The organism is Candidatus Hinthialibacter antarcticus (genome assembly GCA_030765645.1).
GTDB classification, from domain to species: domain Bacteria; phylum Hinthialibacterota; class Hinthialibacteria; order Hinthialibacterales; family Hinthialibacteraceae; genus Hinthialibacter; species Hinthialibacter antarcticus.
In genome coordinates, this window is record JAVCCE010000076.1 from 1 (window position 1) to 57,671 (window position 57,671).

52 protein-coding genes (1 of these 52 running past the window's edge) are annotated in these 57,671 nt (G+C 49.9%); 24 read left to right on the forward strand and 28 right to left on the reverse strand.

From position 1 onward, the window contains the following. Both P9L94_19750 and P9L94_19755 read left to right on the forward strand, forming a co-directional pair. Window positions 1-911: hypothetical protein (locus tag P9L94_19750; protein ID MDP8246328.1), on the forward strand; the 911-nt coding region annotated here is incomplete at its 5' end. 29 nt (window positions 912-940) lie between these two features. Beyond that, the gene (locus P9L94_19755) at window positions 941-1,225 is read left to right on the forward strand and encodes a ferritin-like domain-containing protein (GenBank protein ID MDP8246329.1); all 285 of its coding nucleotides are present in this window, start codon (window positions 941-943) and stop codon (window positions 1,223-1,225) included. A gap of 87 nt (window positions 1,226-1,312) precedes the next feature. Here P9L94_19755 and P9L94_19760 read toward each other — a convergent pair whose 3' ends face one another. The 4 genes from P9L94_19760 to P9L94_19775 form a co-directional block, all read right to left on the reverse strand. Further along, on the reverse strand, window positions 1,313-1,540 hold the full coding sequence (locus tag P9L94_19760) for a hypothetical protein (GenBank protein ID MDP8246330.1): 228 nt from the start codon (window positions 1,538-1,540) through the stop codon (window positions 1,313-1,315). A 2-nt stretch (window positions 1,541-1,542) separates the two neighbouring features. Continuing rightward, on the reverse strand, window positions 1,543-2,538 hold the full coding sequence (locus P9L94_19765; GenBank protein ID MDP8246331.1) for a nucleoside hydrolase: 996 nt from the start codon (window positions 2,536-2,538) through the stop codon (window positions 1,543-1,545). Window positions 2,539-2,642: 104 nt separating this feature from the next. After that, window positions 2,643-3,788 carry a Gfo/Idh/MocA family oxidoreductase gene (locus tag P9L94_19770; GenBank protein ID MDP8246332.1) on the reverse strand — a complete coding sequence of 382 codons (1,146 nt, stop codon included), beginning with the start codon at window positions 3,786-3,788 and terminating at the stop codon, window positions 2,643-2,645. A 111-nt stretch (window positions 3,789-3,899) separates the two neighbouring features. Further along, window positions 3,900-6,641 carry a hypothetical protein gene (locus P9L94_19775; protein MDP8246333.1) on the reverse strand — a complete coding sequence of 914 codons (2,742 nt, stop codon included), beginning with the start codon at window positions 6,639-6,641 and terminating at the stop codon, window positions 3,900-3,902. Window positions 6,642-6,994: 353 nt separating this feature from the next. Between P9L94_19775 and P9L94_19780 the strand changes: the two genes are divergently transcribed. The 5 genes from P9L94_19780 to P9L94_19800 all read left to right on the forward strand — a co-directional run bounded on the left by P9L94_19780 (window position 6,995) and on the right by P9L94_19800 (window position 11,628). After that, window positions 6,995-7,759, forward strand: a complete 765-nt coding sequence (locus P9L94_19780) for a hypothetical protein (protein ID MDP8246334.1) — start codon at window positions 6,995-6,997, stop codon at window positions 7,757-7,759. A 45-nt stretch (window positions 7,760-7,804) separates the two neighbouring features. Further along, entirely contained in the window at window positions 7,805-9,409 is a 1,605-nt protein-coding gene (locus P9L94_19785; GenBank protein MDP8246335.1) for an alkaline phosphatase D family protein, read from the forward strand. A gap of 186 nt (window positions 9,410-9,595) precedes the next feature. Continuing rightward, the gene (locus tag P9L94_19790) at window positions 9,596-10,192 is read left to right on the forward strand and encodes a sigma-70 family RNA polymerase sigma factor (protein ID MDP8246336.1); all 597 of its coding nucleotides are present in this window, start codon (window positions 9,596-9,598) and stop codon (window positions 10,190-10,192) included. Continuing rightward, window positions 10,185-10,559: a hypothetical protein gene (locus P9L94_19795; GenBank protein MDP8246337.1), complete on the forward strand. Its 375-nt coding sequence runs from the start codon at window positions 10,185-10,187 to the stop codon at window positions 10,557-10,559. Before P9L94_19790 ends, P9L94_19795 begins: the two co-directional genes overlap by 8 nt. Next, complete coding sequence (locus P9L94_19800; protein MDP8246338.1) at window positions 10,552-11,628, forward strand: hypothetical protein; 1,077 nt, start codon at window positions 10,552-10,554, stop codon at window positions 11,626-11,628. The genes P9L94_19795 and P9L94_19800 overlap by 8 nt, the downstream gene beginning before the upstream one ends. Window positions 11,629-11,710: 82 nt before the next feature. Here the strand turns inward: P9L94_19800 and P9L94_19805 are convergent, their stop codons facing one another. Beyond that, the gene (locus tag P9L94_19805) at window positions 11,711-13,042 is read right to left on the reverse strand and encodes a sodium:alanine symporter family protein (protein ID MDP8246339.1); all 1,332 of its coding nucleotides are present in this window, start codon (window positions 13,040-13,042) and stop codon (window positions 11,711-11,713) included. Between the two features lie 354 nt (window positions 13,043-13,396). On the opposite strand from P9L94_19805, the gene P9L94_19810 reads away from it, so the two are divergent. Beyond that, window positions 13,397-14,866 carry a sulfatase-like hydrolase/transferase gene (locus P9L94_19810; GenBank protein MDP8246340.1) on the forward strand — a complete coding sequence of 490 codons (1,470 nt, stop codon included), beginning with the start codon at window positions 13,397-13,399 and terminating at the stop codon, window positions 14,864-14,866. Between the two features lie 514 nt (window positions 14,867-15,380). Here P9L94_19810 and P9L94_19815 read toward each other — a convergent pair. The 5 genes from P9L94_19815 to P9L94_19835 all read right to left on the reverse strand — a co-directional run bounded on the left by P9L94_19815 (window position 15,381) and on the right by P9L94_19835 (window position 20,792). Further along, the gene (locus P9L94_19815; GenBank protein ID MDP8246341.1) at window positions 15,381-16,451 is read right to left on the reverse strand and encodes a type IV pilus twitching motility protein PilT; all 1,071 of its coding nucleotides are present in this window, start codon (window positions 16,449-16,451) and stop codon (window positions 15,381-15,383) included. A 4-nt stretch (window positions 16,452-16,455) separates the two neighbouring features. Then, on the reverse strand, window positions 16,456-17,661 hold the full coding sequence (locus tag P9L94_19820) for a fibronectin type III domain-containing protein (GenBank protein ID MDP8246342.1): 1,206 nt from the start codon (window positions 17,659-17,661) through the stop codon (window positions 16,456-16,458). A gap of 20 nt (window positions 17,662-17,681) precedes the next feature. After that, window positions 17,682-18,791, reverse strand: a complete 1,110-nt coding sequence (locus P9L94_19825) for a PilT/PilU family type 4a pilus ATPase (protein ID MDP8246343.1) — start codon at window positions 18,789-18,791, stop codon at window positions 17,682-17,684. 88 nt (window positions 18,792-18,879) lie between these two features. Further along, complete coding sequence (locus P9L94_19830; GenBank protein ID MDP8246344.1) at window positions 18,880-19,554, reverse strand: hypothetical protein; 675 nt, start codon at window positions 19,552-19,554, stop codon at window positions 18,880-18,882. A 50-nt stretch (window positions 19,555-19,604) separates the two neighbouring features. Then, the gene (locus tag P9L94_19835) at window positions 19,605-20,792 is read right to left on the reverse strand and encodes a helix-turn-helix transcriptional regulator (GenBank protein ID MDP8246345.1); all 1,188 of its coding nucleotides are present in this window, start codon (window positions 20,790-20,792) and stop codon (window positions 19,605-19,607) included. A 729-nt stretch (window positions 20,793-21,521) separates the two neighbouring features. Between P9L94_19835 and P9L94_19840 the strand changes: the two genes are divergently transcribed. Further along, window positions 21,522-22,985, forward strand: coding sequence for an alpha-L-fucosidase (locus P9L94_19840; GenBank protein MDP8246346.1), 1,464 nt, complete (start codon window positions 21,522-21,524; stop codon window positions 22,983-22,985). On the opposite strand, the gene P9L94_19845 is transcribed toward P9L94_19840, so the two are convergent. The 7 genes from P9L94_19845 to trmB form a co-directional block, all read right to left on the reverse strand. Next, on the reverse strand, window positions 22,982-23,536 hold the full coding sequence (locus P9L94_19845) for a hypothetical protein (GenBank protein ID MDP8246347.1): 555 nt from the start codon (window positions 23,534-23,536) through the stop codon (window positions 22,982-22,984). The genes P9L94_19840 and P9L94_19845 overlap by 4 nt on opposite strands. A gap of 317 nt (window positions 23,537-23,853) precedes the next feature. After that, complete coding sequence (locus tag P9L94_19850) at window positions 23,854-24,186, reverse strand: helix-turn-helix transcriptional regulator (GenBank protein ID MDP8246348.1); 333 nt, start codon at window positions 24,184-24,186, stop codon at window positions 23,854-23,856. Window positions 24,187-24,190: 4 nt separating this feature from the next. Continuing rightward, the gene (locus P9L94_19855) at window positions 24,191-24,568 is read right to left on the reverse strand and encodes a type II toxin-antitoxin system RelE/ParE family toxin (protein MDP8246349.1); all 378 of its coding nucleotides are present in this window, start codon (window positions 24,566-24,568) and stop codon (window positions 24,191-24,193) included. Window positions 24,569-24,669: 101 nt separating this feature from the next. Continuing rightward, entirely contained in the window at window positions 24,670-25,362 is a 693-nt protein-coding gene (gene grpE / locus P9L94_19860; GenBank protein ID MDP8246350.1) for a nucleotide exchange factor GrpE, read from the reverse strand. A gap of 12 nt (window positions 25,363-25,374) precedes the next feature. Beyond that, the gene (locus P9L94_19865) at window positions 25,375-26,739 is read right to left on the reverse strand and encodes a hypothetical protein (GenBank protein MDP8246351.1); all 1,365 of its coding nucleotides are present in this window, start codon (window positions 26,737-26,739) and stop codon (window positions 25,375-25,377) included. Between the two features lie 109 nt (window positions 26,740-26,848). Then, window positions 26,849-27,310: a hypothetical protein gene (locus P9L94_19870; protein ID MDP8246352.1), complete on the reverse strand. Its 462-nt coding sequence runs from the start codon at window positions 27,308-27,310 to the stop codon at window positions 26,849-26,851. A gap of 108 nt (window positions 27,311-27,418) precedes the next feature. Further along, the gene (gene trmB / locus P9L94_19875; GenBank protein MDP8246353.1) at window positions 27,419-28,072 is read right to left on the reverse strand and encodes a tRNA (guanosine(46)-N7)-methyltransferase TrmB; all 654 of its coding nucleotides are present in this window, start codon (window positions 28,070-28,072) and stop codon (window positions 27,419-27,421) included. A 488-nt stretch (window positions 28,073-28,560) separates the two neighbouring features. Here trmB and P9L94_19880 point away from each other — a divergent pair, with 488 nt between their 5' ends. The 3 genes from P9L94_19880 to P9L94_19890 all read left to right on the forward strand — a co-directional run bounded on the left by P9L94_19880 (window position 28,561) and on the right by P9L94_19890 (window position 32,033). Beyond that, complete coding sequence (locus P9L94_19880) at window positions 28,561-30,402, forward strand: DUF115 domain-containing protein (protein MDP8246354.1); 1,842 nt, start codon at window positions 28,561-28,563, stop codon at window positions 30,400-30,402. Window positions 30,403-30,596: 194 nt separating this feature from the next. Then, a complete protein-coding gene (locus P9L94_19885; GenBank protein ID MDP8246355.1) occupies window positions 30,597-31,622 on the forward strand; it encodes a DUF481 domain-containing protein in 1,026 nt (341 codons plus the stop codon). Between the two features lie 21 nt (window positions 31,623-31,643). Further along, window positions 31,644-32,033 (forward strand): hypothetical protein, encoded by a 390-nt coding sequence (locus P9L94_19890; protein MDP8246356.1) that lies wholly within the window; start codon window positions 31,644-31,646, stop codon window positions 32,031-32,033. On the opposite strand, the gene msrB is transcribed toward P9L94_19890, so the two are convergent. Further along, window positions 32,030-32,626 carry a peptide-methionine (R)-S-oxide reductase MsrB gene (msrB, locus tag P9L94_19895; protein MDP8246357.1) on the reverse strand — a complete coding sequence of 199 codons (597 nt, stop codon included), beginning with the start codon at window positions 32,624-32,626 and terminating at the stop codon, window positions 32,030-32,032. The genes P9L94_19890 and msrB overlap by 4 nt on opposite strands. 107 nt (window positions 32,627-32,733) lie before the next feature. Further along, complete coding sequence (locus tag P9L94_19900; protein ID MDP8246358.1) at window positions 32,734-34,281, reverse strand: FAD-dependent thymidylate synthase; 1,548 nt, start codon at window positions 34,279-34,281, stop codon at window positions 32,734-32,736. Window positions 34,282-34,630: 349 nt separating this feature from the next. Here P9L94_19900 and P9L94_19905 point away from each other — a divergent pair, with 349 nt between their 5' ends. The 3 genes from P9L94_19905 to P9L94_19915 all read left to right on the forward strand — a co-directional run bounded on the left by P9L94_19905 (window position 34,631) and on the right by P9L94_19915 (window position 37,035). Continuing rightward, window positions 34,631-35,755, forward strand: a complete 1,125-nt coding sequence (locus P9L94_19905; protein MDP8246359.1) for a HAMP domain-containing sensor histidine kinase — start codon at window positions 34,631-34,633, stop codon at window positions 35,753-35,755. Between the two features lie 396 nt (window positions 35,756-36,151). Next, a complete protein-coding gene (locus P9L94_19910; protein ID MDP8246360.1) occupies window positions 36,152-36,889 on the forward strand; it encodes a GGDEF domain-containing protein in 738 nt (245 codons plus the stop codon). A 14-nt stretch (window positions 36,890-36,903) separates the two neighbouring features. Continuing rightward, entirely contained in the window at window positions 36,904-37,035 is a 132-nt protein-coding gene (locus tag P9L94_19915) for a diguanylate cyclase (protein MDP8246361.1), read from the forward strand. Window positions 37,036-37,066: 31 nt separating this feature from the next. On the opposite strand, the gene P9L94_19920 is transcribed toward P9L94_19915, so the two are convergent. From P9L94_19920 to P9L94_19955, 8 genes are all read right to left on the reverse strand, one after another. After that, on the reverse strand, window positions 37,067-38,356 hold the full coding sequence (locus P9L94_19920) for an AMP-binding protein (protein MDP8246362.1): 1,290 nt from the start codon (window positions 38,354-38,356) through the stop codon (window positions 37,067-37,069). Between the two features lie 14 nt (window positions 38,357-38,370). Beyond that, on the reverse strand, window positions 38,371-39,105 hold the full coding sequence (locus tag P9L94_19925) for an ABC transporter ATP-binding protein (GenBank protein ID MDP8246363.1): 735 nt from the start codon (window positions 39,103-39,105) through the stop codon (window positions 38,371-38,373). Then, the gene (locus tag P9L94_19930) at window positions 39,089-39,871 is read right to left on the reverse strand and encodes an ABC transporter ATP-binding protein (GenBank protein MDP8246364.1); all 783 of its coding nucleotides are present in this window, start codon (window positions 39,869-39,871) and stop codon (window positions 39,089-39,091) included. Before P9L94_19930 ends, P9L94_19925 begins: the two co-directional genes overlap by 17 nt. Beyond that, complete coding sequence (locus P9L94_19935; GenBank protein MDP8246365.1) at window positions 39,868-40,833, reverse strand: branched-chain amino acid ABC transporter permease; 966 nt, start codon at window positions 40,831-40,833, stop codon at window positions 39,868-39,870. Before P9L94_19935 ends, P9L94_19930 begins: the two co-directional genes overlap by 4 nt. A gap of 43 nt (window positions 40,834-40,876) precedes the next feature. Next, entirely contained in the window at window positions 40,877-41,770 is an 894-nt protein-coding gene (locus P9L94_19940) for a branched-chain amino acid ABC transporter permease (protein ID MDP8246366.1), read from the reverse strand. 51 nt (window positions 41,771-41,821) lie between these two features. Then, complete coding sequence (locus P9L94_19945) at window positions 41,822-42,988, reverse strand: ABC transporter substrate-binding protein (GenBank protein ID MDP8246367.1); 1,167 nt, start codon at window positions 42,986-42,988, stop codon at window positions 41,822-41,824. A gap of 120 nt (window positions 42,989-43,108) precedes the next feature. After that, window positions 43,109-44,620 carry an alginate export family protein gene (locus tag P9L94_19950; protein ID MDP8246368.1) on the reverse strand — a complete coding sequence of 504 codons (1,512 nt, stop codon included), beginning with the start codon at window positions 44,618-44,620 and terminating at the stop codon, window positions 43,109-43,111. A gap of 51 nt (window positions 44,621-44,671) precedes the next feature. Further along, window positions 44,672-45,112 carry an amino acid-binding protein gene (locus P9L94_19955; protein MDP8246369.1) on the reverse strand — a complete coding sequence of 147 codons (441 nt, stop codon included), beginning with the start codon at window positions 45,110-45,112 and terminating at the stop codon, window positions 44,672-44,674. 409 nt (window positions 45,113-45,521) lie between these two features. On the opposite strand from P9L94_19955, the gene P9L94_19960 reads away from it, so the two are divergent. Then, window positions 45,522-47,345: a glycosyltransferase family 39 protein gene (locus P9L94_19960; protein MDP8246370.1), complete on the forward strand. Its 1,824-nt coding sequence runs from the start codon at window positions 45,522-45,524 to the stop codon at window positions 47,343-47,345. 240 nt (window positions 47,346-47,585) lie between these two features. Here P9L94_19960 and P9L94_19965 read toward each other — a convergent pair whose 3' ends face one another. Then, entirely contained in the window at window positions 47,586-49,262 is a 1,677-nt protein-coding gene (locus P9L94_19965; protein ID MDP8246371.1) for a hypothetical protein, read from the reverse strand. Between the two features lie 1,368 nt (window positions 49,263-50,630). Here P9L94_19965 and P9L94_19970 point away from each other — a divergent pair. The 8 genes from P9L94_19970 to P9L94_20005 form a co-directional block, all read left to right on the forward strand. Further along, window positions 50,631-52,670, forward strand: a complete 2,040-nt coding sequence (locus tag P9L94_19970; GenBank protein MDP8246372.1) for a hypothetical protein — start codon at window positions 50,631-50,633, stop codon at window positions 52,668-52,670. 461 nt (window positions 52,671-53,131) lie between these two features. Further along, window positions 53,132-53,515 carry a sigma factor-like helix-turn-helix DNA-binding protein gene (locus P9L94_19975; protein ID MDP8246373.1) on the forward strand — a complete coding sequence of 128 codons (384 nt, stop codon included), beginning with the start codon at window positions 53,132-53,134 and terminating at the stop codon, window positions 53,513-53,515. A 566-nt stretch (window positions 53,516-54,081) separates the two neighbouring features. Continuing rightward, a complete protein-coding gene (gene ffh, locus P9L94_19980) occupies window positions 54,082-55,473 on the forward strand; it encodes a signal recognition particle protein (protein ID MDP8246374.1) in 1,392 nt (463 codons plus the stop codon). Between the two features lie 56 nt (window positions 55,474-55,529). Further along, window positions 55,530-56,039, forward strand: coding sequence for a 30S ribosomal protein S16 (gene rpsP, locus P9L94_19985; protein ID MDP8246375.1), 510 nt, complete (start codon window positions 55,530-55,532; stop codon window positions 56,037-56,039). A 15-nt stretch (window positions 56,040-56,054) separates the two neighbouring features. Continuing rightward, window positions 56,055-56,294, forward strand: coding sequence for a KH domain-containing protein (locus tag P9L94_19990; protein MDP8246376.1), 240 nt, complete (start codon window positions 56,055-56,057; stop codon window positions 56,292-56,294). Window positions 56,295-56,340: 46 nt separating this feature from the next. Further along, window positions 56,341-56,871 (forward strand): ribosome maturation factor RimM, encoded by a 531-nt coding sequence (gene rimM, locus P9L94_19995; protein MDP8246377.1) that lies wholly within the window; start codon window positions 56,341-56,343, stop codon window positions 56,869-56,871. Window positions 56,872-56,876: 5 nt separating this feature from the next. Further along, window positions 56,877-57,605, forward strand: a complete 729-nt coding sequence (gene trmD / locus P9L94_20000; protein ID MDP8246378.1) for a tRNA (guanosine(37)-N1)-methyltransferase TrmD — start codon at window positions 56,877-56,879, stop codon at window positions 57,603-57,605. After that, window positions 57,602-57,671, forward strand: the 5' end (the start) of a protein-coding gene (locus tag P9L94_20005; protein ID MDP8246379.1) for an RNA methyltransferase. 494 nt of this gene lie beyond the right edge of the window; 70 of the gene's 564 nt are visible here — the first part of the coding sequence; its start codon is at window positions 57,602-57,604; its stop codon lies off the right edge, out of view. Before trmD ends, P9L94_20005 begins: the two co-directional genes overlap by 4 nt.

Genomic DNA, 57,671 nt, shown 5'->3' on the forward strand with positions numbered 1-57,671 from the left:
GCGCCGTCAAGTTGATGCGCGTCGCGCCCCATTTGAAACGCACACGCATGTTAGTGATTCGCGGGCCGCTGGGCACCGAAGCGGCATGTTCGGCTGAGAAGGTCAAAGATACGCTTGGCGTTGAAATGGTGCCCATCAGCGTCGAAGAAACGCTAAAAGAGCACGAGGCGGTCTCTCTGAAAGACGCGGAAGCCGAAGCGGAAAACTATTGGCTCAGCGAAGCGAAAAACATCGTTGAGCCGACCCGCCAGGAAATCATAAACGCATCGCGTTTCTATCTGGCGATTCAAAACATCATGCAACGCGAGAACGCGCAGGCTGTCACCAGTTCGAACTGTATGGGAGCCCCAGCAAAAGGTTGTTTTGCGTTCAGCAAACTGAACGACCTCGGCATGGTCGGAGCCTGCGAAGGCGATATTGATTCAACTCTTACTATGCTGATGTTTAACTACGGACTCGGAATACCGGGCTTTATCACTGATCCAGTGATTGATACCGCGAAGAATGCGTTGGTCCATTTCCATTGTACGTCTGCAACGAAAATGAACGGCCCGTCGAGTAAGCGGCTTCCGTTCACCATTCGCAACCAGAGCGACAGCGAACAAGGCGTCGCGCTGGATGTGGAAAACCGCCTAGGCCAGATGACCACCTGCGCCAAATTCATCAATTTAGACTCCATGCTGATTTCAACGGGACCAATCTTTGACGTGACCCATGACGAACTCGGCTGCCGCACCCAGTTTTGGGTGGAAGTGGATGACGCGCGCGGTATGTTTGAAAATTGGGGCGGGGGCGTTCTCGAAGGCGGAACCATGGCATTGCTCCACCGCGTGGTCTTTTACGGAGATCACCGCCAGAATGTGCGCGACTTAAGCCATTTGATGGGCTTCAAGGTGGTGGAAGAAGCATAGCAACTTGTATATCAGAAAGGAAATAAACAATGGCAATTGAATATCACGAGCCTGCGCAGGAACTCTCAAGCAAGACGCGCGACGTGCACCGGGCGCTGACCAGCCTTTGCGAAGAATTGGAAGCCGTTGATTGGTATAACCAACGGGTTGACGTGTGCACCGACGAAGAACTAAAAGCGGTGTTGGCGCATAACCGCGACGAAGAAATCGAACACGCGGCAATGACGCTTGAATGGCTGCGCCGCAACATGCCGCAATTTGATAAAGAATTAAAAGACTATTTGTTCAAAGACAAACCAATCGCAGATCACTAAAATCACTAGCAACATGTTGATTAACGATTTAAACAAGGGGCGAGTATTTTCGCCCCTTGTTTATTCTGATGGGTTTAATTTCGATGCTCAACCGCCTCCATTGGGATTCCGATTGTCAGTATTTAATGTAGTCTGCGCTGTTTGTTTTGGCGGCAAAGGTTCAAAAAACGCGACAAGCAAAAACGTAGCAATCGGGCCAAGCAACAATGAAATCAAAAACCAGTTTAACCCGCTTCTGCCTTTAGATTGCGCCAGCCCCGCGTTGATTAAAGAAAGCGTTCCCCAGCCGACAAAGTATTGCGAAGGATTTCCCATCGTTATTTCACCAGCGTGTAGTGTTTCATGGTTTCATAAAAATCCGCCATGATGCTTTTTTTGTCGAAATTCTCCCAAAGGATGATGGTGCGCTTGTTGTCGGGGCGGTCTTTCCATTTGCCGTCAACTAAGATCGGCGCCGGGATGGGTTTCGCGGTCGCCCAGGCGGGGTCCTTCACAATCGCGACCGCCGCCATGTCGAACAACGCGCGCGACGGCGGGTTGCCGTGCAGGTCAATATTGCTAAACAAGTCTACAGCATAGTCTCCAAACGAAGTGAATGATTCGCCGTGGCGTCCAACAACGGGTTCCGCTGCTTTGGGGCCTTTGCCCGGCATGATGGTTTTGATTTCGTCGAGCGTCGCCCGAACGGCGTCTGTACCGGAGGGAGTGCCGTAGCGCACCAGCGCAATTTCAAAGGGAACGTCGAAGTCGAGAATGTAATTGAGCGACGGCTCGTCGTTGACCTGATTGTATTCGCCCGGCTCCGGGTAATTCGACCCCAGCCAGACAATGCGTACCTTGTCGGCGATCTCGGGGGCTTTCATCAATGCGAGCGCAATGTTGGTGAGCTTGCCGACGGGGAGCAGCACCAGTTCCTCTTCGCCGCTGGCTTTGGCTTGTTCGATAATGAAATTGACCGCATCGCTGCCGTCGAAAGAGTCCTTGCCTACATTCTGCTTGATCTGTTCAAACTCGCCGTCGGCGCCCGAGTAGACTTTAATTTTGGGATGCAAGCCGCAAAGTTTGACGACGCGCTCGGCCTCGGCGAAATGGTTGGCGACAGGCCCGCCGTTTCTGGTTCGATTTACTGTGATCCCTTTAACATCGAACACGTCGCCGTTAAACAGCATGTACGCAATCGCGTGTTGATCGTCGAGTTCATTATTGGCGTCGGTGTCGAGAACCACGCGAATTTTTCCGGCGGCGAACGAACTAATGGTAAACGCTGTGCAAATTAAAAGTGAAAGAAAGAAAACTTTAACTGTTTGAACCATGTTTAACTCCTATTTCTCTTTTTTTGGCTTATCTCAACAAAAGATGAGATTGCTTCGGTCGCGTTGCTTCCTAGCAATGACACACTTAAGTTTATTCATACGGATTAAGCAATCACATCTAAGTCGGCCCAATTGACGGTCGAGAGACCGTATTCGTTTTTGTTTGCGTTATACATGGCGAGGCGCCCCATGATGCCCATGATGGTTGAGAGCCGCGCCTGTTCGATGCCGATGCGCGGTTTCTCGCCGTTGCGAATGTGCTGCCCAAAGGCTTCGAGTTCTTCGTAGGTGCCGTTTTCCCAATGGGAAACGCCTTCGGTGTATTGCTGCATCTCGCCCATTCCTGCGCGGGGATGCAATTTGCCCTCGGGGAGATTGATTCCGCCTTTTTGACCGAAGACCCACAATTGCTCGCCGGTGAAAGGCGCACAGCAATTCATCACATGAGTGTATGAAAAGATGGCGTTGTTGGCGAATTGAAACGTGATCGCTGCATGATTTTCGGAACGCGGGTCGGGATCATTGTCATGGCGAACAGTAACCGCGCCTGCGGCGCCGCATTGCACAGGCGGTTGGTAATCCATCGCCCACAACATCACGTCGGCGTGGTGGCAAGCTTGCGCCAGAAACCATCCGCCCGATTCGATTAGGTCGAGATAGCGTCCGCCCACATCGCCATCCCAATGCCATTTGCCTTGCATGAAAGTCACGTCGCCAATCGCGCCGGAGCGGATCAATTCCATGCCTTTGGTGAACGCGGGGACGTAATGGCGTTGGAAGCCGAATTGCAAAATGCCTTTGGCTTTACGCGCAACCCGGGTGAGTTGGTTGACCTTCTCAACGGTGGTGTCAACCGGCTTTTCGCAGAAGCAGTGCAGCCCCATGGAGAGCGCAGGAATTGCGCACTTGCCGTGGTTGCCTTCTTCGCTGGCGACCAGCACGGCGTCGAGGTCTTTCTCGCGGTCGAGCATGGTGCGCAGATTGGTGTAGGTTTTTACGTTGGGCCATTGGTCTTCACAGATGGCGGCGCCTTCTTTGGCGCGGTCTTCGACGAGGTCGCATGTCGCCGCGACCCGGTACCCTTTTATATTGGTGATTGCCTTCAGCAGCGTTTTGCCGCGCCCGCCCGTGCCGATCAAGCCAAGCACGATGTCTTCGTTTGCGCCAAGAACACGCGACGCTGATGCGGCGCTGATCGCTCCTACTGCTGAGGCTTTCAGAAAGTTTCGTCTGGTTTCAGAGGCCGTCATGTTTTTCTCCCCAATTCAATATGAATTGGTGGGCTGCTTCCAGCCCACCCTACCGCACTTGTATTTGTAGGGTGGGTTCTTAACCCACCGTTTTTAAACTTGCCAGTATTCCTAATTCTGTATTTTCCAATATCCGACCTTCTGCGTACAGGTGCGTTGAATGATGTGATACACAGAATCTTCGTTGAGTTGGATGGTCAACGGTTCGCCATTGGTTCCGCCCTGATACTCAACGCTCTTGTTGGTTGGGTAGCCGTTTTCGTCCAGCGCAGTGACTTGTAACTGGCTGCAATTCGACAACGATAATGAAACACTGGTTTGGTTTTTCTTGACACCGAACGGGAAGCCGCCGATGTCGGTGATGGTTCCTTCTTCATCCCCGGAGACGCGGAAGCCATAAGGCCGTTCCGCCGTCATGCTTTGAATTAGAATTTTTTCTGACGATTCAAGCGGCTTGCCGTCGAGTGAGATGGCGATGATGGAACCATAGTCATTCTGCGAATCAATCTTGATTTTGCTCAGTTGAACGCTTCCTGCGTTCGCTAAAAAACCGGTGCATCCTTGAGCAAGCGGCGAATCAATGGTGACTAGCCCGTCGCCGTAGTTCCACATTAATTCACCCGTCTGGCTTTGGACAGTTTTGTTTTCACGATCAATATAGGAAGATAGATTTACTTCTCTTGAATCCTCAGGGTTATCGCCGAAGGTACGCACGACCCGGCCAACGTAGAATGACAATGGATCAATGCCTTCGATCTGTCCTGACGTGGATTGCCCTGGTGGTACGTCGTTATTGCGGAACTCGTCGAGACTTTGCGCTTCGGCGCCGCCGTTGCCTTTCATGGCATACAGGTCGTCAAGTGAAAGAATCTGGTGGATGACGGGTTCCGCCGCTTGAACATCGCCGCGCCGATAGAGCAGGGCGTAAGCGGGGAAATTGCCGAGGATCACCGGAGAGGACAAAGCGAACTTGTTCATCGATGTGTCCCAAAACGCGCCGCCCAGCGCGAAGGTATAAATCGCGTCGACATCTTGCAATGCGCAGTAGGCAGAGGTTAAGAAAGCATAGTCGGCGCGATAGAGATTGGGATTAGTCCAACCGATTTCGCTGATGAGATGAGGGTAATTTTCGATTTGAATAAATTGAATCGGAAGCGATTCGGGCGTGAGCAACGCCGAATGGTTTTGAAACGTGTGTCCTGGATTGACGGCGTACGAACTGGTCCCGTCCGAACTGCTATGACCAGCATCAAAGTAGCCGTGTTTGTCGATCGCGTCCCCGGCCATGTAGGAGTAGCGCTCAAGAGCGCCGGTCATTGAGGCGTCCGCCGTATGCCAGTTGGTTGCGTAAACCATGTTTTTTGCGCCAAGGTCATTTTTGAAATAGGCCGTGGTTTTTTCAAAGAACCCGCGTTGTAATTCCGTCAGAAACTGCGTCTGGTCGCCGACGCGCTTCTTCTTGCCTGCGCCTGCTTGACGGACGGCGTCGGTGGTCATGTGCCAGGCTTCGTAAATGCCCATTCGCCCGGCGTCGAGGTTGTCGTCGGCTTCGCGCTGGTTGCTCCATGCCTGATAGGCTTTGTTGAGTGAGCCGTGCTTTTTAACCAGCCAGTCGCCAAACAGCAATTCCAATTGCTGCCAGTGAACGGACGGCACATTGGATTTTGTGAACGTCCAGAAGAACAAGTTGTCTTCGTTGAGAATTTCGACCAGCGCTACAGCGGGTTCGTTACCGAGCGTCTTGCCGCTGTATGGACTTTTGGTTGTGAGTAACTCACGCGCCCAGTTGTTGTATATCTCTTGCATCCGCTCTTGGAAAAATAGCAGCGCGAAGGGGCGTTTGTTATTGGTCGAATCATAGCCTTCGATCCCATACGACGGCTTGATATCAAACCACAGTGGAAAGTAAAAACTGATGGATGTATAAATGCCTTCGCGTTTGAGCGCTTCGATAAAATAAAACAAATCGTCAAGTTTTTTTTGATCTAGGTGATCGACGTTTTCGCTGTCAAACAGCGGGCTGTGATAACGCACCATATTCACGCCGCGCTTGGCGAGCGACTTCGCGAGGTAATCAATCGACTTGCGGTTTAACGCGGCGGTTCCACTCGAGCCATTCACCGCCCAGAAACGCACTTGAGTTCCATCACCCAAAACAAACTGGTCGCCCTGGCGTTTGACGAAACCGTTCACGCCCGCCTGCGTTTCATTGAGCGAACGCAAATCAAGCAGCGCTTCATCTGTGTAGGCGTCGATAGCGGGTTCCCAAGGGAAGTAACCCTCATCCGCCATGTTCGAGCGTTCATCCGGCCTGAGAGCGCCGCGTGGAATAAAAGGCAGCGGCGTTAAAAGAAAGCAATCAAAACAAGCAGTCAGGCTTTCGCCCGGGCCAGCCAGCAGGCGTAGTTCAAAAGTGGTTGTTCCTTTGGCGAGCGTCGATTCGCCTGCATATACCCAATTGACGCCTAAGTTTTGTTGAATGGAGACGCTGTCAGCCAAGGCGATGTCGCGTCCGACGGTTTGCCATTCGTCATCGCCGAAGCGCCAGCGGAAAGGGCCGTGCTTCCAGAATTTTCGCGCCCAGAAGTCATAGACGCCGTCTTCCGGGACAGTGACTTCATACTTTGCGAATGCTTCATCGCCGGTGCGGTTGCCTTCGTTGCAGAGCCAGGCGCGGTTGGATAGCAGATGGCGTTTGCCCTCGACGGCGCCGTTGCCAAACCAAGTATTGCTCGGAAAGTTAGTTTCCCGTGCGTCCTCGCCTTCCCACCAGACGTATGCCGTTTGGCCTTGAGCGTGGATTGATACGGATGTCGCGAGTAGCGCAATGATCAGAATGGGACGGAAAAACATAAAACCCTCATTAATTTACGAAGTGATTTGCCGTGCCACCAATATATCATAGGCTGGCGTAAAGATCAGGCCATTGGATAAGGCCAGGCTGAACGAGATTCATTTTGAATGGAAAGGCTCTTTTTAGCGTATATTAAAGTAAATACATGGCGCTCAAGTTGTTCTTGTAAGACAATATTCAATCGGTTAGAGTGGAACCATTGCGCTGTAAGAATCTCATTACATTCACGAGGCTTGGTATGACTTTGCGGTATCTCTTTCTTTTTTCGTTTACATTAGCTTGTGTCGTTCAAGTAAATGCCCAATCAATTTCGGAAGGCGAAGTTCCTTTGTATAAAGGAGCCTCTCCTCGCGTGTTTATGAAGCAATGGTTGATGACCGACCCGATTGAGACTGACCTGATCGGTAACGCGACCGAACAAGTGGGCAATGTACCACGCGACCGCAACCGCCGGGCGATGAAAGCGTTCGACTTCGATTTCTTGATCGGTAACGCGACCGAACAAGTGGGCAATGTACCACGCGACCGCAACCGCCGGGCGATGAAAGCGTTCGACTTCGATTTCTTGCAGGAGAATGGCGGCGAGTCTCAAATTCGGCCCACAGCTGGAATGAGCGTTTCCGGCGCGGGCGCTTCGTCTGAATGGCGGTTGCAAGAAACCAAATCTGACCGTATTAATTTTGATGATCTGTTCGGGCGGCAGGAATATGTAATCGTCTATGCGTTTGCGAAAGTCTTGGTCGATGAAGCAACGACAACCTATCTTGGCGTCGGCAGCGATGACCAATGTAAGTTATGGGTCAATGGAGAAATGGTTTATTCCCATCGCGACGGACGGCAAAATAGCGTGGACGATGATTATGTCAGCGTTGATTTAATCGAAGGCGAAAACACGCTGTTATTGAAGGTAATGAATCAAGAAATTGAGTGGGGAATGACTTGCCGTTTTCTTGATAAAAGCGATATCTCTGAATTTGATCTGATCGAAGCGCAACTCGAAAGCCTCCCGCAAGAATCATTTAACGAATTGGCGTTAATCGTTGGCGGAGTTGCATTGACAACGGTTGTCTTGCTAGTGTTGTTGTTATTTCTCGCGAAGAGCAGCTCCCGGTTTTAGAGTGTTTCTGTATTGTAATTTAAGTCGATTCAAGGAGCCGGTTGAATGAAGCGTCTATCTTATCCATTAGCGGTTTTTCTCGTTGCAGCATTCATGCTTTGTGCGGACGCCCAACAGGAGCGTTCGATTCAATACAAAAAAGAAACCCGCCTCATTTTTGACGCAATGGATGCGGGGAAACTCGACGCCGCCGTCGCAGAATTCAACCAATTTCTAAAAGAATATCCCAACGATTTAGAGTGTTATTTTGGATTGGCCGCTGCGTATTCATTGAAGGGCGATATACCCAAGGCGATGGAGAACGTCGATTTGGCGGTAGGGAACGGCTTGTCGTTCGGGCGCTTTCTTGCCGGGCCGCGCGAATGGTTTGCGAACTTGTATGAAAGCGAAGCCTATCAAAGCTACGCGCAAACGCATCACAACAAATATGACGACCTGCTGGTGCATGGCCCTCTGTTGGGTTGCGTCGATCATCAGTCGGCGAAATTCTGGGTGCGTACGATGGAACTCGCCGGTGCGACAGTAAACCTGAGCGAGACGCCCAACATGCAAACCGGGCTCAAAACCGCTTGGAGCGCGACCAAACCCGAAGATGATTTTACTGTTGTATTGAGCATTGACGGTTTGAAACCTAACACGCGTTATTATTACGAAATCTATATCAACGGCATTCAGAAGACGCCTGTGTATTCGTTCCGTACGTTTCTTGAACCAAACGCATCGGCGCAATTTTCGGTCGCGTTCGGCGGTGGAGCGGGCTTTACGCCTCCGTACGAATATATGTGGAACACCATCGCCGCGCATGATCCATTGGCGTTTTTATTCATGGGTGACAACGTCTATATCGACAACCCCACCAGCCCCAATGTGCAAAAGTATTGCTACTACCGCCGCCAGTCGCGGCCTGAATTTCGTAACTTCGTCGCACAGCGATCTAACTTCGCCATCTGGGACGACCATGATTTTGTTGATAACGATAAGTGGGGCGGGCCGGATACCTTTTCGCCGGAGTGGAAACTCCCCGTCTGGAACGTGTTTAAACAAAACTGGAATAATCCGTCCTACGGCGGCGGCGAGACTCAGCCCGGATGCTGGTTTTCCTATTCGATTGGCGATGTTGACTTCATCATGCTTGATGGACGCTACTATCGCGACGATCCCAAGACGCCGACGCCGTCGATGCTCGGGCCTGTCCAAAAAAAATGGCTGTTCGATACGCTCAAGCAGTGCAAAGGGACGTTTAAAGTAATCGCTTCGCCCGTGCCGTGGTCATACGGCGCCAAGCCGGGCAGCCGCGACCCGTGGCAAGGCTATAAAGAAGAGCGCGAAGAAATCTTTTCGTTTTTGGAAGCCAATAAAATTGACGGCGTGTTGCTCATTTCCGCCGACCGCCATCGTTCCGACTTATGGAAGATTGAGCGCGAGAATGGTTACGATTTGTATGAATTCGAGAGTTCAAAACTGACGAACATTCATACGCATGGTATTATGCCCGGGTCAATCTTCGGCTACAACGATACCTGTTCGTTTGCGCAGATGAACTTTGATACGACCAAAGATGACCCCACCGTCGCGATGGAAATATACAGCATCGACGATGAACTCATCCACAAAATGACGCTCAAAAAAAGCCAGATCAGTTATAAGTAATATTGGAGGCATATAATCTGTCTGTAGGGGCGCAACGCGCTGCACCCTGTATCATTTTGTGGGGAGGGCGAACCTCCTGGTGAGCCGCATATAAGCGATTGCGTATTGATTCTAAACGGCTCGTCGGGAGACTCGCCCTCCCTTCGAATGGAATTCCATCCAATTTCTTACCAATAAAACGCAGCCGTGTCTTGTTATCATAGTGAAGTGAAAAACGACGCCCATGACGCCCATCTGATTCAGCAGTACCTGAGCGGAGATTTCGCTTCATTCGAGGCGTTGTTCAGCCGCCACAACGATGTACTGTTCCGCTTTGTGGTTTCACTCGGCGGGCCGCTTGAACAGGCGGAAGACGTTGTTCAACGGAGTTGGATCCAAGCCGTCGAGCATTTGCATGAGTACGAAGACCGTGGACGCTTTCGCAGCTGGCTGTTTCGCATCGCGCATAGAATTTGGTTGAATGAAGTGTTCACTTGGTGGAGCCGAAATACGGCTTCAATGGACGGCGCCGACGGTCGTGACGGGCCGCCGTTAGACCACGCCGTTTGCCGCGAGACGCCGCGCAATATCGCTGAGAAAAATGAAGCCAGTGAGGCCTTTTATCAGGCGTTGAATGAGTTGTCGGATGAATTGAGACGCACCGTCTTATTGCGCATTGATGCAGAACTCACATTTCAAGAGATTGCCGACGAAATGCAATGCCCCCTGGGTACGGCGTTGTGGCGAATGAAAGAAGCGGAGAAACGACTGAAAGCGAAGTTGAGACATTCGGAATATGCCTAAACAACCGTTTGACGATTTGAAATTGTTGAGCGAACGTCGGCTCAGCCCTCCATTTTCGGAGGAGAGCAAAGGCGTGGTTTTCGACGCGGCCCGGCGCCGGGTTGCAAGGCCGGGTGCGTCCAAGCGCGGCTTGCTTTGGAAGGCGCTGGCAGCGGCGGCGTGTTTGGCGATTGCGCTTTTCTGGATGAATGAAGCAAAGACGCCTGGAACAGAGCCTATTACTTTTCCAGCACAACCGCTGGGAGTTGCTAAGCGCGATGTGAATGTGGAAGCCGACCTTTGGAAGGTGACATCGATTGAGTTCCCTGAAGTCGATGGCGTGTCGTATGGAGTTCCCGTCATCACTTACGAAATAACCAATGGATGAATCAAAACAGGAGATAGAGATGAATATCTTGAAAATAAATCAGTGTTTAATCGCAATTTTCATTATTATAAGTCCGATTTTTTCCGCCCAGTCTCAAGAGAAAAATTGGTATGATGCCTATTTTATTCCTGGATTGGTCAATGCTCGCTTGAATTATGAGACGGAGACAAAAAACTATAGCATCTGGCGTGAAGGCATAGAACTTAAGAATCCTGATGTTACTGAAGAACAGTTAAGCAAATGGAAAGCCGCGCAGGAAGATGAAGGAATTACCCGTTCTATCCGAATAATTAACGCTGATGAATCATATTTCTCTGAAGACATAATTGTCACATCAAAAGAGCTCAAGCAAAGTCCCACTTCTCATCCCGTCCTTTATAGCCGCCTCATTATTGATAAAGACAAAAGTGAGAAAACATACCAAATAATCATTCCGGGATTAGTTGAGAACAGCAATCCTATAAATTCTGTTACAGGCCAAATTTATTTTAAAATGCGTAAGTCATTGGCTATAAGAACAGCCTGCCTGCAACGTATGGATTTTTTTGTCCCAGTTAATGCTGTATTAAACAGCCGACAAAACGGCAATATCACTCAATTGTATGAAGGAAACTACAATTTAGTGTTTATCGAATATGAAACAGATGTCGCAACGGGTTTGCTATCAAGAGTCGTATTTTATAAAGACCCGAATGAGACACGATCGGAAGTTGACCGAAGGGATGTTCCAATCAATGAAATCGCTGCGTATATTGACTCAATGACGGTGTATGAATACCTCTACTCAGACTATATTCGGCATGAGCCGTCAGGGATTCCACTACCTAAACATATTGAAAAAAAGCGTTATTACCGTACGCGCATCGAAAACCGGTCTCCGGTTAAGTTAATCGATGATACGGTTGATACGCTCATATCATTTTATGCGAGAGACGCTGAGCCTGGAACGATGGGGAGACCTCCAGATGGAAAGCCTCCTCGACCATCTCCCGGAATGATGCCGGAACCGATAACAGAAACTCCTATGGATATACCAGCTGCTTTTGTTATTCCAACTCCGTCTAACTAACGCGACCTAACGGGATGCTATTTATAGCATCAAATTAAATTGTTATGGGCGGTGGTAACGCCGCTCATTTTTTTTACTGCAATCACTTCTTACGCGTTTCTTCCACAATAACATTCGACAGCAGCAGCAGCGCAATCAGGTTAGGCACGGCCATCAGCGCGTTCATGATGTCGGCGAAATCCCACACCAGTTGTAGTTTGGTGACCGCGCCGATCATGACCACGACGACCCACAAAATACGATAAGGCATAACAGCGCGAATGCCGCCGAGATACTCAACGCATTTCTCGCCGTAGTAGCCCCAGCCGAGTATGGTCGAGTAGGCAAAAAAGATCAGGCTGATCGAAACCAGCATCCCGCCCCATGTGCCGGGTAACCCTTGCGAAAACGCTTCGACGGTTAGCGACGCCGCTTCCATATCGCTGCTGCCTTCTTTGAACCACACGCCGCTGATGATAATCACCAGCCCGGTCATGGTGCAGACGATGATGGTGTCGAGAAAGGTTCCCGTCATCGAAACCAGCGCTTGTTGTTTGGGGTTGCGCGTCTTGGCGGCTGCGGCGGCGATGGGGGCGCTGCCCAGGCCGGATTCATTCGAGAACAGGCCTTTGCTAACGCCGGAGCGCAGGGTCTCGATCATAATTGCGCCGAGAAAACCGCCCGCTGCTGCGGTCGGATTAAAGGCGTGGTAGAACACAAGGCTCAACGCTTGTGGAATCTTATCAGCATTCAAAATCAATATGACAGTCGCGCCCGCCATATAGATGATCGCCATAAAGGGAACCAGCCAACCTGTGACGGTTCCGATGCGTTTGATGCCGCCGAGGATGACCAGTGCGGTGAAGATGCTGAGCAAGACGCCCGTTACCCAAACAGGGACGCTGAAAGTTGTGTTCAACGCATCCGCAACCGTATTCGCTTGCACCATGTTGCCAATACCAAACGCCGCGATTGAGCCAAACAAGGCGAAGATAATCCCCAGCCATTTGGCGCCGAGGCCGCGTTCGAGGGCGTACATCGGCCCGCCCACCATCTCGCCTTTTTCATCCACCACGCGGTATTTCACGGCGAGAATGGCTTCGCCATATTTGGTGGCCATGCCGAATAGCGCGGTGATCCAAATCCAAAATAATGAACCGGGGCCTCCGACTGCGATGGCGGCGGCGATTCCAGCAATGTTTCCTGTACCGATGGTCGCGGCGAGCGCGGTCATCAATGCTTTAAAGTGGGAGATGTCGCCTTCGGCGTCTTCGTCTGATTTTGAGAACGCGAGTTTGAGCGCGCCGGGCAACGCCCAAAACTGGATGCCGCCCAGCCGGATCGTCAAAAAGACGCCGGTGCCGATTAACAATATGATTAAGGGAAGTCCCCAAACATAGCCTTGAATGGTTTTGAGTATGACGCCGATATCCATGCACACTGCTCCTAAAATTTGATGGTATACCTAACCATTAATTGAGAAATCAAACAAGCGAAAAAGAATATTACTAGAATCCATCTCATAAATATCCGTGTCATCGCGAGGAGCCTGCCTGCCGCAGGCCGACGCGGATATCTAATATAACCGGGGAGGGCGAACCTCCTGGTGAGCCGCGATTGAATGAAAGTGTTTCAATACTACGCGGCTCGTCGGGAGACTCGCCCTCCCCTTGCTTCGGTCGTTCCACTCTCTCGCAATTGACATTTAAAGGATTATGAGATGGCTTCTATTCTCATTTTAATTGATCTATGAAATGATGGATGCAAGTATTTCATGTGAGGAAGAACGATGAACAAACAGAAAGTCACACGACGTACATTTGTTCAATCCAGCGCAGCGGCGGCGCTGAGCGCGTTGCCCGCGCCGTCCGTTATCGGCGCCGCTGAGCGTCCGCCCAATATCATTTTTGTTATTTGCGACCAGATGCGCGGTGACGCCATGCGCTGCGTCGGCAATCGAAATGCGCGTACGCCCAATCTCGACCGCATGGCGAAAGACGGCGTGTTGTTTTCGCGTGCGTTTTGCAACAACCCCGTTTGCGTCCCCTCGCGCATGGCGACTTTCGCCGGGCGATATCCTCACCAGACCGGGCGGCTCAGCAACCGCCCGTGGAAAGGCAAAGAGTTGGATATGCCGAATACGCTTGGTGGATACTTCTTAGATCGCGGTTACCGCTGCGGCTGGGTCGGTAAGAACCACACGTATGAGAAAAATGAACTCGAAAAGTTTGATACCTTCAGTCACCGCGCCCGCGAGCCGTTTCGCAAATACTCGCGATTCACGCCGCCCCATTGGCACAGCCACACGCTTTGGCCGGAAGACCAATGCCATCCGCGCAAGAACACCGACGAAGCAGTCGAGTTCATTAAGACGTCGTCAAAGAGCGAGCCGTTCTTTTTGCATGTCAGTTATTTTGATCCGCACCCGCCCTACATGGCGCCGGATGAATTCGTTAGCCGTTACGATTCGTCAAAATTAAACTTGCCCGAAACTGTTGCGCCGGGGCGTCTCAGCAAGCGTCTCGAAGACTTTGCTAACGGTTTCAATATGCACGAACTAAATGACGCTGATCTAATCGAGACGTTGAAATTCTATCACGCCGCCGTTGAATGGGGCGTTGACTATCAAGTCGGGCGGCTTCTTCAAACCATCAAGCAACAGGGAATCGAACAAGACACCGTAGTGGTATTTACCTCCGACCACGGCGACTTCATGTGCGACTACCGTTTGGTGCGCAAAGGCATCTTCTTATACGACGCTTTACTTCATGTCCCGCTGATTTGGTATGCACCGGGGCGCGTCTCGAAAGGAAAAAAAGCCAACGCTCTAGCGAATGGTATTGATATTTTCCCAACATTAGTTGATTTCTCCGGTGGAAAGCCAGCCGAATATTTGGAAGGGCGCTCTCTTCGCCCATTCATCAATGGCGAAAAGCCAAGCGATGACGACGCCATTTTCACCACTGGTGGTTATGGGCAAGTGCAGCCCGTGAACAATCCATCGAGCGACTTGAAAGACGAAGATGAAACCCCTGTTCATACCCGCGTGATGGAGCAGAGCATGGAGCCAACCTATGAAACCCGCATGGTTCGCACGCGAGATTTTAAGCTGATTCTCAACGAAGACGATCCGGCGGAACTCTATGATCTCAACGGCGGTGTGGGCGAGCGTGAAAACCTCATAGGCAAGTCGCAATTCGCACCCGAACGCCGTGCGCTCGAGAAGCGCACGGACCAATGGCGTACCCGAACGGGATAGCCGTTTATGCGAAGACGGTTAGCTAGTCACAAGGCGGCGCCAGTCGGTGAAAATTTCCAGCCCAGCGGCAAGTTTTTCCACCTTGATCCATCATGTCGCCAACATTTTTAAATGGATAAATAGAAGAGGCTTTCTTCTGTAATGCGCTGTAAATTCATAAGATATGAAGATTGCCCCCGATATCAGTTATCGCATGTGATGGGTTGGCACGCATGTTGTATATAGAGAGAGTGGGTGCTGTAAACGATTTGAAGGAGTGAGGAGTTTCGACAGGTAGTATGATCGAGTGAACTGTCGAGGCTACCGAGCAGCCTTCAGCCATAGAGGGTCGGTGTTGGCGGAGCCGATCTACGACCTTCTGAATGGGGAAGACCGGTGCAAGCGGAGCTTGACCGGTCTTTTTTTGTCTAGATTTATAACGGGGGAGGGCGAGGCTCCCGCCGAGCCGCGAATAAGCGTAATTAATTCGGGATTATTGGCTCACCAGGAGATTCGCTTTACCATTAATTAGTATTTACCCGGATTTTTTTTCTTTCAGCGCGGCGTCCATGAAGGCGTTTGGATTGCGCATGTGCATCTGGCATTCTTCCGAGGTTATCATGCCGCGTTGATAGAGTTTGATAAGCGAACTATCCAGCGTGGTCATGCCGTCTTTGGTACCGGTTTCTATGACGGAATACAACTGGTGCGACTTGCCTTCGCGAATCAGGTTTGCGCAGGAATGGGTATTGCGCAGCACTTCCGCCGCGAGCACCCGTCCGTCGCCGCTGGCTTTGGGCAACAAGCGCTGCGAGACCACCGCCAGTAAACTCAACGAAAGTTGTACGCGCACCTGTTGTTGTTGATGTTCAGGGAACACGTCGATGATACGGTCGATGGTTTGCACCGCGTCATTGGTATGCAGCGTTGCGAGAACCAGGTGGCCGGTTTCCGCTGCCGTTAGCGCGGCGGAAATGGTATCCCAATCGCGCAATTCGCCGATCTGAATAATGTCGGGGTCTTGGCGCAAGACATACTTCAATGCGTTGCGGAACGACTGCGTATCGCCGCCGACCTCGCGTTGATCGACGATGCTGTTCTTGTGATTGTGGATATATTCAATCGGGTCGTCGACGGTGATGATATGCGCGCGCTTATTAAGATTGATGAGGTCGATCATTGACGCCAGCGTGGTTGACTTGCCGTGCCCGGTCGGCCCCGTGACCAGAAACAGTCCATGCGAAGACATCGCCAAATCATACACGATCGGCGGAAGCCCCAGCGTTTTCAAACGGGGGATTTCGGTCGGAATCGGTCGGAACGCCGCCGCCGCGCAGCCTTTTTGCCAATAGCAATTGACGCGAAAGCGGTGCGTGCCGCCTAAGCCAAGCGACAAGTCGAGTTCTTTCTTTTCTTCATATTCCAAGCGTTGTTTTTCGTTCAATAATGAATAGATCAGCCGCTTGACCATGTCGGGCGTCAAGGTCGGATATTCTGTCGGGATCAGCTCGCCGTGCAGGCGGATCAACGGCGGCGTTCCCGCAGTCAACAGCAGGTCGGATGCGCCGCGTTCGTATGTGAGTTTAAACAGCTCCGCAATTTCCATGTATTTAATCCTCAGGTTTCGGCGTTGGCGTTGGCCTCGGCGCAGGCGTTGGGTCGTCTTGTCGTGGAAGAAAATCCATTGTGGTTTCAATCACGTCCGACCACAAACCAGCGCGGTTACGCGCCCGAACTTTCATATAGTAAGAAGTGTAGAACGCGGGCGGCTGAAAAGCGAATGTAATCTTTGGCTCTTTCGTCAGCACTTCTTCAGGAGGTTGATGGAGGCCGTGCGTTGTCCAGATATACGAATAGCCTTCAATGTCTGATTGTTCATCGACTGCCGAGTCCCATGACCACGACATTTTGTTGGATTGATGTTCACCGACCAAGTTCGATGGATCGCTGGGCGGGGTCGAATCGATCCTTGTTTCAGAAATATTTCGGTTACGCCAGAGGTGAACGCCGTCGAGCAACAGTTTGTATTTTGTATTCAGTTTGAGTGAATTGCTGGGGGTGGTGATGGCAAAGCGTTCAATGGAGCGGCGCTTCTCGGGTGATGTGAAAGCCTCATCCAAATCAATGACGCAATAGTGCCATTGGCTACGCTCGTCTCCTGTTCGCGACAGCGTATCGAGTTCGGCTTGAAATTCATCTGATGCAGCGGCGATGCGGACCGAGAAGCCCTTAGGCGCGTCGCTCCAGTAATAAAAATCCAAGTAGCGATAGTTTGACCAATCGAGCGTCGTCATTTCTTTGGTGAAACCAACGCCGATCAAATCGATGTCTCGCTGCTTCATGGATTCTTCACGCCATTCAAATTCAAACGTCCCGCAGGCGCGGCCTTCAATTGGGGCGTCAACGCCAAACGATTGGCTCAATAAAATGCCGGGAGCGGAACTCATCAGCAGCGCTTTCGTCATGTCGCTGAACTTGTCGAATGAGCAGAGCGCAACGTGGTCGCTCTCATGGTCGCAGGTGACGGCGGAGCGAAATTGAAAGCGCTGACCGTCTTTGCCCGAAAAGGGAACCGCGCGCGTATTCGCGGCAGAGGCGAGCGAGATGGTTTGCCATGCGCTAGCCGTTTCGTTGTTTTGTTCGCGATAAAAAATGGTGAAGATTGCATTTTCACACGTCGGGGTTTCGGAGCATTTCAGTTCAAAGTTCGGCGCGACCCATTCAGGAACAATAACGCTGGATGTTATCGGTTCCGTTCGCGCTGTCATTGGCAGAAGCACAATGCAGGTAATGAATAACACAATCATTCGTAACACAGATACGCTACCTCTTTCAATTAATTATCGTCTTCGGATGTTTGATAGAACGAAATCGAGTCCGTCCCGGTGAACATGCCTTGCGAGTTGAGTTTAAACTCTTCCGGGTTCGAACTCGCCAGCATGGCGTCGTCATAGGTAATTAAATCTTGTTTGTATAATTGCAAAAGAGATTGGTTGAAGGTTTGCATTCCAAACTCTTTGCCTTTCTGCATCACTTCGGGCAGGCTCCAGTGTTCGCCCTGGCGTAAGAGCTTTCTCACCAGCGGGGTTGCGCTCAAAATTTCCATCGCGGGAACGCGCCCCTCGCCGTTTGTACGCGGCAGCAGCCTCATCCCGACAATGCCTTCCAGCGACAGCGCCATTTCTTCGCGCACCTGCGCTTTCATGTGGTCGGGGAAATAATTGATGATGCGATCAAGGGTATGAACAACATCGGTTGTATGCAGTGTTGACAAAACCAAGTGTCCGGTTTCCGCCGCAGAGATAGCGGTCATCATCGTATCAGAGTCGCGCATCTCGCCGATCAGGATCACATCCGGGCTTTGCCGGACCACATGGCGCAAAGCGTCGTGAAAATTTTGGGTGTCGTAACCAATTTCGCGCTGATTGATGATCGATTGGTTGTCCTTATAGACAAACTCTATTGGGTCTTCGATGGTCATCACATGTTTTGAAAAATGTTGGTTGATATGAGAAATCATGGCGGCGAGTGTGGTCGATTTTCCGCTGCCGGTGGCGCCGGTGAGCAACACCAGCCCGCGCGGTAATTCAGAAAATTTTTGTATGACCGGCGGCAGACCCAAGGCTTCAAAACTGAGGTCTTCGTCTTGAATGCAACGCGCCGCCATGCCGATGTGTCCTTGTTGGCGAAATAAGTTAATGCGAAAGCGCTCGCCGGTGTCAATCGTATAAGCGAAATCCAAGTCGGGTTTATCTTTAAACAGGCGCGCCTGATGGTCGGTCATTAAGATATGGGCGGCTTTATCCATATCCTCGTCGCTGATCGGAGGCAAGTCAGATTTATTGATAGAACCATTGACCCGATAGCCGGGGGGGATGCCGACTTTGATGTAGAGGTCTGAGGCCGTCATGATTTTCATCTGGCGCAGAAGCGCAAAAATATCCATAGTTCCCCCTCGAAACGGAATGGTCTATATAAGAGTAACGAAAAAGCAAAAAAATGTCGGCAGGAACTGCATCAATCCTCAAAAAACATTATGGTTGCGTCGGCGCATCGCTTTGCGCGTCATCATTCAATATTTCAATTTTGCTTTTGGGATCTTTGACGATATAGTCTTCGCCGGAGACTGCATAGGGCGGTTTCAAGATCACTTTTGATTCGCCGCGCGCTTTGATGGCGATGCCGCCGTCGCCGCGCATCACGCCGCTAAAGGTCACGACCGAACCGTCGTCGGCTTCAATGCAGATGCCGTCTTCTTTTGCTACCACATGGCAATTTTCGAGCAACAATTCGCTATTGGAGCATTGAATGGCGCCTTCGATTTTCATGTTAGACACAGAACACTGTTTTGCGTCTTTGATCTTGATCGCGGGTTGGTTTCCCTTGGCGGAAATTTTGGTTTCGTTGGCGCCTTTGCCAAACAGCTTAATGGGCGCCTCGACCGAGAGCGACTCATCCATCACATAAGAGCCGTTCGCAAGCACGATGTTGATTGGGTCTCCAGACTGGTCTTGCTTGGCTTGGTCTAACAAGTCTTGCAGGGCGGGGGCTTCTTTGGGATTAATGATGGCGTAGCGGTCTTGCTGGAGTTTTTCCCGCTTGCGCCGAAGGTTAAGCCATCCAATTACAACCAATAAGCCAAGAATAAACTCAACCACCAAGACGATGGTGATTGATAACAATACATTGGGTTCAGATAACCAATCCATATACGCCTCCAACATCTACGCCCCTGCATTTAAGATAAAGCATACATCAATCACGGCTTCATTTCACGAAAACGCGAAATTAATTCGCGAACTACGCCAATCACGCGGACTGAAGTTTCATTTTTTCCCACTTGCACAGGACGCGACAACGGGCCGCCTTGCAACAAGATTTGCTCGCCTAAATCAAAATACTTGCGAATACAACGCCGGTCGCCCATTTGTACAACGACTAGGTCTTCGTTTTGCACGGGCGCATAGAGTTGATAGACGGCTTTGCAGCCTGGCCATACGCCGAGCGGGACATACGAATCCGACTGCACCAGACAGGCTTCATAGTCGCTCTCGCGGTCAAACCATTCCGACGGAAGCCCGATGCTTCCCAAATCTTCCTGGTCTTTGAAATCGTCTGATCCCACCTCAACAATTGACATCACCGGGACGCGGCGGATGCCGTCTTCGCTGCGTCCTTTCGGTGCGACGGTTTCATGCTCTTCGCCTTCGGGCGCTGAGAGCGCTTCGTCGATGTTGCGCCATGCTTCATGTGGAGCGATGACGTCCGGCAGAACCTGGTCTTCGGATTGTTCTTTGGCGCGGTCGATAATTTCTTTGAGTTTCTGAAAAAACTGCCCGGCTTCATTGGCGCGTTTTGAAAGTTCATTTCGGTTGCCGGAAGGATGTCGGCATAACAAACGCTCGTCCGGGGTGAGGATCAAGACGTCATATAAACCGCCCAAAAAGGTCAGCCACTCGTTGGGGCGGTCGCCAAGTTGTGACAACGCCCACGAACGAAGATCGTCATGCGATTGCAGCGTAACCGGGCCGTCGCCGCTGCGAAAACCGCGTGAGCGGTCTTGTAGAATCTCCAACGAGAATGTCAAATTGCGCGGAATGGCGTCAACCAATTCGTCGATCTCTTGCTGGACGCGATACGACACAGCTTTTTGCGGAACGCAGACTTTGTTGCCCGCCAATAGATAGCCGATTTTTCGGGTGGCTTTCACCAAACTTTGCAGTTCGCGTTCTTTCTCGGCGGCTGAAATAAATTGGCGGCGCTCATCGTGTTGAATTTGGAGAATTTCCGATAATTTTTCGACTAGAAGTGGTGGAGGAGGCGGTTTGAAGCCGCTTTCCATTTGAGCAATATAGGGAGAGGAGAGACCCAGGCGGTCGGCCATATCTTGTTGCGTCATCTTACGACGAAGTCGAAACACGCGAAGTTGTTCGCCGAAGGTTTTCAAAGCTGCCCGCTCCTTACTGTTCCCGGCTACAGTTAATATCTGTAGTTAGAAGAATCTCTTATCTCATTAAGTATAGTTACCTTTAATAAAATTTCTACTTAAAAAGATCATAGATGCCGAAAAAAGAGAAAAACTTCCTTGACAGATTTTACTTATTGATATTTACTTGTTTTAGTAACGGAATAACGTTTCGTTGCTAATAAATAAAATGTTACTACTTGGATGAGAAGTTTGGTAACGTTTTGTTTCTAAACCATTGAAACACAATTGATAGTAAGCACTATGGCTTACTATTCGCTCTCAACGCGTTCGAGGGAAAGGTGCGTCTTACAATACGTCACCCCTAAGGCGTTGACGGAAACTGCCCGTGCCCGTCATCAAGCCGCACCTTTTCCCTCTCTTTTTCCCTAAGAATTTTACCACAAAACTTCCTCGACTTTGATTTCGAAAACGTATCCCGGCGTATCAATTATTGTCAAACCGATTCAGGCATGGGTGCAACTCTGGGAGCGCCTGTGCATAAGGGCCTGAAAGCCCGCACTGAAGCGAGCAGCGTTGTACCCATGCCACATGCAATGAAATCTCCAATGTATAAAAAAGGTATCCAATGAACGGAAGAACCCCAAAACTTCAAAACAAGCCGAGCCTGCTGCGCATTCACCTTTGTTCTGCTGGTGGAATTTGCTACAACTATTTTCCAGATCAAAATGAATGAAAGCGAGAAAAATAGTGAAACGATTTTCAATGTGTATGTTGCTTGGTATTGCGGCGGCTTTGCTGCTGTCGGGCCATGTTCAAGCGCAGACGTTTGAAGCGAACTGGGATTCATTAGACTCACGCGAAATTCCCGGGTGGTATCCTGACGCAAAATTCGGCATCTTCATCCATTGGGGCGTCACGGCTGTTCCCGCCTGGGCGCCGCAGGGCGAGTATGCGGAATGGTATTGGAACCGCATGATGAAGCACGAAGGCGAGACATGGGATTTCCATGTGAAAAATTATGGACCGGGCTTCGCCTATCAGGATTTCGCGCCTGACTTCAAAGCGGAACTTTTTGAGCCTGACCACTGGGCGGAAATGTTCAAAAACGCAGGTGCGCAATATGTCGTGATGACCTCAAAACACCATGACGGGTTCTGCCTGTTCAAAAGCGAAGAAGCCAACCGCAGCTGGGGCCGCCCCTGGAACAGCGTTGATATCGGCCCCCGACGCGATTTGCTCGGCGACTTGGGTAAGAGCGTACGGTCCAAAGGGCTGAAAATGGGGTTCTATTATTCGCTCTATGAATGGTTCAATCCATTGTGGCAGACAGACAAAAGCGTGTTTATTGAAAAACACATGATTCCCCAATTCAAAGACGTGGTGACGCGCTACAAACCGTCGATCATTTTTTCAGACGGCGAGTGGGACTTGCCCAGCGAAGACTGGAAAAGCGAAGAACTGCTGGCGTGGTTGTTTAACGAATCGCCTGTGAAAGACGAAGTCGTCGTCAATGACCGCTGGGGCAAAGAAACCCGCCATCATCACGGCGACTATTACACCACCGAGTACGCCGCAGGTATGGCGGACGCCTCTCACCCCTGGGAAGAAAATCGCGGCATGGGGCATTCGTATGGTTACAACCGCAACGAAGACCTCGGGCAATACCGCACTGGACGCGAGTTTGTGTTGATGATAATCGACCTCGTCAGCCGCGGCGGTAACCTATTGCTGAACGTCGGCCCGACGGCGGACGGGCGCATCCCGGTCATCATGCAACAACGCCTGGCGGAAATCGGCGCCTGGATGGATGTCAACGGCGAAGCGATTTATGGAACGCGCCCCCGCGACGAACAACGCCAGTGGAGCGCAGGCGAAGTTCCAAAAGTTGAATACGGCGGCGAGTACATGGTGAAGTACGACATTAACGAAGTGACGGGCGACCGCAACGGCGATAGCGCTGTGATTGATGCGTTCTTCACAACAAAAGAAGACACGCTTTATGTGATTTCTCCGCGCTGGCCTGCGGAAATTTTTCGGGTAAAAAACGTCAAAACCTCAAAAGATACCAAGGTCACAATGCTGGGCGTCAAAGACGAATTGAAATGGGATTACGTCGCCGACGATATCGTGATCTATACGCCTGATTTCAAACCCGGCCAGGAGCCATGCGACTTTGCATACACGTTTAAGATCACGAATGTGGAGTATTAAAGATCAGAGTGGGGCATTTTCGACTCACCTTTTGAACTATCACATTGCTCGCGGTGGGTCGATAAGGCGCGACCCACCGAACCACTATTCATGGCTTTAATATTTGCAAGTCTTGAAGTATGTTCAGCGATTTTGTGCAAATAATTTAATGCATGACCAAGCGCAGCAAAAATCACAGCTTCAATTATTCCTGATGTAATCCAGATTATTGATGGAGTATAGGCAGTAATTTTCCATTCCATTCCAAAACCAGGATCTCCTGGCCAAAACGTCATCGCTAATATAAATCCTCCGATTAATGAAGCTGCAGATAGAACAAATAAAATGATTGAAATAACTGGGTAGGATGGAAGTTCTGAAGTATTATTTAGTTCGTAATTTTTATTTTGAGTGTTATCATATGAATGCTTTTCGACAGAATCCGTCTCGTTGTCCTTTGTCTTTTCAGAAGTGATTCTGGGTGTATTGTCAGATTCTGATGAGTAAATTGATGCAACAACAATCACGAGAACAACTACTAGAACTACAATCATGCCAAGAAATTCACTCATTTTTTAATCTCCTTCCATTTACTTTTTATCCTTTATTGCCTAGAAAAACTATAATGAATTACAGTTAAAATATCTACTTCTGCGCAGCGATTAACACCACGCCTTCTTGAATCTCGCGGCCTTCGGTTTGGCCGGGTGGCAAGGGCAAGGCCGAATGAAATGAGGGCAGCCCTTGATTTTACACAGTTCTATAGGGCGCAGCACGCTGCGCCCCTACCATTTCTCACTGCTTCGATGCGATCAATACCACGCCTTCTTGAATCTCGCGGCCTTCGGTTTGATAGATCGGTTTGAGAAATGTAAAGAAAAACTCTCGATTAAACGATTTGAACTTTTTGTGATGCTTGAACAGGAGCAGGAACAAACTGAATTTCTAATTTTTTATGAAGTGCGGCTGCAATCCGGTTTAGCATGGGTAGAGAGTGTCCTTCGTAATCTGCATCTTCTAACCGGGATATGACGGACTGTGTGGTTCCAACCAGTTTGGCAAGTTCCGTTTGAGTCAACCCCGCCTCTTGCCGCGCGTCATAGATCATTTTTCCGACCAATAAGTCTGTCCTGGCTTTTGCTACTCCCTCCTCAAATTCAGGATCGTTTCCATATTTATTGCGAATATAATCAAGAGCGTCTGTTCCTTTTGTTTGAGACATTTTTTTACTCTCCTTCTTCCCAGGAATGGGTTTCAGGTTTCATTTCATATCGTATTTTTCGTTCAATCGCTCTGTTTATTTCAGTGTCCGGCACTTTTCCCTCTTTCGTTATGCCATGGGATAAAACAACAATATTCTGTCCAAAGAAAAAATACAAAATCCTGTATTGAACACGCCTGAATGAAATGCGTAGTTCATAAATTCCGTCCCGCAAGAAATCTGCGTGAGGGCGACGCAGTTCGTGCCCAAATGCCTTCAATAGTTCGATCTGAGCGAAACACTTTTCTAAGGCTTTCTTATCTTGCCGATACACTTCTTCAAGCCAGTTAACCATTGGGGCGCATTTATTTTCTTTGTAGAAAATCACCTTGGTCTCAGGCATGATATAACTTTTTCTCACCATTTATTATATCGCAAAAATGCGATAAGAGGTGAAGAATATTTTTCTATTTGTTTAGAATATTTATCGCACTTCAAACTTTCTTACCTCTTCGATGCGATCAATACCACGCCTTCTTGAATCTCGCGGCCTTCGGTCTGGTAGCCGGGTTTGAGGATGCGGCAGATGGTTCCCGGTTCGACTTCATCGTTGGCTTCGTCGCCAGAGATGTGGACATACGTCGGATCAGGCCTTTGCCCAAAGACGGTGGTGCGCACGATGTTGGTTTTTTCCAAGGCCGGGTCAAGCAATTGCGCTGCTTGGTTTAACGGCTTGTGAATAAATAGAAAACTATTTTTCAGCGGTCCCAGGTTTCCTTCTTCTACTTTTTTTTCCATAAAACGCATGGTCTCATGAAAGAGGTCATACTGCGTAAGGATCGCCGCAAAGCGGTCTTCCCGAATGGAGACCGAATCGAGGCCGTTGTATTGAAATACCTGAAACTGAAGTTCTGCGCCGCCATAGGGAAAGCGGTTCAAGCGGCCCAAGCGGCCTGGTTGCGGGCCTGCTTCGCCTTCGATAATTTCCTGCGCCTTGGTTAAAAAGCGTTCGAGGTGGTCTTTGCAAAGTTTGATGGCTTCGCCGATGTCTCCGCCGATGGTGGCGCTGTAGCGGTCAAAGGCTTCTTTGGCGCGGATGAATGCGGGGTCCATTCCCCGCGAAGTTGGCGCGATGACATCGACTAAAATTCCCCAGCTGGCTGCGGGCGCATAGAGGTCTCTCGGAGTTGAGCCCATGATTGGTTTCCTTCACGAATAAGGGACTGATTTTGCTCGGCTGGAAGGCCGACGAAACAACCACTTACCATACCCCCAAACCGCCCCGTCAACAAGCGAAGCCGCCCCCAGCATTGCGTAGTACAGCAGTATCGGATCAAGCGGCATCCGGTAGCGTGTGCGGGCAAAATAAAGGATGCAGGCCAGCGAATATAACGCCAGCATGGAAAGCGGCAAGCCTTGTCGGAGGCCGATCATCCAGGCGTAGACGATGCCGGTCGCGGCAAGCAGGAGCAGCACCGGGTTCCAACGGAAAATTGGCAAAGAACTGGAACCGGGAAACACCAACCCGGGAACGACCGCGCCTCTGTGTTGAGTGGGGTATTCCGCCCACGGCCAAGGCGGCTCTTGAAGCACATAAAGGTAGTACATTTTTTGGACTGCTCTCGAGAAGAAACTCAACGGGTGTTCACTCAGCGACTGGAGGCCTGTTTTTAAAAAGAGACGGTCTTCAGTCACTTCATTGCTGTTGCCATGATCGGCGAGATATTTGCGGATGGTTTCTTTGTCGCCAGTGTGGTAATAGCTGTAGTTGATGTGCTGACCGATGTAAAAATTCACACCGGAGTTCGTCGTGATTAAAACCAGTGACCCCAGCAAAACAAAGTTACGAATTGTCCAGGGTAGAATCGGCGCTATCCAGGCGAACATCGGCGCCCACAGCCGGTGTCTCCATTTTTCTTGTGGAACTCCTGCCAGAGAACTAAATGCGACAATTGGAATGAAAAATAGCGAGATCGGGCGGACCAGCGCCAACCCGCCGAGCAACGCAGAAAATAAAATATAGAGCCAGTAGTTGTGATTGCGCTGCGCTAGCGTTCCAATCAAAATCCACATCAGCAATCCAAAGACATAAAGCGTTTCTGTCATGACCAGGCCGGTAAAAAAGATGTGTTCGCTCATAAACGCGAACATAAGCCCGATTAAAGCGGGGGCTGCGTGTGGGCGTTTTAAAATAGAGGGTAGGGGAAACTCGCGCATGGGTGTGAGCCATAACCGCGCAATGCTATACAACAACACGGGCGAAAGCGCCCCGAGCACAGCTTGTATGATGCGAAGCGGTTGCAGCGTACTCGCGAATAATAAACTGACCGCCGCAATAAACGTCGGGTAAAGCGGCGCCCGGTAGGCGATGCGGTCGGCGGATTGCCCCATCACCTCGCCTCTCAGAACTTTGAGGCCGCAGACGTAATAGTCTTCCATGTCAGAGAAGGGGGGCGGATGCACCACGCCCACCCAAAGCAGCCGCAAACAGAGCGCGATAATAAATAAGCCGAAACAGATTGCAATATCTGTCCGGTGTGTTTTTAGGCCGGAAAAAAATGCGGTTGGTTTCATTACGCCCAGCAGGTTCAGAGTTGAGCTATTCTACAGGATGAAACGGAATCCGTCGTACCCTATAAGCATAGATGGTTTAATTTTTAATTGAAAGAATAGGGCTGGGCGCTTACGACGAAGCGGTTGTGGGTTCGGGTTCAGCGGCTTTTTCAGGTTCTGCGGCTTCAAACGTAGGAGCCTCTGGCGTTAACGATTGGTTGTACGTTTTTTGGCGGATGTTATAAATCATATTTACGAATTTCGTCTTGTTTTCTTTTGACAGGGGGGAACCCAAGACGCGTGAGATTTCTTTCACGGCTAATTCGTCAAACAACCGTTGAGAATAGAGGATATCAACAGGCTCATTGAGCGCATAACGACGCACCAGACTAAGCAGCGTGTCGCTTTCTGACTGTTCCATCTCTAAAGTCGATATTTCGTCTAAAAACTCTCGCTCTTTGACATATCGCATGTAGCGCTTGTGAAGAAAAATAACAAGCACAATCAAGAGGATGCAGCCGATTCCCAATGAAAGAAACGCTTCCATCGAAACATCAGAATTCTTATATAAACTACCAAACTCATCAGGCATAATACTCTCCGCATTTCCTCATTGCATAGTATATCGTTGTATATTCAAAATACCAACAGATTTTTTGCCTGCAAGTAGTGATGTAAACATCTGTTATTCCTAAGGATATTAGGACTTGCTTATGATCTGGTATTCAGATGAATGAATGGGCCGCGCTTCTTTTCTCCACTTAATTTCGTAATGAGAGGCTTCTTCACCTGCCTCATTGATGTTTCGAACAGTCTCGTATGAGACATCTTCATTGACGCGTTGAAATAGGCTTGATGTAATGATTCGTTCATTCGCGTCATTATAATAATCGGCATGATCTGACTTAAGTTTAAGTATTCCTTGGGGTAATAGCGTTTCAGCCATCTTTTGTAATAGACGGGGGTTAAATAATCTACGTTTGCGATGCCGACCTTTGGGCCAGGGGTCGGGGAAGTACACATGATAGGCTTGGATGCTGTTTGGCTTGACCAACAATTTCACCACCATGTCGGCGTCCAGGTTAAGAAAAGCTAGGTTGGTCCGCCTTAGTTTGGTTGCGCGGGATGCGCCGATACGGATGATCTTTTTTGAACGCTCAATCGCGATGAAATTGACCGAAGGCCGGGCTTTCGATTCCGCCAGAATAAACCGGCCTTTGCCGCAGCCAATCTCAATCTCAACCGGATTGTCATTGCCAAAGATTTTTGGGAAATCCAAGGTTTCATCTATGGAACCCGGTTGAACGAAAATTTCATCCATCAAGGGATCGTATTCGTGAACAGTTTTGGCCATGGTGTAATTCTTGCAACTTTCATATTTTGGGTTCATCCGGTATGTGAGTGCTTACATACCGGATGACCATGATTTTGGTTCCGAAAACGTATTCCGTCATATCAAAAATTGACAAACCATTTCTATAGTGATTGCCAGAATACTATGCGGATTGAGTTCTCATATCTGTATCTATCAGATGGCGCTTAAAGCACAGTATTTTTCAAATGCTCAGGCATGGGTGCAACTCTGGGAGCGCCTGTGCATAAGGGCCTGAAAGCCCGCACTGAAGCGAGCAGAGTTGCACCCATGCCTGATACAGTGAAATCTCAATGGAATTTGTAAAAAAGTGTCCAATTTACGGTAGAACCTTATTTTCTTTAGTTTAAATCGTAGTCGGCTCGACTCAATGCTTGTTGAGGCGTTTCCTTGTTGGTTTGGTTGCGCGGTGTCACAATCAAGCGGCTGTTTCCAAATTTTATCATGCAAATAGAGAGTGAGCCATTTTGATGAATGAAGCGCTGGCTGACGCCAACCGCCAGTTCCTTCAACAGCATTTTCCTCTGCTCGTCCGCCAGATTGACGCAGGCGCCTGGCCTTCGGCGCGTCTTGAGGCGGAGGTCGAACCTGCCCGCAACGGCGGCTGGACCATGCGCACCACCGTACAGGGCGCGAATGTTAATCTGCATAGTCAGTATGATCCCTCCAACGAAGCCAAGCGCTGGGCGGCGGCGAACCCTCCCGCCAACAACGGTGTGTGCGTCTTGTTAGGGTGGGGGCTTGGTTTGCATGTGTTGGAGTGGATAAAACTCTACGGCAAACGAGTTCGCGCGGTAATTATCTTTGAACCGGAAGCGGACTGGTTTATCCAGTCGATGGCCTATACCGAAATGCAGGGGCTGGCTGGTGCGGAGCGGACCGAATTCGTCTTAGGAGACGATGCGCAAGCGTTGTATCAGGCGTTGCTTCGACAGATGGAGGCGATTTTAAGCTGTGATATTCATTTGCTCCCGTTGCCGTTTGCGCCTGCGTATCCCTCCAGCGTGATTCATACCTTGCGCGAAGAAGTGAGGCGTATCCTCACCTCGAAAGAGCAAATTCTAAAACACATGGCGACGCATGGCGCTTTTTGCCAGCAGCATTTAATCCAGAACCTTCCATACGCTATGCGGGCCTGGCTGCCGCGTGAGGCGGCGGGGCTTGCGCAAGGGCGCCCCGGCATTGTGGTCGCGGCGGGGCCTTCACTCGATAAAAATATTGATCAACTGGTCGCGGCGAAAGAGCACGCCTGGATATTCGCGTGCGACACCAGTTTAAAGCCGTTGCTGCAGCGCGGCGTTATGCCGTCGATGGTGGTCAGCAAAGACCCGAGCGATCTCAACCGCGCCCACTTTGAGGGCGTGGACAGTTTAGCTGCGATTCACGCCGCGCTCGATCCACAGGTTGATCCCTCTGTTCCGACGATGTTGAGCGGCGCGGGCGTGTACATGCCCAACCGTAATCACGCCGTACACGCATACATTAAAGGGCTTGAACTCTCTGACGCAGACAAACTGCCATTCAGCACCAACGTCGCCGTGGCGGCGTTTAATATGGCGGTGTTGATGGGGTGCGACCCAATCGTCTTTGTCGGGTTGGATTTATGCTTCCCGGTTGACTCAGGCCGGTCTCATGCGTCGAATACGGCGCTGCAATCCAACGTGAAATTTGATCCGCAAACCCATAAACTGGAATATACGCGCGGCGATGCGCGTGACTTGGTTGATACCATCACCGTAGAAGGCGTTGATGGAAATGAACATCCGACCCTCTCGACGTTTTATGAAGCGTTGCGTCTTCTTGAACAATTAATTGCGCAGTCTGGCCGTATGTGCATCGACGCCAGCGAAGGCGGCGCCCGCATCGGCGGGACGGAAGTGATGCGCTTGGAAGACGCCTTGGCGATCTACTGCCAGCAGCCGGTTGATGACGGAATTTTCAAAGAGAAATCACCGCCGCAGCGTGACCATGCGGCGTTTCAAAGCAGCATTCGAGAGATTGTTCGTCATATCGAACAATGTGAAGCGACTGCAACGGATGCGCTCCAGGCGATTGAAAAGAATGAGGCGACGCTCGAAGAATTAGAGGCCGCGCGTCGGCAAATAGAAGATGGCTACCGCTTGTATCACGAATTACAATCTGCGTTGGAGCGCGTGATGGTTGAAATTCGCAGAGACGGGTTCTTTGATGCGTCTATTGCAAGCAAAGAGGAGATCATCAAACAATACCTATGGTATTTCGCTGAAATTCGCGACGCCTGTAAGCGTTTCGGGCCAGAGTATCAATTGCTGTTGCAGTCAACGGAAAATTAACTATCTTAATACAAAGATGTTTTTTGATTCGCTATGTTTTGAGTATAGAACTTTCGTATCACTGAGAATTGAAAATATGTCTAGATTGAGGGGAGGGCGAGTCTCCCGACGAGCCGCAAATTTAAGAAACGCTTTCAGTTCAAGCGGCTCACCAGGAGGTTCGCCCTCCCCAAAATACCACGATGGAGAATGACATGAATTTTATGCGTATTGTTTTTATGGTTGGATTAATAACAGTCCTCGCGACTCCCGCGTTTTGTGACTGGGTGGAAATCAAAGACGGCAGCCGCATTCAAGGAAATGTTGTTCACATGAAAGAAGGCGCGGTGATTCTCTCAACCGCTTTCGCGGGCGAGTTAGAGATTCCCTGGGCGCAGATCGTTGGAATCGAAACCGATGAAGCCAAGCCGATCCATCTCGACGACGGCAGCGTGATTCAAGGCTCCATAGAAGTGGGCGAAGATGGACAGTTAGAGGTTGTACGAGGCGTTGGTAAGACGCGCTTTCCGATCACGGTTGAAGAAGTCGCGGCGATCGCGCCGCCTGCGCCTCCCACGCCGACGCCGCCACGCTGGAAGGGCAAAGTGGTCGGTAGCCTGTCGGTCAACCAGGGCAATACCGAACTCACCAATGGCGCACTCACAGTTGATATGGCGCGGCGTAATGAAAAAGACCGCTATACCGTACGCGGCGGTTATTTCTTTGCGGAAAACGATGGTAACGATACCCGCGACGAGCAGTTCGTCTCGGCGAAGTATGATTATTTCTTTGACAAACAACTCTATAGTTATTTCACCACCCGCTTTGACCGCGACGTCATCCGTGAACTCGATTTGCGCACCTCCGCCGGCGCCGGGGCTGGATACCAATTATGGGAAACAGAGAAACACAAACTGTTCGGAGAACTCGGCCTCTCTTATGTGAACGAAGATTATCAACTGGCGACGGACGACCAGGATTATATCGCAGCGCGCCTCGCTTCAAGTTTTGATTGGTGGATCATCAAAGATAAACTACAATACAATCAGAACGTCGAATTTTTGCCCGGGCTTCAGGATTTCCAGGACTGGTATGCATTATTCGATACCATGCTCACTTGGCAATGGAACAAGAGCTGGTCAATGAACGGCGGGGTACGGATTGGATACGACAACACCCCGGCGAAAGGGCAGGAAAAAGAAGACATCGAATACCTGCTCGGCTTGGGGTATTCGTTCTAGCGACGCAGCCGGAGGCGCCCAATGAACCGGGAAATCGAAACAGGCCGTCAACTAGAATATTCGGTTATTCTTAAGCGTTATGGTTGGGTGTATATCGTTATTGCAAGTCTCTCAACGCTGAGCGTAATCACTCAAGCGTTGAAGTTGCAGATGAATAGTTCCGTTTATTCTCAACTTATATCCATCTTGCTGTTCGCCTCAATCGGTTATGGAATGATAAAGGGTAAACGCGTTGCGTTTACCCTTTTGTATTTTGTTTCTTGGATTGTGATTGGATCTTTCATCATGATGGTTTTTACGAGCCGCCATGTGTATGGGTTTGTTTTTGTAATCCTACTCATCAATGCCGCTTTGTTCTTGCCCCCATTATTTCTGGTGCGCCCCTATTGGAAAACAATGCGTGATTTTTAATCTTCGTCACTTGGTTGAAAACCCAGCGAGGCCGAGTTGATGCAATAGCGCAGCCCCGTGGGTTGCGGGCCGTCGTTGAACACATGGCCAAGGTGCCCGTTGCAACGGCTGCAATGCACTTCGGTGCGGGTGGAGAACAGCGATTTATCGACGCTGGTTCCAACGGCGGTTTTATTGATCGGTTGGTAATAGCTGGGCCAGCCGGTGCCTGACTTGTACTTCGTTTCCGAAGCGAACAATTCAAGACCGCATCCTGCGCATAAATAAACGCCCTCTTTTTTGTTGTCCCAATAGGCGCCGGTGAAGGCGCGTTCGGTGCCATGTTCGCGTAGTATGTGAAATTGCTGTTCGGTCAGGCGCTCTTTCCAGTCAGCGTCGGTCATTGCGGCGACTTGAGTCGCCTCGACTACTGATGTCGGCGATGACGCAGCCGCCGTTTCATTCGACGGGTTCTTCTCCATGGTTGTCTCCATTTGATTCTCGGATTCCAAATCGCTTTGAGGTTGCTGGTCGCAGGCGATCAACGCAACCGTAAATAGGACGGGCAAAAATATGGGTAATTTCATAAATATATGATATGACAATCTGTTCATGGCATTCTCCTTCGATAAGAAACGAATATCAATTTGTCTTGATAATGCAAAATAAATTACAGATTTAATTGAATTATTTTGAGAAAAGATTCGCAAACTCCGAGAAATTAAATGACGCGCTTGTAGTCATCCAAATCATAGTTCCATACTTTTTCGCCGCAGAAGCGGTCGCCTTCGGGGCAAATGGGACGGGTTTTTGAGAGAACGCGCAAGGTGCAGGGAGGCAGCAGATAGGCGCCGATGTTGGGATTCACTTCGCGAATTTGCTGGGCTTCGTCGACCGAGGCGCGCCAGATTTCTTCTTGCGCATTGTAACACAAACGCATCGCAAGTTTGTGATGCAGGTTGAGTAGGTCGCTCGATTCGGAGAAGCGAATAGAAACCGCGTTCGGCAATAAATACTGAACGTATTCTTCTTTGACGCCGAGTTTGCGCAGTTGGTTCATTGCGTCCCAGGTGCGCGCCATGATCTCGCCATACTCGCGTTCGACGCTTTCGTCTTGCCTGATTAATTCCGGCGTGATGTAGTCGGGCTGCTCGATCTGATGCCCGGCGAGGATGGGGCGCGACGCCGGGGTCATGCGATGGCGTTGGTCTTGAGAATCCGCCGCGTGGCTGATTTTTTTCTTGAACGTATAGGACGGGTGGAACAGACAGCGTGATAATTTTGAAAGCGTGGTGAGATTGAGCGATTCGCCCAGCAAGCGGTTCCGGCCCGGGTCCAGCGCCAGCCGGATTGCGTCCTGGTCGCTGATTTGTGCGCGGGGTACGCCTAATGTCTCGCGCACGGAGTCAGCCAGTATGCGCTCGTTGTCGGTTTTATAGCCGGTGAGTTTTGAGACGCGGCCTTCGAGTTCCGCGTCAAATTCATCAATGAATGGTTTCGCATGAAGCGCATCTGGGTTATGTTGCTCGAAAAATTTCCATTCGGGCGAGCCGTCTTCTTCAAGCGGCGCTTCAATTAGGTCTGCAAATTTGGGTTCGACTTCAAGCAGTTGCTGCACCATTTTTTGCACGACCACCGTTTGCTCATGGGGCGTGTCGTATAATTTGCAAAGGCGGTTGTAGCGCAGCAGGGTGACGCCGCTGATGGTGTGATACATATAGGCAAAGGTCGCGACCGGAAGCGCATAACGGGCGATTTCTTGCGCTTTGCGTTTGATGTCGAGGCGGTATTTTTTTTCGTCGATTTTTCGTTTGGGGAACCGCTTGGCGTATTCGCTGCGCGCTAAGGGTTTCAGGCGTTCGGTCAGGGCTTGATAAGAATCCATCTGGTATTTGATCGTCGAACGATAGACCTGCAACGCTTCGCCCTGTAACGGGGGGACGGCGACGTTGTCGGGCTTAACAGTGACATAGCGTTGGCTGACTTGCTCGGAATTATAAAATGGATGGCTATGTAAAAACGACCAGATGAAATGGCGCGAAACATTGTCGAGCGCAAACTGGAAATGCGAGTGTTGCAGGGTGGTGTGGTGTCCGGCTTTGTAGAGGCTATGGGCGAGAAAATCCCACTTGTCGTCAATGGCTTCCTCTTGGATCAGGCCTTTTGACGAATAGCAGGTGCGCGCCGTTGCGAGAAAATTGCGATAGGCGTCTGCGAAGCGTTTTACAAGTTTGACTTGCGGTTCCGGCGAGAGGAACGGCTGCGTCATGGTATGCCCTCAAATAAATGAATTCAACAAAAGCAGCGGCGACGTACGGTGAAAATCATCATACTCAAAAAGACGGTTCCACGCCATCCTTCGCTTGTCGTTAATCATGGCTTCACGCCTTTTCTTTGTTCATGCGGTAAGTGAGCGCTTGCATTGATGGATGGTCATGATTTTGATTACGAAAACGTATTCCGGCATATCGAAAATTGACAAACCAATTCAGGCGTCAATGTCATTGATTTAAGACTTTTAGCCCCCTTTTTTTGTTTTGCTTTATCCCGCTGGGAAAAGTAGGCTAAATGTGTTTACAATGGTGTGTACATGATCTCGATTTGATAAGTGTTAAACCATGGCGTCAAGCGCAACAAAGAAAAGCAACAATATCGCGTCAATCCTTTTGATTATCCTGCTTTTGGTTGGGATCATCACGGGGCGCTATTTAACCGTCTTATGTGTACTTGTTGTATTTGGAGTGCGTTTTTTGCATTCCATTTTTTACACGCGCATCCCGCCGCTGTATTGGGCTTTTATGCTTTCTGGCATAGGGCTGGGCGCGGCCACGCTTTACTATGAACAGGGCGAAGCGGTGATTGTGTTTGTCGGCCTGGCGCTGCTGGAAGCGCTGCGCGTGTTTCTGATTGCGCTGTTCAATTATCCCTCGACGATCAAAAACCTCGAAACTCTAACCAGTGAATTAGAACTTCGCGTTGAACAACGCACCGTCGAATTGCGTGACGCCAACAGTCAATTGAAAGAAGCCAACGATAAATTGCTTGAGTTGGATAAAATGAAATCGTCGTTTGTTTCGCAGGCTTCCCATGATTTGCGTACGCCGTTGACCGCAATCAAAGGCAGCCTCGACAATTTGTCTTTAGGGATCGCGGGGGAACTCAATGAAAAGCAAGTCCGCATTCTCGAACGGGCGCAACGCTCCGTAAACCGTTTGACGGGATTGATCAACGACATCCTTGATTTGAATCGCATTGAGTCGGGGCGAGAGAAAATCAATAAGATGAAAACTGGCGTCAACATCATTTTACAAAACGCCGTGCAAGAACATAAACCTGCGGCGGAACAAAAAAAGATAAAATTACAAAGCGAGATTCCCAAAGAGACGCTGTATATTTTCGCCGACCCGCAAAAGATTGAGCGCATTGTCGGCGAGATGATAAGCAACGCCATTAAGTATACGCCTGAAAACGGAAACGCGCTCGTGACTTTAAAAGGCGCCAATGAAATGGTCGAGGTTTCAGTCAAAGACACGGGCGTGGGCATGGAACCGGATGAGTGCAATAAAATATGGGAGCGCTTTTACCGGACGGCGAATTCACAGCACATGGCCAAAGGGTCAGGCCTGGGGTTGTCGATCGCCAAAGAATTGGTCGAAATGCACGGCGGGAGCATTCGCGCAACCAGCCAACCCGGGCAAGGCTCGACGTTTATACTGACCCTGCCTATGTACAATAAAAATTAGTTGTTTGCTTTCGCTTCAATTGAGATGCGTTGTAATCGAAAAGAGCATAGATATGTGATGGTGATGTGAGAGACGTTCGCTTGATTCTAAATAGAAAAAGGTACACTATACTTGTCGTCTCTTGTGGGATGAAATGACTGATTTCGGTTCGGAGCTGTCTGAATGAGCTGCATAAAAGAAAAGCCGCACAAAACCCCAAAAACCGGGTGGTATATATGTAAAAAATGCGGCGCTGCTTCTAAAAAGAAAAAAGAAATTTGCAAACCCCAAAAAGTGAAAGAGAAAGAGTAAGGAAATTTACAATCGCGCTTTACTCTTTATATATGAACAGACTTCTGTTAGTTTGTGTTGACTCCAATTAGATTAATTACCTGTTGAATGTTTGAGGAATTGGGTGTGAATCAGCAACAATTTGACTCAACACTTTTACGCCAATTATTTGAAACAATGCCCGAAGGCGTGTGCCTGCTTGATCCGAAGGGCGTTGTTGCGTTCGACAACAAAACCGCGCGCGCGTTGAACGACGGCAAGTCGCTTCTGAATATTCAGGCGGAAGACCTGATTCAGTGCGTTGATCTTGATAGCGGTGACTCTCCCATTGATGATACAATCCGCGATGGTCAACTTCGAACGACCAGTGGTTTATTGACCCCGCCGAATGGCGCGCCCAAGACCGTCGCTTTTCAAATATTTCGTTTGACTGTTTCCAACCAAGAAAACTGGATTGCGATTTTTATACGCGATAATTCAGAAGATTTACAAAACCAAGAACGCATGCGGATACTAGAAACGCAATGTTTGGTGGATTCCTTAACGGAACTGCCTAACCGCACCATGCTCTCTTCAAACCTCGCGACGCGGTTTCATGAATTTCAGCGCTTTGGATGGGCGTTCGGCGTGATGATGATCGACATCGACCATTTCAAAGTATTCAACGATCAATATGGACATGACATTGGCGACGTCGTTTTGCAATCGACGGGAAGAATGCTCTCAAAAAACTTGCGTCCGTTCGATATTGTGGGGCGTTGGGGTGGAGAAGAGTTCGTTGCGGTCATTGCAAATGTCGACAAGTTCGGGATGCTCAGTGCAGCCGAGCGAACACGCTTTCAAGTGAGAAAAACCGCATCGTAGTCAGCGGACAAAGTTTGAAAGTAACGGTTTCAATTGGCGCCGCGATGTGTCGTCAAGACGATGACGTTGAATCAATCATCAAACGCGCTGACCAAGCCATGTATGACAGCAAGGCGGGTGGACGTAACAAAACAACCGTCGTTTAGGATATTTTGTACTAAATTTCAGCGAGCGCGTTTATGCTTCGCGCTTGTCAATCACGCGTTCTTTTCCTTCCAGGCTTTTCGGTTCCACCAATTTAATAATCGGTTTAAAACGCAGGCGAATTAATATCGCCTCTTCAATTCGTTCACGCAGCGCTTCTAATGGCCCGACCTGGTCATTAAAGATTTCCGGCGTGATCTCTACTTCGATTTCAACCCGGTCCCAGGTTTCTTCCCGAAGAATGATGAGGCGATAGTTGGCGGTTGCATGTTCGATGCGGGACAGTACGGCGCCAACTTCCGCAGGCGAAAACTCGATCCCTTCCACAATGAGCATGTCGTCGGCGCGTTCGGTAACAGGCGCCATGCGGGCGGACGTGCGTCCGCATGGGCAGGCAGCCGCATCAATGGAGGTGATTGCTCCGGTCGAAAAACGGATTAGGGGAAACGCCTCTTTGGTCAGCGTTGTGATGGTCAGTTCGCCTCGTTCTCCGTGTGTGAGAATCTCGCCGCTTTGGGGATCGACGATCTCGGCGAGAAAGTGGTCTTCGTTCAGGTGAAGCCCATTATGTTCTGCGCATTCAAACGCAACGCCCGGCATACAAATTTCGCTGACGCCGAAGTTTTCAAAAACGTCAACATAAAGCCCTTCTTCGATCAACGAACGGCTGAGCGGCGAGCTGCTTTCTCCGACCAAGACAACGGAGCGCAGAAAAAGCGTTTTGGCGTCAATCGTTTTCTCTTGCATGTAGCGGACAATATGCACAGCGCGCGAAGGCGTACAAATCAACACGGTGGTGCGGTAGTTGCGCATGATCTCGATCTGATCGGCGATGGGGGTGTTAAACAAGGGCGTCACGCACGCGCCGAGTTGCTCAACGCCGTAATGCGCCGCGACCGCGCCGGGGAAGAGCGCGTAATCCAGGTACACCAACACCATATCGTTTTGAGTGATGTCCGCCGCCGCGAACCCGCGCGCTTTCATCTCCGTCCAAACGCGGATGTCGTTTTGGGTGTGCCCGATGACAATCGGTTCGCATCGGCCTGACGCGCTGGGGTGAAGCCGGACGACCTCGCGCAAGGGCACAGCGAACATGCCGTACGGTTGGTTGGCGAGCAATGTGTCGCGATTGATGCGCGGCAGTTTGTTCAAGTCGTTGAGCGTGGTGATTTCTCTCGGCAGCCAATCGGCCTCTTTAAACGATTGCTGGTAATGAGTGACGTTTCGGACGGCGCGGTTCAACGCCGCTTGCAAGCGCTCCAGTTGTAATTGCTGGATGCTGTCGCGGGTTTCGCATTCTTGTTTTTCGTTGAGGATCGGCATGGCGTTTTGCCCCCTTACTCCCAAATCTCTCCACGGCCTTTGCCCATATAGGCGCGTTCAATTTCCTGGTTGCGTTTTAAATCTTCACAGTCGCCTTCCATGACAATTTGGCCGGTTTCCATCACATAGCCGCGGTCGGCGGTATCCAACGCCAGCCGCGCATTTTGTTCAACCAATAAAATTGTCATGCCGCGTTTTTGCAGTTCGGTGATTGTTGAGAAAATTTCTTGAATGATGCGCGGCGCCAGCCCAATCGACGGTTCATCTAATAAAAGCAGTTTGGGCCCTGACATTAATGCGCGACCAATCGCTAGCATCTGTTGTTCGCCGCCGCTGAGCGTCCCGGCGAGTTGTTTTTTGCGTTCCTGTAAAATCGGGAACAGCGAGAGGATCATATCTAACTGCTCGTTGATTTCGTCTTTGCTCTTGCGACCGTATTGGGTGTAGGCGCCAAGCACCAGATTGTCGATGACGCTCAATGGAGAAAACAACTGGCGCCCTTCAGGAACCAGCGCAACGCCTAGCCGCACCATCTTGGTCGGCGTCATACGCATTAAGTCGCGTTCCTCTAATTGGAGCCGACCGCTTTGCGGCGACAGCAGCCCGGCTATGACATTCAACAGTGTACTTTTTCCCGCGCCGTTGGCGCCGATGAACGTGACGATTTCCCCTTTGTTGACGTGAAAGGAAACGCCTTTGAGAATCTCGACTCGTCCGATGGCCGCGGTCAGGTTAGTTGCGGTCAGCATCACTCGCCTCCTTGCCAAGGTAGGCGGCGATTACCGCTGCGTTCTTTTGGATTTCTTTCGGCGCGCCTTGCGCAATTTTGCTGCCGTGGTTCAGGACGCAGATGGAGTCCGAAATATCCATAACCAGCGACATGTCGTGTTCGATGATGAGGACGGTGACGCCCGCGTCGCGAATTTTACAAACCAGTTCGCCCATTTCCGCCGTCTCGCGAATGTTCAATCCTGCGGCGGGTTCATCAAGCAAAATCAGTTTGGGTTCCGTAGCGAGAGCGCGGGCGATTTCCGTCTTGCGGTGGACCACAAACGGCAGGTTGCTTGGCAGGGAACCATAGTTGTCGTCGACGCCGACGAATGAGAGCCACTCTTTCGCCGATTCTTGAATCGCCCGTTCTTCGCGCCGTTCCCACGGCATACGTAACGCCGAACTGAACATGCCGCAGCGGGATCGGAGATGGCGCCCCACCATGACGTTTTCTAAAATGCTCAAATTGTGAAATAACTCGGCGGTTTGAAAAGTTCGCGAGATGCCCAGCCGAGCGACTTGGTGCGTAGCGCGGCCATTGGTTTCGGTTCCATCAAAATGAATTTTACCTTCACTGGTTGGAAACACGCCGCAGATTAAATTAAACAAGGTCGTCTTGCCTGCGCCGTTGGGGCCGATCACGGCGAAGATCAATTTGGGCGAAATTTCAAGATCAACTTGGCTGACCGCTGTTAGCCCGCCGAAGCGTCGCGTCACGCCCTGAAGACGAAGCAGAGAGTTCATGTCGCTTCCCTCCGTTGCAGGCGTTTGAGAAACCCGGCGGCTTGGCGGACGCCGCCGTAGAGTCCGTCTGGAGAGAAAAGAAGAATAATTATCAGAATGGCGCCGTAAACGAGGATGTCGAAATCTTCAAACACGCCCAAAAATTCCGGCAGAATGGTCAGCAGTATGGTTCCAATCAATGCGCCCCAGATGCTGTGCATCCCGCCGACGGCGACCATGACAACCAACATGATGGAGAGTTTGAGTTCGCAAGCGGTGGGGCTGACGAATGTCATGTAGTGGGCGTAGAGGCTGCCGGCGAATGCGGCTAATGCCGCGCTGAGAATAAAGATTTGCAACTTGTATTTTGCCGCGTCGACTCCCATTGCATTGGCGGCGTTTTCGCTGCCGTGAATTGATTGCAGGGCGCGCCCTACGCGGGAGTGAATGATATGAATCGAAAACAGGATGACAATGCTAACCAACGCCCAAACAAAATAGTAGAAAATTAAATCGTTTTTCAGGGAAAGGCCAAACAATGACAAACGGGGAATCCCGCCGAAGCCCGACGGCCCGCCGGTCAGATCGACTTCCGCCGTGAAAACGATGACGACGATTTCGCCGAACGCCAACGTCGCCATTGCCAGGTAGTGCCCGCGCAGCCGTAAGGTTGGATAGCCAATCAGGGCGGCAATAACGCAGGTAATAAAGAGAGAGGCGGCGACCGCCAGCCAGGGGTTCCAGTTGGCCAGCGTGGTTAGCAGGCCGGACGCATACGCGCCGATGCCGAAAAATGCGCCGTGTCCAAGCGAGATTTGTCCGGCGTATCCCATCAACAGGCTGAGGCCGATTGTGACGATAGAGTAAATTCCAACGAAGATAAATACCGTAATCCAATAACTGTTAACGCCGACCATAAACGGAAACAGCGCCGCCAATAGGACGACGATCAGAAGAGGTATGTATTTAGTCAATGACTTCATTCCAGAAATCCAATGGATTAAAAATGGATGATTGAATTCAACGCTAAAATTTCTTTAAGCGGTCGGCTTCGCGATTGCCGAACAATCCGCTGGGACGCACGAACAGGATGATCAACAACACAACCAACGAGATCGCGTCTTTATACGCGGAAGAAATCAGCCCGGCGCCGAGTGATTCTAAAATGCCCAGAATGAATCCCGCTGCGACGGCGCCGCCGCTGTTGCCCAGCCCGCCAAGCACCGCCGCGCTGAAGCCTTTGAGCGCCAACATGAAGCCCCGGTTGTAATCGACGAGTGATATCGGCGTGATGATGATGCCCGCAATGGCCCCGACCGCTGCGCTGAGCACAAACGATAAGCAAATCATGCGTGAGGCTTCGATGCCGGATAGAAGCGCTGCGGTGCGGTTCGCCGCGCAGGCGCGCATGGCTTTGCCGACCAGGGTGTAGCGAAAGAACAGCGTGAGCGCGCAGACGGTGACGAACATGATGCCGAGAATCCAAAGCGTTTGCGGCAGGATGAACGCGCCGAAAAGGACGAGGGCGTCTTCGCCTGAAAAGTGGGGAAGGATGTAACTCTCTTTTCCCCAAAACAACATCGCAGCGCCCCGAATGACGATCGAACCGCCGATGGTGACGATAATCATGGTCAAAACGCCCGCGTTGCGAAGCGGGTAGATCGCCGCCCGTTCAAAGAGGCCGCCGATCAACGCCACGATGGCGACCGTTAAAATAAACGCCGCAGCGACGGGAAGCCCCATCGCTGCGGTGAGTGATACCATAATCATGCCGCCCAGCATGACAAACTCGCCTTGTGCGAAGTTGATAATGCCAGTGGCGTTATAAATTATGTTGAAGCCAATGGCGACCATTCCATAGATGCCGCCAATGCTGAGGCCCGTTACCAGGTATTGAAGTATTTGACTCGCAAAACTCATTTCCATCCGACAAACACAATATCCTTACACTGGTTTAGGCTGCTGTATCTCTTATGGCTGATACAGCACAAATTTTCCATCTTTAACCTGGATCATTTCAAACGCGTCTTTGTTTAATCCATTATGGTCTGTAGGAGACATATTGAATGTTCCTGCGGTTCCATGAAAGCCCTGTAGCTGCTCAATGTGGCCGCGAATCATTTCCGGGTCGTCGCCGACGGCTTTTAGCGCATCGACTACCATGTACATCGCGTCATAAGCATGACCGCCGAATGTGCTGGCTACGCCGCCGAAATTGGTTTGGTAATCTGTTTGGTAATCGACTAGCATCTGCTTGCGTGGATGCGAATCCGGCAGCGTTTCCGCCGCGAGCAATGCGCCTGCGGGGAAGAGAATGCCGTTCGCCGCGTCGCCCGCCGCTTCGACGAATTTGATATTACCAAAGCCGTGGCTTTGATAGAGCGGAACCGTCATATTAAGTTGCTTCATGTTTTTGGGAACGATGCTTTGCGCGGCAACGATTGACCAATTGACAATTGCTTGCGCGTCCGTCCCGCGAATGTGCGTCAATTGCGCGGTCATGTCGGTATCGGTCGGCGCGTAGGTTTCATCCGAGACGATTTCCATTCCCATGTCAGGGGCGATTTTTTTCAATTGATCGCGGCCTGCTTTTCCAAAACCGGTGGTGCCGGTAATGATCGCAATTTTGTTGATATTTTTGGATTTCATGTCTTCGAAAATGCGAATGACGCAATCGCTATCTTTTTGCGGCGTCTTGAAAACCCACTGTTTAACGGGATTCACAATCGCTTCCGCCGCCGCGCATGAAATCAGGGGAATTTCATTTTCTTCCATAATTTCGATGACGGCCATGGTGGTACCGCTGCGCGAGGGGCCGATGATTGCGCAGACGTTTTCGCGTTTGATTAATTTATTCGCGGCAATCACCGCCTTGGTGTCGTCGCCTTCGCTGTCTTCAACGATGAGTTCGATCATGCGGCCATTGATTCCGCCGGCTTCGTTCACTTTGTCGACAATCATCATGGCCGTATTTTTTTCCGGTTCTCCTAAAAATGACGCAGGGCCGGTTACGGCGAAGATGGCGCCAACTTTAATTGGTTCGGCGTCGCCGGAGGTTGTTGCTTGATCGCCTTGTCCGCAGGAGAAAGCGAATAAGGTAATGATTCCAATCAGGAGCGCATTTCTTAAAGTCGTCATGGTTATCCTCCCATGCTCGTCAAGACGAGGCTTGACGATTATCTCTGCTTCCGTTTTTTGTTTAGATTAGCGCCAGGTCCAACTCACAAATGCTGCCCGGGCCTGGCGCTAAAAACAAAACTAGAATTTGTACATTAACTGGAAGCGCGTGAATATCGCATCATCAGCGCCGTCAGCGTAATAGTCGCCCGGGTCAAACCATTCGAACAAAATGTGACCGCTGATGTTCTGCGTGAAGACATAGTTGGTCAACAATTGTATGTTTTGACCGCGCTCGTCGCCGCTGCCAGGGCCGGTGTCTTCGTCGGCCATGAAGTAGAGATAACGCAGAGATTGCGTCCATTGTTTGGTCGGTTTGACGGTAATCATCGCTTCGGGGATCAACATGTTGCCCCAAACGCCGATGTCTGCGTCGTTGCCGCCGTTGCGTCCTTTAAAGCCGTCATACAGGCTATAGACGTACAATTCGCTGTATTTGGGCCATTGCGCATAAAAGTCGTCCCAACCTTCATAGTCTTCTGTATTGGGGTCGTCACCTGTGGTGTAGGTGAAGCCCAATTTGAGGCTCGGCGTCCATGCGATGTCTTTGAAGGTCAGGGTGCCGTTGGCTTGTCCGCCCCATGCGTCGCGGTCAACTTCACCGGAACCTGCGAGACGGCTGAATTGCAGGGAACCGGGCAGCCCGTCCATGGTGTCAAAGTCGACCTTGCCCCATTCCTTACCAATTTCGCCCGCCAGGGCCAAATCGACGCTGTCAGACAGCGCGAAGGTATGGCTTGAGCGTAAGCCGAGCAGCAAGGTTTCTTCGGCTGGCGATGGGTCGAATGTATCTGGAGGGTTGAAGCCGTCAATCGAAACCTGGTTTTTATTGCGGTATAACAAATAAGGCTCAACGCCGGTCTGGCCGAATTTGAAGCGGTTGTAAATCCCGTAGAGGTCTTCATCGTCCGCTGCTTGGAAATCATTTTCCGATAATTTTGCGAACAACAAGTCGCTTGCGCCCCAATCATGGTTGACGGTCACTTTGACGGCGTCAAACGAGATGGTTTGCGAGCCGTCGTAGGGCGTGCCGTCGAGTAAGACAAAGCCATCGCCGTAGATGAGGTCTTGGCGACCAATTTTGGCGTCGATGCCCGTCCCAAAGATGTCTTTTGACAACACCCAGGCGTTATCGATCATGGCGTCTTTGCCTTCGACGTCATAACCGGGCATCTCTTCGTCTTGTCCATAGAACCATTCTTTGGTGAAGCGGACATAGGCTTCTAAGTCGTCAGTCGGGTTCCAGTCAAAGTAGATACGGGGACGAAAGCGGAAAACTTCGCGGCTATCGCCAGCATTGTTGTCGTCAAAATCCCATACGTTGTCAAAGTACATGCCGCGAAAGCGCAGGTCGCCGCCGATACCCAAGGTTCCGCCAGGACCAATCAACTTCGTTACAGCTGAATCTTCTACTGCAGGTTCCGCCGCTGGGGCGACTTTCTGCGCTTGCAACATCTCTTTCATCTCGCCCAATTGACTTTCCATCAACTGGATTTTCTTCTCTAACTGCTCGATTCGGTCTTGCCCCATTCCCATCAACGGCATCATGCATATCATTGCCGCCGCCAATCCCAAGACGTTCATCCGTTTCATGTGTACATCCTCCCGTTTGAAGTGCTCGATGCAAAATATAAAAACTAACAATTATAAAGAAGGTTTGGTTTCAAACTCTTCCTCATTGACGATTCGATAGCCGTTGTCTTGAATGATTTGCGCGGCGAGTTCCATATTCTCAAAGCGGAACACCAGCAGCGCCTTGTCGCCGGAGCGGTCGACAAAACCATAGAGGTAGCCTAAGTTGAAGCCTTCTTCGCTGACCAAGCCGAGCAGTTTGCTGAGTTCGCCGGGTTGGTCATCAATTTCAACGGCAAGAACGGGGCTGCAATGGACGGTGAATTGGTTGGCGCGTAAGATGTCGAGCGCTTGCTCCACATTGCTTACAATGAGGCGTACGATGCCGAAATCGTGCGTGTCCGCCAACGAAATTGCATATATATTGATGGAGTGAACGCCGAGAAGGCGCGTAACTTCGGTTACGCGTCCACTTCTGTTTTCTACAAAGACGGAGAGTTGCTTTAATTGCATTGCTCGGACGCCTGACTCCGTTGGCTGCTTTGATTCAAGTTGCGCCGGGTAATGAAATGTATTGCCAAACAAAGTAGGGCAATCACTTAGATATTTTTATTCTGATTCCCAAACATAAAATCAATGTAAGTATATAAATACAACAATTGTGTCCAATTTATTCTATTGATAGAGTTGTAACATAAATTAAATGGTAAAGTCAAACGTAACTATTCATATTTGTTCATTTTTTTAATAATATATTAATTTGTAATGTTTATACAAAAGGTAATAATTGGCGCTAGATTTGGTGAGCCTCACTACCTGATCTTTATACGGTTATTTGGCTTTTTAATGTCTATATTGAGGCTATCATTGCGTGAAATACAGTAATGAAATAAAAATGAAAACATGGAAATGTGTTATATAAATGTTTATTAAAAATGTAAAATTAACTCCAGGTGTTTGTCTCTTTCTGATAACGTTTGCATGGGTTTTCTTGCTGGTGGTTCGCCTGACTGCGCCCAATGACTTGATGAATAATGACCAGCAACGACCAGCGGCGTATACATTGGATATTTTAATAAACAACAATTGGCTATGCCAACGCGATATCAGCGGAGACATTACATCCAAACCGCCCATGTTCGCCTGGGCAGCGGCGCTGTCGTCAATGGTGACTGGAGGTGTGGAGCGCTTCACGCTGCTGTGGCCCAATGCGATGTCGATGCTATTGCTTTCATGGGGCCTGCTCGCGCTTGGCAGCCGTTATTTTGGCCGCATGGCGGGTTTTACGGCTGCGCTTGTTTTTTTGCTGTCTCCAACGGGCTTCAAGATGATCTCGTTAATCCGCACCGATACTCTTTTTTGTTTTACGACTTTTTTCACGGCAATATTCTTATACCAGTCGGTATATCGCCAATGGAACTGGCTGCCATTTTGGTTGATGGCTGCCGCAAGCACGCTCACTAAAGGCCCCTTGGGCGTCTTCATTGCTGCTGGCGGCTTGATTGCGCTCTTTGCATGCAAACCGCCTCAGGGTTGGAACCGAAGAGGATTAATCGCGGGCGCCTGCGCCTATTTCTTCATTTGCGGCGGCTGGTTTTGGGCGGCCTGGCTGGTAGAAGGCGATGCGTTAATCGCCAAAATGATAACAAAAGAACTTGTGAACCATGCGGTCACCAGTAACAGTGGAGACGTGATCGGCGGGGGATGGTATAAGCCGATTTTGTATTTCACTTCGCGCTTTTTCCCTTGGAGCCTATGTGCTTGGGCCGCATTTTGGCGCGTGTGGAAGCATCCAGCAAAGGATAATACCGTTCGACAATTTGAATGGTTTTTGCTTGCGTATTTTTTCTTTGGTTTGCTTGTGTTTTCTCTCGCGCCTCATCAACGCGCTGACCACTTGCTCCCGCTTTTGCCTGCCGCCGCATTATTGGCTGGAGCGCAAATCGCTCGCTGGAAAGCGCATTGGTCGTCTCGCCAGTGGGCGCAATATTCAATCGGGTTGATTGTTTCGTTCACGGGTTTATTCGGTTTATTTTATCATACACTCGATTATCACAAAGAATTTAAATGGCTTGAAACTATACATGAGACGGCGGAGGAAATTGACTCGACGTTAGGGCGCGCCTTTCCACTAACGTATGACAATGGCCCAACCGCGTTGCATGTCTATCGTAACACAATGAGTTTGGATGTTTCGCCTGACTATATTGATGATTTATTGCGCAGTGAGTATCCAGCCTATTGGGTCGCTTATCAAAAAAGTGACGAGGAAATTCAAACGATTACCAATGGCGCCAATTTTTTTGAATTGAAGCGCTTACAGGCAACGAAAAATGGAAAGCATCTTCTGCGCGTTATCAGCAATCAACCGCTTATGCAGCCTTCCGAAAAGGCCGCGACGATCATTGGAGACGCTTTAATCGAAATGGAGGGTTTCGTGATTCAATCAGTCAAACACAATCTCATACGTCTGAAACATACAGATGAAATGGCTTCATTTCGCGTGACGAACCTAAGTAATTCAAAACAGAAATTTAAGATACTCTATTTTCCATTTAGAAGCATACACGAGTTAGAATTAGAGCCCGGCAAAACATATTCGCGGTCAAAATTTTATCTTGGGCCGCAATATGATTTCAGCAAATATCTTTTCCACTTGATTGGCATTTCTATGTGGTGGATATATTTGGCAGTGCTTATATTCGCCTATCAAAAAACATATCACACTCTTGAAACAGCCGAATAAAAGTCAGCAACCATTTCAAGTTAACCACTGTCATTTATTGTACGGCATGGGTACAACTCTGCTCGCTTCGGTGCGGGCTTGTCGCCCTTATGCACAGGCGCTCACAGTGATATACCCACTCAAGCCAGCAGTATACGGTGATCTCTAATTGATAATTGTTTTACCTCAAACGAATTGGTTTAAATAAAAAAAGCCCGAAGGAATTTCCTTCGGGCTTTTTGATTCCTTTTATTACTTAGATCAATTGGGGCGAGGCGGCGAGATCGTTGTGAATGCCGCTGTTACCGTACGGAAACCAGGCGCAACGCTGAAGTCAAATCCATCAAACCCGACCTTCAGTTTCGTTGAAACAGAACTCGGAGCGCTGATTGGAATAAACTGTCCGGCTGGCGCCAAGGTTGTTGGGGCCGCTGCAGTCCAAACCGGAGCGGTTTCGACTGCGACGAATGTTCCCAACGGGTTGAAGATTGGCTTTCCATTGTTACCAGTGCGTTTGATGTTGTAATTGCTGGCAACGCCTGCTGTATGCGCATTACCGAACGCGTCCAAGACGATGTAGCCTGCGGCAAAGCGATTGGCTTCGATGCCCAAGTCGTTTGCAGCGTTAGGAACAATCACCAAGTCGCGGGCGATTTGTATATTGAAGTATGGCGTCCGTGAATTTGACGGCGAGCCATCATCATTTGCCGGGAAGTTAAAGCGCGCATCGCCGATTGCGAACACGCCGCCGAAGACGTCTAATAAGTAGAAGCCTTTTCCAGACGGGGTCAATTCGAGATCAACCGCTGCATCAATACCGAAGTAAGGCAGGTTGGCGCGATCATTGAACCACGGCTCAGCGAGAATCGCATTGTTGATTGGTTCGCCGAATTCGGGTTTCAAATCATCTTCGGTTAACGTTTCGATGGGTTTGGAAGGATCCTTGACCATGTCGCCGTAATAGATACCGTCGGGTTTGCCGTCGGGGCTGGTGACGTCGAAGTCAAGCGCTAAGCGGCTGGAATGAACGCCGCCGAGACCGTCTAGCACGTAGTAGCCGTTGGTCATGGCGATGGTTCGCGTATCGAGGCCGTTTTGAGTCGGCACCGTCATCTGGACGAATTCAGCGGATACTTCGAGGTCGCGGGCGATGTCCGTGCCCAAACCAAAGTAGAGATAGACTGGAGTCGCTGTATTAACAACGGAGCCTGCCTCTAAATCGTTGTATTCATAAAATTCACCAGGATGCGAAGTGAAGTAATATGCGCGGTTGACGGGGAAGTTCACCACATCGCCATTTAAAAATCCAGCAGCGGTGTAGCCCGAACCGGTAATATCAATCGTGCTTGGGAAAGGCGCAGTCACAATCTCTGTTTGTTCGAGCGCAGAGACGATGCTGCCGTCCAAGTCCGTCGCCGGGTAAGGGTATTTTGGTAGGTTATTCAAACCGACGGAGTGAATCGCGCCATCGGAATCAAGAATAAAGTAACCGGAATATCCATTTTTCTTCAATCGCCAATCAGGAGCAACTTCGAGGTCTTCGACGACATCGAATCCCCAATAGGGAATGCCTTGCGTCGAGGAGTCTTTTTCGCTCAGTTCAAACGGCGTTGGCAAATTGCTACTTGCTCCCGCGAGGTTCAGGGCGTATTGACCGCCTAGAGCGTCCACTGCGTAAGCGCCCATCGGCGCTCCCGCTTCGTCTGCGACGAATTCGATGTCTTTCATTATCGGGAGACCGAAATCAAATTCATTGGAAAGTGCTTCCAATTCATTGAAAACATAGACGCCCACCGCTCCGTTGTTTGACGCGCTGAATACCTTACCAACCGCGTCCAGGAGCAAAATGCCATCTTGGTTGGCGGTTTGAGCCATGGCGCCGTTGACGCATATCACCAGGAACGCGCCGATGCCAACTAGCCAATGCTTGAGGGCCATTTCGACCTCCTTCGAGCAAAAAAGAATTTTCTGTTTGTACCAATTATCCCAACTGACTGTAATCATAGCAGTTCGCCGCATGAGACCTCATAAGAAATTTTAACCAGCGTACACCTAACTCCGTTAGATGACAACGCCGCTGCATTTCTTACTCGAATCTCTTCGTTTTACCAATCAAATTTTAGTTTTTATGCTGCCTCTAACGACGCAATATGAGCGCGTAGAGTTTATCGGAGTATAGGAAAAACCCATCTCCATGTCAAGAGAAATTTCACACAAGTTCAAGAAAAATCAGTATCTTCGTACCATTCATTCCTGTGAGAAGCCGCTCCGTTCTTTTGATGCTTGGTTTCAATAGAATTGCATTAAATGTAATTTAATTCAAGAGCCAATTCTCATGGCCTCATGTTCATTGCCCTTTTTTCATTTTCGGCTGCTGCAACTGAAACATGAGATTCTAGTTGAAAAATACCTTATCTCTAACTCATTAAGGTAAATAACCGCACCAATAGAAAATACGACTTATTGGTTTTTTGTCAACACAATCTTCAATTCTACGATGAAATTTTTACGTGACAAATCGCTTTGATTTGACTATCGTAGAAAAAATAGCCTGTTTTGTTTTTATTTAGACCTTTTAATTGAGGATACAACATGACCACTCATTGGACTCAAACAGCGCCCCGCCTATATACTATGTTATTGCTGTTGGTGATTGTTCCCCTAAACGCTTTTTCACTCGATGTTCCGCGCCCCAAAGCCGAATCGCCGCTGAAAACCCCGACCCCCGAATCGCCGTTATACACGCCAGCGCCCACGCCTGTCATGGAACGCATGGGGGAATATATTGTCAGCGAGTTGCCTCAAGGAGATCAGCCTCCGTTAATTGGTCTTCATCCCGTGAGGGGCGATCATGTTTATAAATGGAGAAATTCAAAAATTTATAAATTTGCAATAGATTGGTCTGTTACTGCGATATATCTAGTGCGTGAACATGATTTTAGTGATAAATGGGAGCATTCCCCATCATATATATATGATCTGGATACGTCGAAAACGATTCTCGATTGGACTGTTGCCCCTGGGGATTATTTTTATATGGCGACAAAGTATTTTGGAGTCTTGTTAGCCACTCCGGGCCATAGGGAACCCCGGCGCTTATTTAGCGTCTATTCTCCATCTATATGGGCGGTTTCATTTGGATCTCAGATTCCAGGCGCCGCTTTTGGTGATTTATTGGTTGCTCATAATCAAATTCGTACCAATAAAGAAGTTGATACGATTTCTGTTTTGACTCCTAGCAGTGAATCCCCGATGTTAACCCCAATTGTGCATGCCGAAAGTTTTGGCGGAGCAACGTTCAGTGATATGACAGCAGGTCACGATGGAAAACTATATATTCTCACTACGAACCCACCTTCCTTGTTGCGCTTGAATATTGATGGAAGCGTTGAAACGGAGTTTCTGCTTCCAATGATGCCGGATGCGGACAGCATCGTTTATGATAAAATTGCGAATGTTTTTTATGTTACGACGAAAACAAAGGCTCCATTACAGTTGTTCCGAATTGATCCCGTCGCGAGAGACGTCGAATTGCTTGCTGAAATGGTTGATACGGATTCGTCGCTTTCGATTGCTCCAATTGGAATGTTCGTTGTTGGAAACAAGTTTCGTTTTTATGAAAAGAGCAATATACCGACTCCAACGCCGGTTCCACCGACTGCGACGCCAACGGCAACGGCTACGCCAACACCCTTACCGTATCAAAATGTGAATAATGAATATGAGGCGGAACTATGGGAAGCGCCTGTGGTGACGACGGAAAGCGGAGACGCATTAGAATTTTTGGGCAAGGTTCCAGGGAGAGATTTGCACTTATATGCTGCTTTACTTCATCCTCCAGGAACGAATACGCCTTTGTATAATTTCTATTTGCTCAATGGAGATGACCTCGCTCAGCAGCTTGTTGGTGATCCTGCATATTCGTTTCAACTAGAATTTTATGACTATTTGAATTCAGATATCTGGATGCTTGACTCTAACAATCGGTTATATCTGTCTTCACGAGAAACGATTCGAACGTATGTGATAGAGCCGCTTCCATCAGAGAATACGTATACGATTGACTCCAGGAATATGCTGTTTCTTCCGGTTGCTGATTCATCACGAATCATTGGATGCGAACCGGGCGACGCCGTAGCGCTTCGTGATACGCTAACCATGAAAAATGCCTTTTACCGCATTTCTATTTCGCCGGATTCTGAAACGCCGATCGAATCTCCTTTAGTCGAACCTGCAATAATACCAACTCCGCATCCGTATTCTCAAAACAGGCTCGGTATAAGCACGTTTCCCAATCTTGAAATTATGGATGCGCTTGAAGGACCTGACGGCAAACTGCATGTACTCACAAACTATCCAGTAAAAATTCTCCGGCTCGAAGAAGATGGGCGGATCATAGAAGTAACGCACCATCTATTAGATACTTTTGCGTCGAAGTTTGTTTATGCGCCTGATGAAAAGTGTTTTTATGTTCTTGCTGGAAGAAGACCGAGACGGCTTTTGCGGGTGGATGATCGTGGACGCAATGAGATATTTATTTCAGAATTGGTTAGTAATTTTTATCACCCTTCGCTTGAATATCTTAATGACAAAACAATCTTGATTGATAAACACATCGCAATCCGCAAAAAACAGCAATTAAATGCGACGCCCACTCCCACGCCTCCTGTCCCCACGCCGCGGCCTGTGGCGGATTGGTTCGTCCTTGACGGCTTCGGCGGAATTCACACAACCAATCCAGAGATGCCGCGCCCGATGCTGCCTTACATTCCAACATTTAACATCATGCGCGACATCGAGCCTGACCCATTGGGGCGGGGATGGTACATGCTGGATGGATGGGGCGGCATCCACGCTTCGTCGCCGGATATGCCCATCCCGCGCGACCTGCCCTATTTCTGGGGATACGACATCGCCCGAAACCTGGAAGTCAAAAATACGCCGGACGGGTTAATGTTTTACTTGCTCGACGGCTTCGGCGTAGTCCATACCAATGATCCTGATTTTCAACATGGCTACTTGCCGTGGTTTGGCGAAGACCGCTTTGTCGACTTGGAGCCGGAACCCAACGGCGACGGTTGGATCGTCTTGGACAATACGGGGATGCTTTACTATAGTAACCGCATCGAGCCGGACAAACCGCTGTTTGTGAATAACATGATCCGGGTGCATTCGATCTCATCGTTTGTGCGTTTTTCCGATGAAACCACCGTTCTCATCGACCTGTGGGGCGGACGGCACACCAATTCCTACCACCCGGCGGCGAATGTGCTAGACGGCTTGTCTACTGATTTCTATTTCCCCGGTTGGGACATCGCCTGGGACATCGAACCGATCTACGAATGAAAATGTGATATAAAGAAGTTCCTCCCCCAAAGTTTGGGGGAGGATTAAGGTGGGGGTTGGTTTTTTTTGAAATGCGGAAAACGCTGTCGGCTTCGCCGCCTTGGCCTGCCACCCGCCAGGTGTTCGCGCTGCTTATCATTTGTGCGGGGAGGGCGAGGCTCCCGCCGAGCCGCGAAAATGAGAAAGGCTTTCGGTTTTATCCGGCTCACCAGGAGGTTCGCCCTCCCCATGACCAATGAAGGGGGATTATGGCGCAACGCGTTGCGCCCCTACTTAGCTGATATATTTTTGTTTCTCACCTGCCAGCCTGATCTACTTTGCACACCTAATCTACTTGAGATTTTCATTTTAGAAGAAAGCCGTTACAACGACTGAAATATTTGTTCAAGGGGATTGAATGAATTGGGGTTCTGATTACAATATGGCGTCAAGATTAATTGCTTTACGGTTGAGGTGCAGACATGGACAAGATCGAAGAAAAGAAGAAAATGGCCTTGTTGATGGATGTTTACGGCGGTTTATTAACCGACCGCCAGCGCGAGTTTTTAGACTTGCACTACAACGAAGACCTGTCGTACGGCGAGATTGCCGATGCACAGTCGATCTCGCGCCAAGCGGTGCATGACTCGATTCAGCACGGCAAAAAGGGCCTGTTTCGTTTTGAAGACGAACTCGGCCTGGCGGCGCAGTCGGTCGGAGAAGCGCCTTCGGCAAACGGCTCAGTTGACATCGACGCAATTCGCGAACAGGTAAGCAAAGTGTCTAAATTGGTTAACGATGACCTAATGTATGACATTGAGCCGATGAAACGCGCGGTTAGGCAACTGCAGAAATTGGTTGGGTAGTTTGTGTCATGTTGGGTAGTTTGTGTCATTGCGAGGAAGCGAGAGCGACCGACGCAATCTCACTGAACGATTTGGCAATCACCCCCCCCTCTTAGACCTCCTCCCACATTGGGGGGAGGGGAAATTTGTAGGGTGGGTTCTTATCTTGAAACACTGTATCGGTGGGCTGCTTCGCGAGCCCACCCTACCTTGGATTCATGTGAAGGCTCAGGATATCTGAACGGTTGATAGATACAGAAGCAACATCAGCGTAGCGAAGCCAAGCGATACGAAGTCTTGAGTTGAGATTGATCCCCCTTGGCGCTTTCAGCGCCATCCCCCCTTTTTAAGGGGGGCATTTTGACTTCAGAGGGGCCGTAGGGTGGGTTCTTAACCCACCATTTGCAATATATTGAAACACTGTATCGGTGGGCTGCTTCGCGAGCCCACCCTACCTTGGTTTCATGTGAAGGCTCAGGATATCTGAACGGTTGATAGATACAGAAGCAACATCAGCGTAGCGAAGCCAAGCGATAAGTTCCGAAGTGGGAACAAATTTAGAAAAGTTAATAAACACAAGAGCAAATATGTTTGATAGTTTACAGACGAGGTTTCAAGATATTTTCCGCAAGATCGCGGGCAAGCCTAAACTTGATGAGAAAACCATCAAAGAGGCGTTGCGCGAGGTTCGCCGCGCGTTTTTAGAGGCGGACGTTAACGTCCAGGCGACCAAAGAGTTTTGCGGGAAAATCGAAGAACGCGCTCTCGGCGTTGAAGTAACCAAAAGCCTGACCCCCGCGCAGCAGGTCATTAGTATTGTTAAAGAAGAAATGACCGCATTGCTGGGCGGTCAAGCAGAGACGCTTGACTTGCCGTCCGGCGAAGCGCGCATTATGTTGGTTGGTTTGCAAGGTTCCGGTAAGACCACCACTGCGGCCAAACTCGCGAAGCTGTTGGCGAGAAAAGGCCGCAAGCCGCTGCTTTGCGCGGGCGATATTTATCGTCCCGCTGCGATTCAGCAGTTGGAAGTGGTTGGCGGGCAGGTTGGCGTTCCCGTGTTTCAGATGGGAACCGACGTTGACCCCGCCAAGATTGCCGCTGAAGGTTCCCGCAAAGCGCGTAAAGAAGGCCTCGATACAGTCATCCTCGATACGGCGGGCCGATTGCACATCGACGAAGACATGATGGCCGAAGTGCAAAAGGTCAAACGCGAGTGGAAACCCACTCATATTATTCTGGTTGTAGACTCGATGGTGGGTCAGGACGCCGTCAACCAGGCGCAGCATTTTAATGCAGGTCTTGGTATCAGCGGCGCGATTCTGACCAAACTTGATAGCGATACGCGCGGCGGCGCTGCAATTTCGATCCGCCACGTGACCGGGCGTCCTATTTTGTTCGCGGGTATGGGCGAAAAATTGGACGACCTGGATTTGTTCCATCCAGACCGCATGGCTTCCCGTATTTTGGGCATGGGCGATATGCTCACCCTGATCGAGAAGGCGCAGGCGCAAGTCACCGAAGAAGACGCGCTCGCCATGCAGGAGAAGTTAGTCAACCAGACATTTACCTTCGATGACTTCTTAAGCCAGATACGGCAAGTTAATAATATGGGGGGCATTGGAAGCATGTTGTCTATGCTCCCCGGCATGGGCGCAATGGAGCAGCTCAAGCAAGTGAAATTCGGCGAAAACGACATGAAACACATCGAAGCCATGATTTTGTCGATGACGCAGACTGAGCGTTCGATGCCCAATGTCATTAATAGCAGCCGCAAGCGTCGAATTGCCCGAGGCAGCGGACGCACCATGCAAGAGGTCAACCGGCTTCTTAAGCAGTTTACCCAAGCCAAAGAAATGATGAGCATGATGGCGGGCGGTGGCGCGGCTGGCAAAAAGATGAAAAAGGGCAAAAAGCCCAAAATGAACAAAAAGATGATGAAGAAAATGATGAAAATGCGCGATATGTTTCCCGGCATGTAGCGCGAATATATCTTAGAATAAGCCATGTAAGGCAATAGAAAACAGGAGATTAAGAAATGGCCTTAAAGATGCGTCTTAAACGGATGGGCAAAAAGAACCTTCCATTCTACCGCTTGGTCGTTGTCGACCAACGCTGGCGCCGTGACGGCAAGACTGTCGCTGAAGTGGGTTGGTATGATCCCGTTAAGCAACCCGTCGAAATGGCGTTCAAAGAAAAGGATATCTATCGCTGGTTAGAAAACGGCGTGAAGCCTTCAGAAACCGTCTTGTCGTTGCTGAAACAGCAGGGAATCTGGTCGAAATTCAAATCAGGCGAATACAAAAACCTGACTGAAGACCAAATGGTAACCAATACCACGAAAATTGTTTCAAATGAAGAAGTTAAGAATCCGGGTTATAATGCGCCTAAGCCTAAGGTTGAGGCTCCAGTTGAAGCGGCGCCCGCAGCGAAAGAGGCTCCTGCAGAAGAAGCCCCTGCGGCTGAAGCGGCCCCGGCTGATGCTCCCGCAGCGGAAGAAACCGCCGCCGAACCCGAAGACGCACCGAAAGAAGAATCGCCTGCGTAATTGCAGAAAGTGTAAATGATGAAGGAAATACTGACATACTTAGCAAAATCGCTGGTGAAACATCCCGATGACGTACAAGTCGTCGAGAAAAAAGTCAGCGAAGGCGTTGTCGAATTGGCGCTCAGTGTGAACCAGGAAGACATGGGGCGCGTGATTGGGCGTAATGGAAAAACCGCCCGCGCGTTGCGCCAACTGGTTTCCGCCCGCGGCGCCGTCGATAACATCAAGACGCAAGTTGAGATTGTAGACAATTAATAGAACTGCGGCGTCTAGTATTTTGTCTTGACGCCAGAGGCATGCAATGACGTTGCGAAGAAAAAAGCCCAAGGTAGATTTACAAAAAATCTACCTTGGAAGAATTTTACGGCCTCACGCTCTGAAAGGTGAGGTCAAGTTGTCTCTATTTGGCTGCGATCCGATTATGCTGGAAGAACTTGAGTGCGTTTATGTGGACCAGTCAGACCGCGTTCTCAAGATCGAGTATATTCGGGGGACCGACAAAGCCCCCATTGTGAAATTCGAGGGCGTCAATAGTCGAGAAGGCTCTGACGCGCTTTATGGGCTCGTTCTCTGGGCGGAACCGGGGCAGTTGCCCGATTTGGAAGACGATTTCTTTTATGAAGCGGATTTTCTCTACGCGCAGGCGCAATTGCCCAGCGGTGAAGTCTTGGGCCGTATCGACCAAGTGATCGAAACCGGCGCGATAGATGTATTGTTGATCCGCACCAGCAATGGTGAAGAGGTTTTGATTCCAGCGACGCGGGAGTTTGTCCATGAAATTCGCCGCGAAGACAGCATCATCGTGGTCGACCCGCCTGAGCTAGACTGGTAAGCCCCATGCGAGTTGATATTTTAACCACGTTCGTGGAGATGTTTGTCGGCCCCTTTGATGAGAGCATTATCAAACGGGCGCGTGAGGCGGGGCAGGTTGATATCCGCATTCATAATCTTCGCGACTGGACCCACGACAAGCATCACAAAACTGATGACGAGCAATACGGCGGCGGCGACGGCATGTTGATGCTCGCCCAGCCTTTATTGGACGCAGTAAATGACCTCAAAACGGAGACGCAAGAGCATTCTCATGTCATCCTAACCACCCCGCAAGGCCGCATCTTTGAGCAATCCACGGCGGAAGCGCTTGTCAACGAATCTCATCTCATTTTCATCTGCGGGCATTACAAAGGCGTCGATCAACGGGTGATTGACGTGTTGCAGCCGGACGAACTCTCCATCGGCGACTTTATTCTCACTGGCGGCGAGTTGCCCGCGATGGTCATGGTTGACGCTGTGGTGCGATTGATCCCCGGCGTGGTGGGCAAGATGCAATCTGTCGAAGAGGATTCATTCACCAGCGGATTGCTCGACTGCCCTCGTTACACGCGTCCCCGTGAAATGGCCGGTCTCAAGGCGCCTGACGTACTCTTGAGCGGCAACCATGCGGAAATCGAAAAATGGCGCTTGCAGCAATCCGTCAACCGCACTGCCGAGCGCCGTCCTGACTTGTATCAGCAATGGCTGGAGCAAGCCGACCCGGCGGACAAAAAACGAATCGAGTTGCCATGACCGCTCCGATCTACACCGCCTTGCTTCATTATCCTGTTTATAAAAAGACTGGCGAAGTGATTACCA

Bases quoted from the DNA above. Each gene is read 5' to 3' on its own strand.
- P9L94_19755 (MDP8246329.1), top strand. From the start codon at position 941: ATGGCAATTGAATATCACGAGCCTGCGCAGGAACTCTCAAGCAAGACG.
- P9L94_19760 (MDP8246330.1), bottom strand. From the start codon at position 1,540: ATGGGAAATCCTTCGCAATACTTTGTCGGCTGGGGAACGCTTTCTTTA.
- P9L94_19765 (MDP8246331.1), bottom strand. From the start codon at position 2,538: ATGGTTCAAACAGTTAAAGTTTTCTTTCTTTCACTTTTAATTTGCACA.
- P9L94_19770 (MDP8246332.1), bottom strand. From the start codon at position 3,788: ATGACGGCCTCTGAAACCAGACGAAACTTTCTGAAAGCCTCAGCAGTA.
- P9L94_19775 (MDP8246333.1), bottom strand. From the start codon at position 6,641: ATGTTTTTCCGTCCCATTCTGATCATTGCGCTACTCGCGACATCCGTA.
- P9L94_19785 (MDP8246335.1), top strand. From the start codon at position 7,805: ATGAAGCGTCTATCTTATCCATTAGCGGTTTTTCTCGTTGCAGCATTC.
- P9L94_19795 (MDP8246337.1), top strand. From the start codon at position 10,185: ATGCCTAAACAACCGTTTGACGATTTGAAATTGTTGAGCGAACGTCGG.
- P9L94_19800 (MDP8246338.1), top strand. From the start codon at position 10,552: ATGGATGAATCAAAACAGGAGATAGAGATGAATATCTTGAAAATAAAT.
- P9L94_19805 (MDP8246339.1), bottom strand. From the start codon at position 13,042: ATGGATATCGGCGTCATACTCAAAACCATTCAAGGCTATGTTTGGGGA.
- P9L94_19810 (MDP8246340.1), top strand. From the start codon at position 13,397: ATGAACAAACAGAAAGTCACACGACGTACATTTGTTCAATCCAGCGCA.
- P9L94_19815 (MDP8246341.1), bottom strand. From the start codon at position 16,451: ATGGAAATTGCGGAGCTGTTTAAACTCACATACGAACGCGGCGCATCC.
- P9L94_19825 (MDP8246343.1), bottom strand. From the start codon at position 18,791: ATGGATATTTTTGCGCTTCTGCGCCAGATGAAAATCATGACGGCCTCA.
- P9L94_19830 (MDP8246344.1), bottom strand. From the start codon at position 19,554: ATGGATTGGTTATCTGAACCCAATGTATTGTTATCAATCACCATCGTC.
- P9L94_19845 (MDP8246347.1), bottom strand. From the start codon at position 23,536: ATGAGTGAATTTCTTGGCATGATTGTAGTTCTAGTAGTTGTTCTCGTG.
- P9L94_19850 (MDP8246348.1), bottom strand. From the start codon at position 24,186: ATGTCTCAAACAAAAGGAACAGACGCTCTTGATTATATTCGCAATAAA.
- P9L94_19855 (MDP8246349.1), bottom strand. From the start codon at position 24,568: ATGCCTGAGACCAAGGTGATTTTCTACAAAGAAAATAAATGCGCCCCA.
- grpE (MDP8246350.1), bottom strand. From the start codon at position 25,362: ATGGGCTCAACTCCGAGAGACCTCTATGCGCCCGCAGCCAGCTGGGGA.
- P9L94_19865 (MDP8246351.1), bottom strand. From the start codon at position 26,739: ATGAAACCAACCGCATTTTTTTCCGGCCTAAAAACACACCGGACAGAT.
- P9L94_19870 (MDP8246352.1), bottom strand. From the start codon at position 27,310: ATGCCTGATGAGTTTGGTAGTTTATATAAGAATTCTGATGTTTCGATG.
- trmB (MDP8246353.1), bottom strand. From the start codon at position 28,072: ATGGCCAAAACTGTTCACGAATACGATCCCTTGATGGATGAAATTTTC.
- P9L94_19880 (MDP8246354.1), top strand. From the start codon at position 28,561: ATGAATGAAGCGCTGGCTGACGCCAACCGCCAGTTCCTTCAACAGCAT.
- P9L94_19885 (MDP8246355.1), top strand. From the start codon at position 30,597: ATGAATTTTATGCGTATTGTTTTTATGGTTGGATTAATAACAGTCCTC.
- P9L94_19890 (MDP8246356.1), top strand. From the start codon at position 31,644: ATGAACCGGGAAATCGAAACAGGCCGTCAACTAGAATATTCGGTTATT.
- msrB (MDP8246357.1), bottom strand. From the start codon at position 32,626: ATGAACAGATTGTCATATCATATATTTATGAAATTACCCATATTTTTG.
- P9L94_19900 (MDP8246358.1), bottom strand. From the start codon at position 34,281: ATGACGCAGCCGTTCCTCTCGCCGGAACCGCAAGTCAAACTTGTAAAA.
- P9L94_19905 (MDP8246359.1), top strand. From the start codon at position 34,631: ATGGCGTCAAGCGCAACAAAGAAAAGCAACAATATCGCGTCAATCCTT.
- P9L94_19920 (MDP8246362.1), bottom strand. From the start codon at position 38,356: ATGCCGATCCTCAACGAAAAACAAGAATGCGAAACCCGCGACAGCATC.
- P9L94_19925 (MDP8246363.1), bottom strand. From the start codon at position 39,105: ATGCTGACCGCAACTAACCTGACCGCGGCCATCGGACGAGTCGAGATT.
- P9L94_19930 (MDP8246364.1), bottom strand. From the start codon at position 39,871: ATGAACTCTCTGCTTCGTCTTCAGGGCGTGACGCGACGCTTCGGCGGG.
- P9L94_19935 (MDP8246365.1), bottom strand. From the start codon at position 40,833: ATGAAGTCATTGACTAAATACATACCTCTTCTGATCGTCGTCCTATTG.
- P9L94_19940 (MDP8246366.1), bottom strand. From the start codon at position 41,770: ATGAGTTTTGCGAGTCAAATACTTCAATACCTGGTAACGGGCCTCAGC.
- P9L94_19945 (MDP8246367.1), bottom strand. From the start codon at position 42,988: ATGACGACTTTAAGAAATGCGCTCCTGATTGGAATCATTACCTTATTC.
- P9L94_19950 (MDP8246368.1), bottom strand. From the start codon at position 44,620: ATGAAACGGATGAACGTCTTGGGATTGGCGGCGGCAATGATATGCATG.
- P9L94_19955 (MDP8246369.1), bottom strand. From the start codon at position 45,112: ATGCAATTAAAGCAACTCTCCGTCTTTGTAGAAAACAGAAGTGGACGC.
- P9L94_19960 (MDP8246370.1), top strand. From the start codon at position 45,522: ATGTTTATTAAAAATGTAAAATTAACTCCAGGTGTTTGTCTCTTTCTG.
- P9L94_19965 (MDP8246371.1), bottom strand. From the start codon at position 49,262: ATGGCCCTCAAGCATTGGCTAGTTGGCATCGGCGCGTTCCTGGTGATA.
- P9L94_19970 (MDP8246372.1), top strand. From the start codon at position 50,631: ATGACAGCAGGTCACGATGGAAAACTATATATTCTCACTACGAACCCA.
- P9L94_19975 (MDP8246373.1), top strand. From the start codon at position 53,132: ATGGACAAGATCGAAGAAAAGAAGAAAATGGCCTTGTTGATGGATGTT.
- ffh (MDP8246374.1), top strand. From the start codon at position 54,082: ATGTTTGATAGTTTACAGACGAGGTTTCAAGATATTTTCCGCAAGATC.
- rpsP (MDP8246375.1), top strand. From the start codon at position 55,530: ATGGCCTTAAAGATGCGTCTTAAACGGATGGGCAAAAAGAACCTTCCA.
- P9L94_19990 (MDP8246376.1), top strand. From the start codon at position 56,055: ATGATGAAGGAAATACTGACATACTTAGCAAAATCGCTGGTGAAACAT.
- rimM (MDP8246377.1), top strand. From the start codon at position 56,341: ATGACGTTGCGAAGAAAAAAGCCCAAGGTAGATTTACAAAAAATCTAC.
- trmD (MDP8246378.1), top strand. From the start codon at position 56,877: ATGCGAGTTGATATTTTAACCACGTTCGTGGAGATGTTTGTCGGCCCC.